Origin of the sequence: Streptomyces sp. NPDC047042 (genome assembly GCF_040644035.1) — a bacterium.
Taxonomy (GTDB): domain Bacteria; phylum Actinomycetota; class Actinomycetes; order Streptomycetales; family Streptomycetaceae; genus Streptomyces.
On record NZ_JBEYVP010000027.1, the window covers coordinates 115,007 to 171,245 of the forward strand.

Sequence of the window (56,239 nt, forward strand, 5' to 3'; positions counted from 1 at the left end):
GCGAACTCCTCGTGAAGATGCTGGGCGGCGCCATGCGCGCCATCGAGGAACTCGACCCGGCGTACGTGACACCGGAGCCCGCCCGCCGGGACAACTGACGGCGCGGGGGCGAAGGCGCTCGGCCTCCGCCCCCAACCGCACTCCGGGTGCGCCTACTTGATCGCCCTGATCAGCTCACCGTTCGAGGTGTCGCCGCTCAGCTCCCAGAAGAAGGTGCCGCCAAGACCCTGCCGGTCCTTGTACGCCATCTTCGTGCCGATGGTCGCCGGGGTGTCGTAACTCCACCAGTCGCTCCCGCACTTGGCGTACGCGGTCCCGCCGACGGTGCCGGTCGCGGGGCACTTGGTCTTCAGCACCTTGTAGTCCTCGAAGCCCGCCTCGTACGTACCCGCCGCCGGACCGGTCGCCGTGCCGCCGGGCGCCGACTGTGTGACACCGGTCCAGCCACGCCCGTAGAAGCCGATACCGAGCAGCAGCTTCGAGGCCGGAATGCCGAGTCCCCTGAGCTTCGCGATGGTCGCCGAGGTGTAGTTGCCGGCCTGCGGGATGCCGGGGTACGAGTTCAGCGCCGAGTGCGGTGCCGTCGGACCGGTCGCCGCCCAGGCGCCGAAGTAGTCGTACGTCATCGGGTTGTACCAGTCGACGTACCTGGCCGCGCCCGCGTAGTCCGCCGCGTCGATCTTGCCGCCGGGGGAGGCGTCGGCGGTGATGGCCGCCGTGACCAGGTTGCCGGAGCCGAACTTCGCGCGCAGCGCCGCCATCACGTTCTTGAAGGCCGCCCTGCCGCTGGTGTCACAGGTGTTGCCGCACGCGTTCGGGTACTCCCAGTCGATGTCGATGCCGTCGAACACATCGGCCCACTGGGAGTTCTCGACCAGGTCGTAGCAGGACTTGGCGAACGCGGCCGGGTTCTGCGCGGCCTCGCCGAAACCGCTCGACCAGGTCCAACCACCGAACGACCAGAGGACCTTGAGCTTCGGGTGCTTCTTCTTCAGCTCGCGCAGCTGGTTGAAGTTGCCGCGCAACGGCTGGCTCGCGGTGTCGGCGACCCCGTCCACCGACTCGGCGGCGGTGTAGGCCCGGCCGGTCGCCGCGTCGGCGTCGCCCATCACGCACTTGCCGCCGGTGACGTTGCCGAAGGCGTAGTTGATGTGCGTCAGCCGGGCCGCCGAACCGGAGGTCTCGATGTTCTTGACGTAGTACTTGCGGTCGTAGGTGCCCCAATCGGTGAAGTAGCCGACGACCTTGGAACCGGCGGCTTTCGGAACGTGCGTGCCTTTCAACGCCGTCTGCGCGGCGGTCGCGGTACCCGCGCCGGCCAGCAGTCCGGCGCCGAGAACGGCACAACACGCGGCGGACACAAGCGCCTTGAAGTGGACGCGGGGGAGATGCGGTCGGTGCATGGAGCTGTCTCCTCGGATGGGAGGGGAGCGTGGGGGAGATGGTGTCAGGAACTGCGGGCACACTAAGAGGACTAGACCACTTCGGTCAATGGTTCGTACCAATTCCGCGGCTCGGCCGGTGCCCCGGGATGTGATCGAATAAACGCTCGTTAACCGGTGACGGGGTGCCGCCGATCGGGCATACTCGCAGCTCCACAGCCATTCGCCGACCGCTTCCGTGACCCGGAAGGGCCAGCATCGGCCGTGACCAGTGACACCGGTGGACGCCGCCCTACTCAGGCGCGCGTGTGCCGTCGCGCCCGACAGGGAGGAGAGCGTCGACATGCCCGAACACGCCCCGCAGCCGGTGGACCGGCAACTGCCCACGGACGAGGCCCGGGACCTGATCTCGCTCGTCCGTGACATCGCCGAGCGCGAGATCGCCCCCAGGGCGGCCGAGGAGGAGGAAGCCGGACGCTTCCCGCGCGAAGTGTTCGCCCTCCTCTCGGAGTCGGGGCTGCTGGGCCTCCCGTACTCCTCCGACCACGGCGGCGGCGATCAGCCGTACGAGGTCTATCTCCAGGTCGTCGAAGAACTCGCCGCCGCCCGCCTCACCGTCGGACTCGGCGTCAGTGTCCACACGTTGTCCTGCCACGCCCTCGCCGGATACGGCACCAAGGAGCAGCAGGCCGAACACCTGCCGGCGATGCTCGGCGGCGGCCTCCTCGGCGCGTACTGCCTCTCCGAACCCGCGGCCGGCTCCGACGCCGCCTCCCTGCGCACCAAGGCCGTCCGGGACGGCGACGACTGGGTGCTCACCGGCACCAAGGCCTGGATCACGCACGGCGGCATCGCCGACTTCTACACGGTCCTGGCGCGCACCGGCGAGGACGGCCCGCGCGGCATCACGGCGTTCCTGGCCCCCGCCGACGCGGCGGGGCTGAGCGCCGCGGCGCCGGAACGGAAGATGGGCCTCAAGGGCTCACCCACCGCGCAGGTCAACTTCGACGGGGTCCGGCTGGACGCCGGCCGGCGCATCGGCGAGGAGGGGCAGGGGTTCGCGATCGCACTGGCCGCGCTCGACTCGGGGCGCCTCGGCATCGCCGCCTGTGCGATCGGCCTGGCCCAGGCGGCACTTGACGAGGCGGTGGCCTACGCGACCGGGCGCAGGCAGTTCGGGCGGCCGATCTCCGACTTCCAGGGACTGCGCTTCCTGCTCGCCGACATGGCCACCCAGATCGAGGCGGGCCGCGCGCTGTATCTCGCGGCGGCACGGCTGCGTGACGCCGGCCGGCCGTTCGCCAAGCAGGCCGCCATGGCCAAACTCCTGTGCACCGACACGGCGATGAAGGTCACCACGGACGCCGTCCAGGTGCTCGGCGGCTACGGCTACACCGCGGACTTCCCCGTCGAGCGCTATATGCGCGAGGCCAAGGTCCTGCAGATCGTCGAGGGCACCAACCAGATCCAGCGGATGGTCATCGCCCGTCATCTCGTGGGCCCGGAGACGCGCTGAACGGGTCGGTCACGATCCCGAGCCCGACCGGCGGCGCCGCGAGCCGGACCCACTCCGGGTCGTGGCGCCCCGGCAGGGTGCGGCCACCGTCGGCCCAAGTGCGCAGCAGGGCACGGTAGATGGGCGGGTCGGACGGTGGCGCAGGCGGGTTCGGCCGACCTTGCTCGTACCGCCTCCGCGGAACCGATTCTGCCTGACCGGAGTCATAGAACCGACGCGGACGTCCCGGCGTCGCCGCGTACCTGGGGGTCGTCATGCCAGGGCAACGCGGTGACCCTCGGTCAGGTCACCGCGCGCGGGATTCGGCCCTGCGTTCGCGACGGCACACGCGCGCACCGGAACCGCACCACGGCGGCCTGCGAGCCGTGGTGAGAGGCGGTCGGAGTGTGCGAGCGGATGCGCTCAGGCGGCGTGACGCCGCATCACGGGGACCCGCATCGGGCGCGAGCCCGGGCCGCCGACGTGCGAGAAGGGCTGGGTCCGCCAGTCGAGTCCCTGAGGGAGCGTCAACAGCAGGGCGGTGTGCTGCTCCTGGGTCTCCGCGGTCTCGTCCGCGGACCGTGCCTCCGCCGCCGCGCGACCCGTACCGGGGCAGACCGTGAGCCCGAACGGGTTCCACGGTGACGCGCACAGCGCGTGCTCCGGCAGGCTCTCCTCGTCCGCGAGCAGCGCGATGGGCTGCGCGCAGTCCGGGCAGATCACCCGGACCATCTCGAAGGTGTCGTAGTCGTCGAGTTCCTCACCGTCGAGCGCGTCGGGTTCGACGCCCTCCGGCTCGGGTTCGACCACCAACTGGGGCCTCTTGGGCGCGGTGCGACCAGGGCGCTTAAGACTCTGCATGGGTTACTCCCCCTCGGGCTGGGCCGACAAGGCAACTGCGGCCTCGGCCACAGCAAGCACTTCCCGCCCGGTCTCGGCGGTAATCACGAGACCATCACGGAGCATGTTCGAGAGCTGTGGCGTTCGTCACATGCCGTTCGCAGGTGCCTGTGGCGATGCTTTTGTCCCTCGTCCGGCCCACAGGTCACCCCCGGCACATCACGAACAGGGCATGACCTGCACCGCTCAGGTATCGGAGGAGATCAACCGCACTGTAGGTTCTGCGCCATGGAGGAGCTGGACCGACAGATCGTGCAGCTGCTCGTCAAGGACGGGCGGATGAGTTACACCGACCTGGGCAAGGCCACGGGCCTGTCCACGTCTGCCGTGCATCAGCGCGTGCGCCGGCTGGAACAGCGAGGCGTCATCCGCGGCTACGCGGCGGTCGTCGACCCGGAGGCCGTCGGGCTGCCCATGACGGCCTTCATCTCGGTGAAGCCCTTCGACCCCAGCGCCCCGGACGACATCGCGGAGCGTCTCAAGGACGTCCCGGAGATCGAGGCGTGCCACAGCGTGGCCGGGGAGGAGAACTACATCCTCAAGGTCCGCGTCGCGACCCCCCACGAGCTGGAGGAGCTGCTGGCCAGGGTGCGCACCCTCGCGGGCGTCTCGACCCGCACGACGGTGGTCCTGTCGACGCCGTACGAGGCGAGACCGCCGAAGATCTGAAACACGCCCCACGTGCGGCTCCGGCGACCGCGCACGGGAAACTGTCCCCATGAGTGAACGCCCGGCACCCCCCGCCACCGTCCTCCTGCGAGGCGGCGAAGTCCACAGTCCCGCCGACCCCTTCGCCACCGCGATGCTCGTCGAGGGCGGCCACATCGCCTGGGTCGGCTCGGAAGGCGCCGCGGACGCCGTCGCGGGCGCGGCGGACGAGGTGATCGACCTCGACGGCGCCCTCGTCACCCCGGCGTTCACCGACGCACACGTGCACACCACCGCCACCGGGCTCGCGCTCACCGGCCTCGACCTGTCCGACGCGCCCTCCCTGGACGCGGCCCTCGCCCTCGTACGCGCGTTCGCCGCCGCCCGCCCCGCCGACCGTGTCCTCCTCGGCCACGGCTGGGACGCCGCCCGCTGGCCCGGGGGACGCCCGCCGAGCCGCGCCGAACTGGACGAGGCCACCGGCGGACGCCCGCTCTACCTCAGCCGGATCGACGTCCACTCGGCGGTCGTGACGACGGCCCTGCTCGACCTGGTCCAGGGCGACACAGGCCGCTCCGACGCCCCGCTCACCGGCGACGCCCACCACAAGGTCCGGGCCGCCGCCCTCGGCGCGGTGACCCCGGCACAGCGCACCGAGGCCCAGCGGGCCGCCCTCTCGCGCGCCGCCTCGCTCGGCATCGGCTCCGTCCACGAGTGCGGGGGGCCGGAGATCTCCTCGGAGGACGACCTCACCGGGCTGCTCCGCCTCGCCGCCGGGGAACCGGGCCCGAGGGTGGTCGGCTACTGGGCGGAGCAGGGCGAGGAGGGGGTCGACAGGGCCCGCGCCCTGGGCGCCGTCGGCGCCGCCGGGGACCTGTTCGTCGACGGGGCCCTCGGCTCGCACACCGCCTGCCTGCACGAGCCGTACAGCGACGAGGCCGGCCACACCGGCACCGCCTACCTGGACACCGCCGCGGTCGCCGCGCATGTCGTCGCCTGCACCGAGGCGGGCCTCCAGGCGGGCTTCCACGCCATCGGGGACGCTGCGGTGACCTCCGTGGTCGAGGGCGTGCGCGCCGCCGCCGAGAAGGTCGGCCTGGCCCGGATCAGGGCGGCCCGGCACCGCGTCGAGCACGCCGAGATGCTCACCCCCGAAACCATCGCCGCCTTCGCCGAACTGGGCCTCACCGCGTCCGTGCAGCCCGCCTTCGACGCCCTGTGGGGAGGCGAGGACGGCATGTACGCCCAGCGTCTGGGCGCCGAGCGCGCCCGCGCCCTGAACCCCTACGCGGCCCTTCTGAAGGCAGGCGTCCCGCTCGCCCTGGGGTCCGACAGTCCCGTCACCCCGCTCGACCCCTGGGGCACCGTCCGCGCCGCCGCCTTCCACCGCACCCCGGAGCACCGCATCTCGGTCCGCGCCGCGTTCACGGCCCACACCCGCGGCGGCTGGCGGGCCGTGGGGCGCGACGACGCGGGGGTCCTGGTGCCGGGCGCGCCCGCGGACTACGCCGTGTGGCGCACCGACGCCCTGGTGGTCCAGGCTCCCGACGACCGGGTCGCCCGCTGGTCCACCGACCCCCGCTCCGGCACTCCGGGACTGCCCGATCTCACCCCGGGCACCGACCTCCCCGTCTGCCTGCGCACGGTGGTCGGCGGCCGGACGGTGTTCGTACGGCCGAGCGAGTGATCTCCCGGGGCGGCGGGGGCACGGACCGGCGTCGGCAGGCCGTCGCGCGACCTGCGTATCCTCGGCGCCGACCCGGCGATCGGGGAAAGAATCGCAGGCCAAGCCACTGTTGACAGCCGACGGCAGGCGGCCGGTAGGTTCTGCCGGGTCCACCACCGGACGCCCGACCGGGGAACCTCCGCGCAGTCGCCGCAGCGCCGCTGGGTCAGGGATGGTGTGCCGCACCGGCGCACCGTCACTGGCAGCCAGGCTCAGCGCCCGCGCCACGGCGACGGAACGTTCCACCCGGTCGGCAAGGTGTGACCCGGGTGGGGCCCGGACGTCCAGTAGACAACGGCTTTCGGTCGACCCGCAGCCAGCGGGTCCCAGGTCGGCCCGAAGGGCGCCGGGCCCCGATCCGCACCGCCCACGGGTGACGAAGCGGACTCCTTTACCCGGCTCTTGTCGAATCGACACCCCAGTACGCACGTGCCGACACGTCGGTGCAGGCGGAGGCCACTATGGTGGATGTCTGCGTACGGACTTGAAGGGGCAGCAGTGAACGACGGCGACGGGACCCTCGCGGCAGAGGCCCAGCAGCGGCGGTTCGGCCCGCTCGGCACGGCACTGGTGATCATTCCGACCTACAACGAGGCGGAGAACATCAAGAAGATCGTCGGCCGGGTGCGTGAGGCGGTTCCCGATGCCCACGTTCTCGTGGCGGACGACAACAGCCCCGACGGCACCGGCAAGCTCGCCGACGAACTGGCCGCCGATGACGAGCAGGTCCAGGTACTGCACCGCAAGGGCAAGGAAGGCCTCGGCGCCGCCTACCTCGCGGGTTTCGCGTGGGGCATGGACAACGGCTACGGCGTCCTGATCGAGATGGACGCCGACGGCTCCCACCAGCCCGAGGAACTGCCCCGTCTGCTGACCGCCCTCAAGGGCGCCGACCTGGTCCTCGGCTCCCGCTGGGTGCCCGGCGGCCGGGTGGTCAACTGGCCCAAGTCCCGCGAGTTCATCTCCCGCGGTGGCAGCCTCTACTCCCGCGTCCTGCTCGACGTACCCATCCGGGACGTCACCGGCGGCTACCGCGCCTTCCGCCGCGAGACCCTCGAAGGCCTCGGTCTCGCCGAGGTCGCCTCCCAGGGCTACTGCTTCCAGGTCGACCTGGCCCGCCGAGCCATCAGAGCCGGGTATCACGTGGTCGAGGTGCCCATCACCTTCGTGGAGCGCGAGCACGGCGATTCCAAGATGAGCCGCGACATCCTGGTCGAAGCGCTGTGGCGGGTCACGACGTGGGGTGTGGGGGAGCGGGTGAACAGGGCCCGCGGCAAGACCTGGAAGCCCTAGCCGCCCTGACCCCGGGCATTCCCGTACGGCTCACCAGTCCTGTCGATCATCCTCTTATCCTGTACTGAGCGCGGCCCAGGCACACTGGACGCATGACGACTGGCGTTCCGACCCCCACCTACCCCGCCCGGCCGCGGCGTTCCCGGCTGCGCACGTTCCTGCCGCTGGGCATCGCCGCCTGGCTGGTGCTGGAGATCTGGCTGCTGACCGTGGTCGCCGGCGCGGCGAGCGGCTACCTGGTCTTCGTGCTCCTGGTCGCCGGTCTCGTGTTCGGCTCCGTGGTCATCAAGCGGGCCGGCCGCCGAGCCTTCCGCAAGCTCACCGAGACGCTGCAACAGCAGCAGGGCGGCATGCCCGTGGCCGACACGGCGCGTCCCGGCGGCAGCGAGGGCAACGGGCTGCTGATGCTCGGCGGCCTGCTGCTGATGCTGCCCGGGCTGATCTCGGACGCGGTGGGCCTGCTTCTGCTGGTCCCCCCGATCCAGCGGGCGATCAGCCGCTACGCGGAACGCACCTTCGAACGCAAACTGCGGGAGGCGACCCCCGGCACCCTGGGTGACGCCTTCCAGCGGGCGAGGATCCACCGCCCGGACGGCAAGGTGGTCCAGGGCGAGGTCATCCGGGAGGACGGCACGGCCACGCCGGAGGACCGCCGCCCGCCGCTGAGCGGCTGATCGCCCGAGGGGTGGGCGCCGAGCTTTCCTGCTCGGCGCCCACCCCTCACCTCATCCACCACGAAAACGCGAAACCGCGGGCACCGTACGCAGAACTCACGTACGGCGCCCGCGGTGTCACGCGTGCGTTGTATGCCGCCCAGCCCCCTGACAGGACTACGCGGACTTGCGGCTGTCCCGCGGATGTACCGCGATGTTCATCGCTCCGGAGCGGAGAACGGCCAGTCGCTCCTCGAGGACCTCTTCGAGTTCCTCTCGGGTGCGCCGCTCCATCAGCATGTCCCAATGCGTACGCGCGGGCTTGGCCTTCTTCTCCTCAGGGCCGTCACCGTCCACGAGGAGTGCCTGGGCCCCGCAGACCTTGCACTCCCACTCCGGCGGAATTTCGGCCTCCACCGAGAAGGGCATCTCAAACCGGTGCCCCTTCTCGCATGCGTACTCCACGGCCTGGCGCGGGGCCAGGTCGATGCCGCGGTCCGTCTCATAGCTGGTCACTACAAGGCGTGTGCCGCGAAGAGCTCGCTCACTCATGAATCGTGCCTCCCGGGCTTGTCGCCCACAGGACAGGTGTCGCTGTCGTCGTCATCCGGTCAACGTCCGGTCGGCGGTAAAGATTCCCGTCCCGTGTCCCGTTTCGGGTCATGCGTCGCCGTCGTAGCCGCCCCTTGTTGTACCCACCAGCGCCCGGTTTGTCACATCTGCAAGCAGATATCACCCAGCGTTTCGTCATCTTTGACGCGCAGTAACGGTCCGCCTGGCAGGCCAACGGCGTACACTACCGCTCTTTGGCCACGGATGCTAAATCCTTTCGGGAACCGGATTGCCCGCGTCGCGGATCGCCCGCCGCACCGGGACTCGCGCCAGCAGTGCGAAGCCGATGACGAAGAAGGCCACCAGCGAGATGATCGCGTCCCGGTAGCTTCCGGTCAGCTGGTAGGTGATCCCGAACAGCAGCGGGCCGAGCCAGCTCATGCCGCGGTCGCTCATCTCGTACGCCGAGAAGTACTCGGCCTCCTTGCCGGGCGGCACCAGATGGGAGAACAGCGACCGGGACAGCGCCTGGCTGCCGCCGAGGACCAGGCCGATCCCGGCGGCCAGCACGAAGAACCAGACAGGCGCGCCGGCCGGCAGGAAATACCCCGCCGCCAGCGTCACCGTCCACGCCACCAGTGATCCGAGAATCGTCCGCTTGGCCCCGTACACGCGGGCCAGCCGGCCCATGCCCAGTGCCCCCGCCACCGCCAGCACCTGCACCAGCAGGACCGCCCCGATGAGGGTGGACTGGCCGAGCCCGAGCTCCTCCGAGCCGTACACCGACGCCTGGGAGATCACGGTCTGGATGCCGTCGTTGTAGACGAGGTAGGCGAGGAGGAAGGCGAGGGTGAGCGGATGGCGGCGCATGTCGCGGACCGTCGCCGCGAGCTGCCGCAGCCCCGGGGAGGTGGCCTCCTTCGCGGGGCCGCCCTCGGAGGCTGCCCGGCGGTCGCGGAGTCTGCGCAGGGGTACGAGGGTGAAGGCGCCCCACCACAGTCCCGCCGAGGCCAGACAGATGCGGACGGCCATGCCCTCCGAGAGGCCGAAGGAATCGTGGGCCGTGTACAGCACCAGGTTGACGACGAGGACCAGTGAGCCCGCCGCGTAACCGAACGCCCAGCCGCGCGAGGAGACCGCGTCGCGTTCCTCGACCGTGGCGATCTGGGGAAGGTAGGAGTTGTAGAGCATCATCGACACGGACAGGGCCGCGTTGGCGACGATCAGCAGCAGCCCGCCGAGCAGATAGCGGTCGCCGCCGAGGAAGAACAGACCCGTTGTCGCCGTGGCTCCCACATACGCGGCGGCTCCCAGGAGGGGCTTCTTGCGGCCGGTGCGGTCCGCCGCCGCACCCACGACAGGCATGACGAGCACGGCCACGATGATCGACAGGGACACCGAGTACGCGAAGAACGACCCGGCGCGGACCGGTATGCCCAGCGGATGCACGAACCCGTCCGCGTCGGCCGCCTCCTCGGCGACCGAGGTCAGATAGGGCCCTAGGAACACGGTGAGCACGCTCGTCGAGTAGACGGAGCACGCCCAGTCGTAGAAGTACCAGCCGCGCTGTTCGCGCCGGCGCCCGGCGGCCTCGTCGGCCGCCTCGTTCCGCACGGTGTCGGTGCCCACCCGTGCCCCTCGCTTTCCCCGTGGAGATGGTGCGCCCGGGGAGTCAGAACCAGGTGCCCCGGTCCTCCAGTACCTTGCGCAACGTGTCGATGTGATCGGTCATGATGCCATCGACCCCGAGATCCAGGAGCCGGTGCATGCGTTCGGGATCGTTCACCGTCCACACATGGACGTGCAGCCCGCGCGCGTGGGCGGTGCGCACGAAGCCGCGGTCGACCACCGGGATGCCCGACTGCCGCTGAGGGACCTGCGCGGCGATCGCGGACCGGCGCACCGCCACGGGCAGGCCCCAGGAGCGCAGCCGCAGGTTGAGAACGCCCCGGGTGCCGTACGAGGTCGCCAGGCGTGGACCGGCGAGCCGCTGCGCCCGCACCACCCGGGCCTCGGAGAAGGACCCGACGCAGATCCGGTCCCAGCAGCCGGTGCGCTCGATCAGATCCAGGAGCGGGCGCAGCGCGGGCTCGGCCTTGACGTCGACGTTCCAGCGCGCCTCGGGGAAGGCTTCGAGCAGGTCCTCGAAGAGGGGTATCCGCTCACTGCCCGCCACGCGCGCGTGCCGTACCTCGGACCACGGGAGATCCGCGATCAGGCCGCCGCCGTCGGTCACCCGGTCCAGCGTCGAGTCGTGGAAGGCGACGAGTTTTCCGTCCGCCGTGCGGTGCACATCGGTCTCCAGATAGCGGTAGCCCGCCTCGACCGCCCGCCGGAACTGGAACATCGTGTTCTCCAGCCCGTCCGCCGCCCCGCCCCGATGGGCGAAGGGGATGGGGCCGGGATGGTCGAGGTAGGGGTGGCGTATCCGCGTGGTCACGGTCGCAGTATCGCCCCCGCCGGTTGACCGGCGGCAACGACCGGGCTGCCGTCCGATGCCGCCGGAACGGCGAACACCCGCAGGAACAGCTGGGCCAGCGGTCCGATCGCCACCGCGTACAGCACCGTGCCGATGCCCACCGTGCCGCCCAGGGCGAATCCCGTGGCCACCACCGCCAGCTCGATCGCCGTACGGACGAGCCTGATCGAGCGGCCGGTGCGCCGGTGCAGGCCGGTCATCAGGCCGTCGCGGGGGCCCGGGCCGAAGCTCGCCGCGATGTACAGGCCGGTGGCCACGCCGTTGAGGACGATGCCCGCCACCAGGAGCGGGACGCGCGCGGCGAGGCCGTGTGCGTCGGGGACCAGGGCGAGCGTGCCGTCCATGGCCAGGCCGACGACGAAGACGTTCGAGACCGTGCCGAGCCCCGGGCGCTGGCGCAGCGGGATCCACAGCAACAGCACGGCGGCACCCACGAAGATCGACACGACCCCGATCGTCAGCCCGGTCAGTTCGGCCAGTCCCTGGTGGAGCACGCCCCACGGCTCGAGGCCCAGGCCCGACTCGACGAGCAGGGCCGAGCTGGCGCCGTACAGCGCGAGACCCGTATAGAGCTGGACCAGCCGTCTGCCGAGACGATCCGGCACTGACAATGAACTCACGAGCTGCCCCCTGTGGTGGTAGTGGCCTGGCACATGACACCCTGTGGCTTGGGATCGGACCGTATCCATGGCCAATTCGGGGAAGGTGGACTGATCTGCATGGTGCAGTGGACTTCGGCGGTGGGTACCGCGCAGCTCGCCCGGCTGCTCACCTCCCAGCAGGACCGCCCCGCGGGTCCCGGCACCCGCCGACCGGCCGCCTACCGTTCCCTCGCCGACGGCATCCGGCTGCTGGTGCTGGAAGGCCGGGTCCCGGTCGCCGCCCGCCTGCCCGCAGAACGCGAACTGGCCCTCTCCCTCTCGGTCAGCCGTACGACGGTCGCCGCGGCCTACGAGGCGCTGCGCGCCGAGGGCTTTCTGGAGTCCCGGCGCGGCGCGGGCAGCTGGACCGCCGTCCCCGCGGGCAACCCGCTTCCCGCGCGCGGGCTGGAACCGCTGCCTCCCGAGGCACTCGGCTCGGTGATCGACCTCGGTACTGCTGCCCTGCCCGCGCCCGAGCCCTGGCTCACCCGTGCCGTCCAGGGTGCCCTGGAGGAACTGCCTCCGTACGCGCACACGCACGGCGACTACCCGGCCGGGCTGCCCGCGCTGCGCGCGATGATCGCCGAGCGGTACACCGCGCGCGGGATCCCCACCATGCCCGAACAGATCATGGTGACCACCGGGGCCATGGGCGCCATCGACGCGATCTGTCATCTGTTCTCCGGCCGGGGCGAGCGCATCGCCGTGGAGTCGCCCTCGTACGCCAACATCCTGCAGTTGATGCGGGAGGCGGGCGCCCGGCTCGTGCCCGTCGCGATGGCCGAGGGGCTCGCCGGCTGGGACCTGGACCGCTGGCGCCAGGTGCTGCGTGAGGCCGCGCCCCGGATCGCGTACGTCGTCGCCGACTTCCACAACCCCACCGGCGCGCTCGCCGACGAGGACCAGCGGCGGCAACTCGTGGAGGCGGCCCGGTCGGCCGGCACGGTGCTCGTCGCCGACGAGACGATGACCGAGCTGTGGCTGGACCCGGATGTCGAGATGCCCCGCCAGGTGTGCGGCTTCGACCCCGCGGGATCGACGGTCATCACCGTGGGGTCGGCCAGCAAGGCCTTCTGGGCCGGAATGCGCATCGGCTGGGTACGGGCGGCTCCTGACGTGATCCGCAGCCTCGTCGCCGCGCGTGCCTACGCGGACCTGGGCACGCCCGTGCTCGAACAACTGGCCATCAACTGGTTGCTGAGCGGCGGTGGTTGGGAGCAGGCGGTCGCGATGCGGCGCGAACAGGCCCGGGACAATCGGGACGCGCTGGTCGCGGCGGTCCGGCGGGAGCTGCCGGACTGGGAGTTCACGGTGCCCAGGGGCGGGCTCACCCTGTGGGTCCGTACGGGTGGGCTGTCGGGGTCGCGGCTCGCCGAGGTGGGGGAACGGGTGGGGGTGCGGGTGCCCTCGGGGCCGAGGTTCGGGGTCGACGGCGCGTTCGAGGGGTATGTGCGGCTGCCGTTCACAGTCGGGGGAGCGGTGGCCGACGAGGCGGCTGTTCGCCTGGCCGCCGCCGCCCGGATCGTGGCGAGCGGGGGGTCGGGGGGCGCCGAGTCGCCTCGTACCTTCGTGGCCTGAGCGGCGGGCGCGGCTCAGGCCACGGGCTCCTGCGCCTGTTCTTGCTCCTGTTCCTGTTCCTGTTTGACGAGTGTCTGAGACGACCGTGGCGGCAGCAGCTCCAGCACCGCCTGGCGCTGTGTGTCGCTCGTCGCGTCGTCGTGGGGGTCCGGGGTGGCCGGGACCTGGAGGCGGTGGACCGGGCCGGTGCCCAGCCGGGCGTAGCCACGGCCCGGGGGCATGACCGCGACCGGTGTCGTATGCGGGCGGGCGCCCAGGACCGCCTCGACCTGAGCGGGGGCGACGGGGCCGAGGACGACACGCGCGCGCGTGTGCTGGCGTACGGCGTCGCTCAGGATGTCCGCGCTGTCGAACTGCTCCGCCACCACGACCGTGACGTTCGCCGCCCGGCCGTGCCGCAGGGGGACCTCGAGCGCGGACTGGGGATCGGCGTGACCGTCGGCGGCGGCCAGGTGGGCGAGGGTGCCGGGGCGGTCGAGGAACAGCCAGAGCGGGCGTCGGGTGTCGTCGGGGAGCGGCTGACCGGCCTGGCGGGCGCGGTTGGCCGCGATCAGCCGCCGTTCCGTCTCCTGGGCGGCCCATTCGAGGCTGGCGAGGGCTCCGGACGGGGCGCACTCGATGGCCAGCACGCCGTCACGTCCGGTCAGGCACGCGTACTCGCCGGTGCCGCTGCCGTCGACGATCACGATGTCGCCGTACTGCAGCGCCTGGAGGGCGATCGAGCGCAGGAGTGTCGTGGTGCCGGTGCCGGGTTCGCCCAGCACCAGAAGGTGCGGTTCGGTGGAGCGCGGCCCGGTGCGCCAGACGACCGGCGGGACGTCGCGCCGCTCCTCGCCGTGGCTGAGGGGGAGCGTGCGCTGTACCTGGGTGGGGTCGGTGAAGCCGAGGACCGTCTCGCCGGGGGACGTGACGAAGCGCTGCGCGGCGATGTCGGTCGGGAGGGGCGGCAGGACGGTGACCGCCAGCTGGTTGCCCTCCTCGTCCCACGCGAAGTGGTACTCGCGGCCCCGGCCCGCCTTGGCGTGCAGCAGCTGCTCGATCCGCGCCCGGGAGGCGGCCTCGCCGTCGGTGAAGTACGCCGGGTAGCGCACGGTCAGGTGCGAGAGGCGGCCGGTGTCGTCGAACTCGTATGCGGGGAACGTTTTCTCCCAGTCGCCCCCGTGGGCGTAGAGGGGATCGGGGTCGTCCGGGGTCGAGAAGTAGGGGACCAGCGCCTCGTACAGGGACTGGAGGCGCTCGGTCTGGGACTCGTCGGGGCCTTCCGGCTCGGAGGGCGCGCGGTCCCGGCCGTGCCAGGCCGCTGCCGCCATCACCGAGATGACGGAGAGCAGCGGCCCGTAGGGCAGGAGGGCCACGACGAGGACCATCGAGGCCGTCATGAACAGCAGGGGCCCGCGCTTGTCCTTGGGCGTCTCGGCCCACCTGCGCCGTCCGGCCGCGGCCAGTCGGCGAAGCCCCCGGCTGATCGTGATCAGCGGGTGCAGGACGTCGGTCGCACTGTCGGCCGCGGTCCGGGCCAGCTCCCGGCTCCGGGCGATCTGTGCGCTGCCGTTGCTCAGGATGCGGGGGAGGGGGCGCCGGGCCACTGCTGTCTCCTGGGTGTGCGTGCGGGCTAGGGGGACGTCAGAACTTGATTCCGCCGAGCAGGCTGGCCAGGCTCTCGCCGCCGGCCTTGATGCTCGGCGCGATGCCGGTGCTCGCGAGGTAGAAGCCGAACAGCGCCGCGATGAAGGCGTGCGATCCCTTGAGGCCGTCCTTCTTGAAGAAGAGGAAGACGATGATGCCGAGCAGAACGACGCCTGAGATGGAGAGGATCATGAGGATCTCCTGGTGTGGTGGGGACAGTCACCATGAGTTCTTCCAGGATCACTGCATGTATCCATACGATAAAAGGTGCAATCGGGTGTAATTCGGCGAATTTCACTCGGGTGGTGGACCTGTTTGGCGCCATTCGACGCCATTTGGGTGTGCTGATCTTTGCCGCTGACGTGTCGGGTCATGTGCCCGTCGAACCAGTACGCTTTCGATTCACCCGTACGGTTGTAACGAGAGGTGGTCCCGCCGATGAGCGAAGCCCCCGACCCCGAGGTCGTGGAGCTGGCGACCAAGATCTTCGATCTGGCCCGGAAGGGACAGACCGAGGCGCTCGTGGCCTACGTCGACGCCGGCGTCCCGGCCGACCTCACCAACGACCGCGGTGACTCCCTGGTGATGCTCGCCGCCTACCACGGCCACGCGGACGCGGTCCGGGCGCTCCTCGCGCGCGGTGCCGACGGGGACCGGGTGAACGACCGGGGTCAGACCCCCCTCGCGGGGGCCGTTTTCAAGGGTGCGCAGGACGTGATCCAGGCTCTCCTGGAGAGCGGCGCCAACCCGGCCGCGGGCATGCCCTCGGCCGTCGACACCGCCAGGATGTTCGGCAAGACGGAACTGTTGGAGCTGTTCGGCGTGCACTGAGCCGTACACATCGACCAGCAAGAACACGGAAAACGGGGGAGGCGGAACGGGGCCGCCGGAAATACGGTCGCGGCAGCTTGAACAGCCGGGTCATCATGACGTCGTGATTCACGGACGCGATGGCTGGGCAGATGTTGCCGCACCGCGCGGGCCGTGAGGCGGTCCGCATGGGCCCACCTACGAGAGGCAGAGGAAGATGGTCTACAGCAAGCAGGAAACGGCGGGCGCCCCGACGTGTTGTCACGCGGCCAGGTAAAGCAAGATCCCGGTTGCGTCGACGCTTGATGTGAGGCTGTTTCCCATGTTCGATCCGGTCATAGCGCCCAGCGGTACGCTGCTCGGCCTGCTCCAGAGGGGCCGCGGCGACGGCACGCTGCACGCGCTCACCGCACCGCGGGCCGACGCGCTCGCGGCGCTGAACCAGTGTGTGCTCCGCGATCCCCGCCACGACTGGCAGGTGGAGAACCGCTCCCTTTACTACGCCCGTCTCTATGTCGACCTCCACGGCGAGCTCGACGAGATCGAGGCCCATCTCTTCGACGCCGAGGACGTCCTCGACACCGACGAGTCACGCACCGGCCTCGCCCTCGCGGTCCTCGGGCACCTCGCCTCCTACGGCAGGCGGGACGCGCTCGAACTGCTGCGCAGGTACGCCGCCACCGGCACCGGCTGGGCCTGGGCGCTGGACGAACTGGCGCTCAGGGACGACGACGCGGGGCTGCGCGCCCTCGCCGCCCCGGTACTGGCACGCTTCGCCACCGACGCGGAGGGCGAGGCCGAACTGGCCGCCGCCGTGCGGGACGCCTTCGAGCCCCGGCCCTGGCGACTGTGGGCCGACGATCCGCGCGAATCGATCTCCACGCGGGTGCGTGCCGCTCAGGAGACCGGCTGTTTCGACCGCTGGCAACGCCAGATGCGGCCGACCGGGCCCCGCCCGGGCTGGAGCGTGCAGGCCGTCTTCGAGTGGGCCCAGCAGGGCATCGACCGCGGCGCCGTGCTGCACGTGCCCGCCGCGCGCTGCCTGACGGCTGTGGCGGGCCCCGAGGACCGCCCCCAGATCGTGGCGGCGGCCCGCAGCGGTGGCGACGGCGCTCGGTGTACGGCCCTTCGTTATCTCGCGGACGGCAACGATCCCGAGGCCCTCGAGCTGATCGAGGGCGCGGTGTCCGACGGATCGACAGCCGTCGTGGAAGCCGCCGTCGACGCGTTCGAACGTATGCGCAGTATCGCGGCCGTCGACCGCGCGCGCGGGTGGGTCCACCGGCCCGACCCCCTGGGAGCCGCCGCCGGCCGGATGCTCGCCTGCCTCGGGGGCACCCGGGACAGCGACCTCGTCCTCGGCGCGATCCGGGAGGCCGTACGGGGCGAGGGGCCCGACGCGCCGACCCTGTGGACCCTCGTGGACGGGGCGGGACGGCTCGGCATCGTCTGCGCGGCCCCCGTACTGCGCCACATCTACCGCGAGACCGCCTCGTCCCATCTGCGCGGCCGGGCCGCCCGGGCCCTCGCCGCCACCGACCCCTCCTTCGCCGCGGGCTTCGCCGTCGAGTGCCTGTGGGACTGCGAGGAGACCACCCGCGAGGTCGCCGCCCGGCACGCCGAGACCGGTGACGCCAGGGTCGTCGACCAGTTGCGCCGACTCGCCGCCGACCCGGCCGAGGAGGCCGAGGTCCAGACAGCCGTACGAAGCCGGATCGGGCCCGACAGCACCGCCGTATGAACGGGGGATGACCCGCGCATCAGGAGCGTGTGGACGCGCGCCGACCTGCGAGGGGGCGGTGCGCAACGCTCATGGGACGTTCCCCGGCCGGAAAGATCGACGTTGACGCGGGCACGTCCAGCACGGCGACAACACCCTTATGCGTGTCGTCATCGTGACCGAATCCTTTCCCCCCGATGTGAACGGCGTGGCCCACTGCGCGCTCCAGACCGCCCGGCACCTCGTCGATCGCGGTCACGTTCCCCTCGTCGTCGCCCCGGCCACCGCCGCCGGGAACGGGCCCGACGCCTCGGCGCCGTGCCCCGTCGTCCGTGTCCCCTCCCTACCGCTCCCCGGCTACCCCCAGGTCCGCGTCGCCCTCCCCAGCCGACGCGTCGCCGCCGCGATCACCGAGCACCGCGCGGACATCGTCCACCTGGCGAGCCCCTTCGTCCTCGGCGTACGCGGCATGGCCGCCGCCGCCCGGCTCGGTATCCCCGCCGTGGCCGTCTACCAGACCGACCTGGCCGGATACGCCCGCACCTACGTCCACGCGGGTGAGGCCGCCGCCTGGCGGCGCATCCGCTCCGTCCACGCCGCCGCCGACCTCACCCTCGCTCCGTCCAGCGCGGCCCTGGACGACCTGGAGTCGCACGGCGTGCCCCGGGTGAAGCTGTGGCAGCGCGGAGTGGACACCGTGCGGTTCCGCCCCGAACTCCGGGACGAGGCCATCCGCCGTGAACTCGCCCCGAACGGTGAACTGATCGTCGGCTACGTCGGCCGGCTCGCTCCCGAGAAGCAGGTTGAACTCCTCGCCGGGGTCTGCGCCCTGGACGGCGTACGCGTCGTCGTCGTGGGCGACGGACCCAGCGAGCCGGGGCTGCGCGAACAACTGCCGGGCGCGGTCTTCCTCGGCCGCCGCACCGGCGACGAACTCGCCCGGATCTTCGCCTCGCTGGACGTCTTCGCGCACACCGGCCCGTTCGAGACCTTCTGCCAGACCGTGCAGGAGGCCATGGCGAGCGGTGTCCCGGTCGTCGCACCCGCCGCCGGCGGACCGCTGGACCTGGTCGCCCACGGGCGAACCGGGCTGCTCGTCCCGCCGCGCGACGCGGCCGCCGTCCGGGACGCGGTGTGGTCCCTGGCACGCGACCCGGGCCTGCGGGCCGCGTACGGCGCCGCCGCCCGGGCCGTGGTCGAGAACCGCACCTGGGCGGCCGTCGGCGACCAGCTCGTCGGGCACTACGCCGACATCCTCACCGCGCGGACGGCGGTGGCCGCGTGAACGGCGAGGGCCGGCCCGCACCCGGCACGAGCGGACCGCTGCGCATCGTCCGGCTGGCGAACTTCGTCGCCCCCGCCTCGGGCGGACTGCGTACCGCGCTGCGCGAACTGGGCGCCGGATACCGCGCCGCCGGACACGAACCCGTCCTGATCGTGCCCGGTGAACGGGAGAGCGACCGCGACACCGAACAGGGGCGCGTGATCACCCTGCCGGGCCCGCTGCTGCCCGGCACCGGCGGCTACCGCGTCCTCACCGACAAGCGGCGCGTCGCCGCCGTACTGGAGGAACTCGCGCCGGACCGCCTCGAGGTGTCCGACCGGACGACCCTGCGATGGACCGGCCGGTGGGCGCGCCGGGCCCGCGTCCCCGCCGTGATGGTCTCCCACGAGACCGCCGACGGCGTCCTGCGCACCTGGGGCCTGCCCGAGAACCTCTCCCGGCGCGCCGCCGACGCCCTCAACGTCCGCACGGCACACACCTACGCGCGCGTGGTGTGCACCACCGAGTTCGCCGAGCGGGAGTTCGTGCGGATCGGCGCCCGCAATGTCGTACGGGCCCCGCTGGGCGTCGACCTGGTCCGGCGGCACCCGTCGCTGCGGGACCAGGCGCTGCGGGCCGCGCACGCGCGCGGGGACGAGACGCTCCTCGTGCTGTGCTCCCGGCTGTCCGTCGAGAAGCGGCCCGGTACGGCCCTGGACGCCCTGGAGGCGATGCTGCGGCGCGGACAGCGGGCCCGGCTGGTGGTGGCCGGGGACGGGCCGCTGCGGGCCCGTATGGAACAGCGGGCGCGCGAGCGGGGACTACCGGTCGCCTTCCTCGGACACGTCGCCGACCGGGCACTGCTGGGCGGGCTCCAGGCGTCCGCCGACGTGTGCCTGGCGCCCGGACCGGCGGAGACGTTCGGGCTCGCCGCGCTGGAGGCGATGGCCTGCGGGACCCCCGTGGTCGTCAGCGCGTCCTCCGCGCTGCCCGAGGTGATCGGGTCCGCCGGGGCCGTCGCGGCCGACGACGGCGAGGCCTTCGCGGACGCCGTACGGCTGCTGCTGGAGCGGCCCGAGCGGGAGCGCCGGGAGAGCGCACGCGCGCGTGCGGAGTGCTTCGGCTGGCCCGCCGCCGTCGAGGCGTTCCTCGCGGCACACGACGCGACGGTGCTGTCCGCCGGTGATGCGCCCGGGCAACGCGTGCGGCCCGTCGTACCGGAGGGCGTCGGATGAGACCGCTGCGGTTCGTGGCGCTCGGCGACTCGCTGACCGAGGGTGTCGGCGATCCCGTGGACGGCGGGTGGCGCGGCTGGGCCGCGCTGCTCGCCGGCGGGTTCGGCGACACACCGGTGGAGTTCGTCAACCTCGCGGTCAGCGGGGCGCGGACACGCGAGGTGCTGGAACTGCAGACGCCGGTCGGGCTCGACCTGGAACCGGACGTCGTCTCGGTCGTCATCGGCGTGAACGACACCCTGCGCCGCACCTTCGACATCCACGCGGTGGCCGCCCGGCTGGACGAGGTGTACGCGGGCTTCACCGAGCGGGGCACCCTCCTGCTCACGGCGTGCCTGCCCGACCCCGGGGCGATGCTGGGGCTGCCCGGTGTCCTGGCGAACCCGCTGGCCCGGCGGCAGCGGGCGGTCAACGCGGTCGTCCACGCGCTGTCCGAGCGGTACGGGGCCGTGCATCTGCACGCCGCCGAGGGTGAGTGGCTCAGCGGGCGCGAGATGTGGAGCGCGGACCGGCTGCACCCGGGCGAGCGGGGACACCGTCAGCTCGCGATCCGCTTCCACGCGCTCCTCGCGGAGGCGGGCGTCACGGCCGGGCCGGGTCCGTCGGCCGCACCGGAACGGCCCGCGCCCGGCCGGTCGGCGACCCTGCGATGGATGGCCACCGCGGGTACGGGCTGGGTGGCGCGGCGGTGCACCGACCTGCTGCCGCAGCTCCTCCGGCTCGCCGCCCAGGAGCTCCGCCACCGCGCGCGGGGCACCAGCGCCCGCCTCGACCTGGGGGCGACCCACGCCGTGGCGGCCGCCCTGGCCGCCCTGTCGGTGGCGGAGCACCGGGCGGAGCCGGACGTGGCGTAGGGCGCGTCCGGCGGAGTGAGCCATGACATGGTCGTGGCCCCTTTGCCGAGCTCACCAGGGCCCGGGCTCAGTGGCGCCGTACGGGCACGAACCTCACCGGGGTGCCCGGTGTCGCCTGGGCGGCGGCGCGCAGGTCGGGGGTGCGTACGACGGCGATCACCGGATAGCCCCCGGTGGTCGGATGGTCGGCCAGGAAGACCACCGGCCTGCCGTCCGGGGGCACCTGGACCGCGCCCAGGACCATGCCCTCGCTGGGGAGTTCGCCGGAAACGGCCCGCTCCAGGGAGGGGCCCTCCGTGCGCAGCCCGATGCGGTTGCTCGCGGAGGACACCCGGTACGTGGACGTGGTGAAGACGCGGAGCGCCGCCTCGGTGAACCAGCCGTCGCGCGGCCCCATGGTCACCCGGAGCACGAGTTCGGCCGGAGGCGCGGGCTGCGGAACGACGTCCACGCGTGCGTGCCCGCCGATCACCTGCCCCAGGGGCAGCACCATGCCGTCCGTCAGGGGCGGCGGCCCGAGGCCCGACAGCAGGTCGGTGGAGCGGCTGCCGAGCACCGGCTCGACGGCGAGTCCGCCGGACACGGCCACATAACCGCGTACGCCGGACAGGGCCGTCCCGATGTCCAGCAGCGCGCCGGCGGGCACCCGCACGGCGGCGCCCCAGGGCGCTGGGCGGCCGTCGACCGTGACGGGGCAGGGAGCGCCCCCGACCGCGACGGTGACCGCGCAACGGGGGCGCAGGGTGCAGCCGTTGAGGGTGGTCTCCAGGACGGCCGCCTTGGCGGGGTTGCCGACCAGCCGGTTGACGAGCGCGGCCGTGGGCGCGTCCAGGGCACCGGAACGGGGCACCCCGAGATGGGCGTACCCGGGACGCCCCAGGTCCTGCACGGTGGTCAGCGCCCCCGCCCGTACGACGAAGAGCGCGCGGTCCGTCATCGGTGGCCCACCGGGACGAAACGGACCCGGGTGCCCGGTGACAGCAGCGCGGCCGGTACGCGCGCGTGGTCCCACAGAACCGCGTCCGTGGTACCGATCAGCTGCCAGCCGCCCGGCGACGAACGCGGGTACACGCCCGTGTAGGGGCCCGCCAGTCCCACCGCACCGGCCGGGACGGATGTCCGCGGGGTGGCCCGGCGCGGTACGTCGTAACGCGCCGGGAGACCGGTGAGGTAGCCGAAGCCGGGCGCGAAACCGCAGAAGGCGACCCGGAACTCGGTGTCCGCGTGGATGCGCGCCACCGCCTCCTCGGACACGCCCCACAGGGCGGCGACGTCGGCGAGGTCCGGGCCGTCGTAGCGGACGCGGAGTTCGACGACCTCCTGGGGGAGGGGGAGCGCCGGGGGCACCTCGGAGGCGGTCAGTTCGGACGCCAGCCGGACGGGGTCGGTGAGGCCGTCGAGCAGGACCGTACGGGCGGCGGGGACGATCTCCCGTACGGTCAGGGTGCCTTCCGCGCGGCGGCGCAGCAGTTCCGCGTGCAGGGCCTGGGCCTGCTCGCCGGAGTCCACCTCGACCAGCAGCGCGTCGTCGCCGACGGGCAGTGCTCGCATGCCGCCCGTGTTGCCCGTCGCGTCCGTTTCACTCATACGAAGGCCTCCACGGCGACGCCCGACGCCTCGAGTGCCTGGCGGACCCGGCGGGCCAGGTCCACCGCGCCGGGCGTGTCGCCGTGGACGCACAGGGAGCGGGCGTTGATCGCGAGGGGGGTCCCGGAGAGCGCGGCGACCACTCCGGTCCTGGCGAGGGTCACGGAACGTGCCACGACGGCATCAGGGTCGGTCACCAGCGCCCCGGCCCGGCCACGCGGCACGAGGGTGCCCTCCTCCGTGTACGCGCGGTCCGCGAACGCCTCCGGGACGGCCGGGAGGCCCGCGGCGCCTGCCAGCTCCAGCAGACGCGAACCGGGCAGCCCGAGCACCTGCAAACCCTTGTCGGCCAGCAGCACGCCGTCGATCACCGCCGCAGCCTGCTCCGCGTCGTGCACGACGCGGTTGTAGAGCGCGCCGTGCGGCTTGACGTACGACACGCGCGTGCCCGCCGCGCGTGCGAAGACCTCCAGGGCGCCGATCTGGTAGGCCACCTCGGCCGCCAGTTCGTCGGGCGGCACGTCCATCGCGCGCCGCCCGAACCCCGCGAGGTCGTGGTAGGAGACCTGGGCGCCGATCCGTACGCCGCGTTCGGCCGCCAGTTCGCACACCCGGCGCATGGTGGCCGGGTCCCCGGCGTGGAAGCCGCAGGCCACGTTGGCGCTGGTGACGACGGACAGCAGCTGTTCGTCGTCGGTCAGCCGCCAGCGGCCGAAGCCCTCGCCGAGGTCGGCGTTCAGGTCGATCATCTTCCGGACTCCTGTCACGCTCCGGTCAGGCGACGCGGTACTGCTCGTCGCGGGTGTCGGTGAGGAACATCTGGCCCGGCGCGTGGGTGATGGCGAAAGGTGGGCGGGATGCCATCACCGCGGCCTGCGGGGTCACTCCGCAGGCCCAGAACACCGGGATGTCGTCCGGCGCGAGGTCCACCGCGTCGCCGAAGTCCGGGCGGCCGAGATCGTCGATGCCCAGCCCCGACGGATCGCCGCAGTGTACGGGGCTGCCGTGCACCGCCGGGAGCAGGCTGCTCTCCCGGATCGCGGCCGCCAGATGCCGCGGCGGCACCGGACGCATGGACACCACCAGGGGGCCGTGCAGCCGCCCGGCGGGACGGCATTTGCGGTCGGTCACATACATCGGGACGTTGCGGCCCTGCTCGATGTGCCGGATCGGTACGCCCGCCCCGGCGAGTGCCCATTCGAAGGTGAAGCTGCACCCGATGAGGAACGTCACCAGGTCGTCGCGCCAGTGGGCGAGCACGTCCGTGGGCTCCTCCACCAGCTCGCCGTCCCGCCAGACCCGGTAGCGCGGCAGGTCGGTGCGCAGGTCGGCGCCCTCGGCGAGGACGGTGGTCCACGAACCGGCGTCCGTGACGTCCAGGACCGGGCAGGGCTTCGGGTTGCGCTGGCAGAACAGCAGCATGTCGTACGCCCAGTCGGCGGGCACCGAGATCAGGTTGACCTGGGTGTGGCCGGCCGCGACGCCCGCCGTGGGGCCCGTCAGGCCCGTACGGAAGCGGGCGCGCGCGGATTTCGGGCTCCACGCGTGCGCGTGCTCGTCGACGAGGGTCACGGGGCGGTCTTCCGTACGGTTCACTGGAGTTCCTTTCCGCGGGTCTCCGGCAGCCCCAGCAGTGCCAGGGCGGCGATGCCGTAGCCGATCGCGCCGAAGACCAGCGCACCGCCCACGCCCCAACTGTCGGCCAGGAAACCGACCGTGGTGGGGAAGACGGCGCCGACGGCCCGGCCCGTGTTGTAGGTGAAGCCCTGTCCCGTGCCCCGTACCGCCGTCGGGTACAGCTCGCTGAGATAGGAGCCGAAGCCGCTGAAGATCGCCGACATGCAGAACCCGAGCGGGAAACCGAGTGCCAGGAGAAGGGTGTTGGAGCCGTCGGGGATGTTCGCGTAGGCGAGGATGCACAGCGCCGAGAGGACCGCGAACAACCATATGTTGCGTTTACGGCCCAGCCGGTCGGTGAGATATCCGCCGGTCAGGTACCCGATGAAGGCACCGGAGATCAGGAACGTGAGATAGGAACCGGTGCCGACCACCGACAGACCCCGTTCCGTCTTCAGATAGGTGGGCACCCAGGTCGCGAGGGTGTAGTAGCCGCCCTGGACACCGGTGGACAGCAGGGCAGCGAAGACCGTGGTGCGCAGCAGGCCCGGGGCCTCGGCCGTACCGGGCCGGAAGATCTCCGCGAACGATCCCTTCCTGGGGTTCCTCTCGCGTTCGGCGACCGCCTGGGGCGCGTCGTGCACCGAGCGGCGCACCCAGACGACCAGCAGCGCGGGCAGGGCGCCGGTCCAGAACATCACACGCCAGGCCAGATCGTCGTCGAGGAACGAGAAGACCGTGGTGTAGACGATCACGGCCAGTCCCCAGCCCACGGCCCAGGAACTCTGGATCGCCCCGAGCGTACGGCCGCGGTGCTTCGGGCTCGCGTACTCGGCCACCAGGATGGCGCCGACGGCCCACTCGCCGCCGAAGCCGAGGCCCTGGAGGGCGCGGAACACCAGCAGCGTCTCGTAGTTGGGCGCGAAGCCGCAGGCGACGGTGAAGACGGCGTACGTGATCACTGTGATCATCAGCGCCTTGACCCGGCCGATCCGGTCCGCGAGCACACCCGCTCCGGCGCCGCCGATCGCGGAGACGACCAGGGTGACCGTGGTGAACAGCCCGGTCTGGCCGCTGTTCAGGCCGAAGTACGCGGACAGCGCCACCATGCTCAGCGGCAGCGTGAAGTAGTCGTACGAGTCCAGGGCATAGCCGCCGAACGCGCCGCCGAAGGCGCGGCGGCCCCGCGGGCCCAGCGCCCGCAGCCAGGCGAACGCGCCTTCGTCGACGGTGGGTTCACCCGCGGCGGGACGGGTTTCGGTGGGCAGGGCTGGTGGCGGAGGGGGCGTGCTCATGGGCACCTCGCAGTTGAGGGACGGAGAGTGCTTGAGGAATGAGCGGTGCGGAAGAGGCCGGTACCGCGTGAATCCGACGGCGCCTGTCCAGCAAGGTAGAGGATCGTTGAACGATCCTTCAATACCCGTGTTGTTTCGTTCTCGTTTCTAGGATTGAATTCCGGGCATGGCAGAGCAGTTGACGGGACTGGCCGACGACCGCGCGCTCCTCGGTCGCACCAGTACCGCCGAGCGGGTTTCGGACATCCTCAGAAGCCGGATCGCCGACGGGTACTTCCCGCCCGGGACCCGGCTCTCCGAGGACAGCATCGGCGGAGCCCTCGGCGTCTCCCGCAACACCCTGCGCGAGGCGTTCAGGCTGCTCACGCACGAACGCCTCCTCGTCCACGAACTCAACAGGGGCGTCTTCGTGCGGGTCCTCGCGGTCGAGGACGTCGAGGACATCTACCGCACCCGCGCCCTCGTCGAGTGCGCCGTGGTCCGGGGCCTCGGAGAGCCGCCGTACGCCCTGGAAGACCTCGCGGCGGCTGTCGAGGAGGGCCAGCGGGCGGCCCGCGAGGGTGACTGGAAAGGGCTGGGGACGGCCAACATCCACTTCCACGGCCAACTCGTCGCGCTGGCCGGCAGCGCCCGCACCGACGAGCTGATGCGCAGCGTCTTCGCCGAACTGCGCCTCGCCTTCCACGTCGTGGACGACCCGCGACGCCTGCACGAGCCCTATCTCGCGCGCAACCAGCAGATACTGCGGGCCCTCCAGGCGGGCGACCGGGAGCGCGCCGAGGGGCTGCTTTCGGTCTATCTCGACGACTCGCTGAGGCGGGTCGTCGAGGTCTACCGGCGGCGCGTCGGCGAGGACGGCTAGCCGGCACCGGGCCCGGGACCTGCGGTGTCCCACCGGGCGCGAACGGCAGGGTGGCGGGGCGGGCGCGGGGCGCTTCTGAGTCGTTTGGGCCGTTGTCAGACCGAGGACCTAGTCTGTGCACCGTGACTTCGCCTGCATCGACGGACAGCGTTCCGCCCCAGCTCAGCGCGGGGCCGCGCCCCGCTCCGGGCCCGGCCGCCGACGAGGGACTGGCGCGGCGCCTGCGCGCGCTCGCCTGCACCGCCCCGCTCCACGACCTGGACGCGCGCAAGGCGAATCTCGCGGGCGAGTACTCGGTGTACGGCATGGCGGAGGTCGCCCTCGCGGCCATCGACCTGGTCACCCTGAACATGGACTTCGACACCGGCGCCGACCACGACCAGATCGTCGCCCGCCTCATCCCGCGCATCGCCGCCCAGGCCCCCCGGCGACCCGTCACCGAGCACGAGCGCGTCGCCCGCTGGGTCCTGGAGAACCTGATCAACGTCGGCAGCGTCGACCGCGGCTTCCGGGCCGTGTACGGCACGTTCGCACCGGACGGCACATATGTGCGCCGCGACTACGACTTCAAGCTGATCGAAGAGGTCCCGGGATACGGCGGAAGCGTCTACCTCCGTACGACGGACGAAGCGGTCAACGTCCTCGTCGGCGCCCTCGACACCGATGTCACCAGCGCCCAGATCGCCGCCGAGGTCAAGCTGGAGGTGCTGATCAGCCGGGGCCGGCTGGCCGACGCCCAACTCGCTGCCGAGCAGGCCCGCTACCGGACCGTGCAGTACTCCGAGACCCTGCGCAGGGCCCTGGACGCGACCCGGCGCAACGTGCGCGCGGTGGACTGGCTCCGAACCGTCCCCGACATGATCGCCGAGGCGCTCGACCACGTCGCCGACCGGTACCGCCATGAGAACGCGATCCTGACCAACATCCGCAAGGCCCGGGACGAGTCCGAGGACCCCGAGCAGAAGCGGCGTGCCGCCGAACTCGTCGACATCGTGAAGGACTGCATCCGCCGGCACACACAGCTCCAGTCCCGGCTGCTGGAGGCGGGCCCGCTGTTCCGCGCAGAGCAGGACCGACAGGCCTTCGCGACGCCGATGACGTCCTCGGGGATCGACCTGTACGGCCACCTGGTCGCCCCTGTGCTGCCGTTGCCCCTCGAGGGCGCGGTGCGGGTCACGGACGCGTTCTTCGCGCGAGGGACGGGACTTCGTACGCCGGTGGCGGTCCGGGTCGGCGACCTCGTGGACATACTGCTGACGCCGCCGGTGGAGCGGGAGCATCTCGGGGCGGAGATGCCGGAGCCGGATCTGATCGCCACGCCGGACGACAGCCGGTTCAGCGAGGAGCAGTTGGCGGCGGCGATGGAGTTGCTGGAGCTGCCGCCGGACGCGCCCCGGCGGTTGTCAGGGCTGCTGGCCGAGGCGCGGCTTCGGGATCCCGAGCTTCCCTATCTGGTGGCTCTGTTGGCCGTCCACGCGGCCAGCCCGCCGGTGGGGACCGCGTATCGGCAGGGCGAGGAAAAGCTGTTGTTCGCCGTTGACGACGGGACGGAGCTGGAGGATCCGGAGTTCGGGGGCGCGGATCTGATTGTGGGGATGGCGTTGCTGGATGCGGTGGGGATGGCTGCGGGGAGGTCGGAGGCGGCGTGATGTGGCTGAGGTTGTCGCCTGGGTGCGGGCTCGTTGTGGCTTGTCGCGCAGTTCCCCGCGCCCCTGTAAAGGCGCCTGTCCGCCCCCCCGTCTGCATGAACCGTGAGGAGCCTCAGCCGTGAACGAGTACGTCGACTTGAGTGAGCCGGAAGCAGCGGCTGCCCCGGCCACAGCTGCGGTGACTCCTGCGGACGCCGCCGACGCCGCTCGGCTGGTCGCCTTCGGGCTGCAGCCCAAGTTGCAGGCCGCCCGGGATCAGGAGTACGCCGAGTTGTTGCGGCGGTATCGCGAGGACCCGGCGTTCGCCCGGCTCGCCGATGCCGTGGCCGCCGGGCTGGGGCTCATCGTGCTGGAGGTGTCGCCGCGCGCGGGGATGGCCGTCACCGCCGCCGAGGATTCCGTGTTCGCCGTGCGGATGGGGGACTACGCCCGTCGTACGTCCGCCGACGGCTCGGACCGTTTCCTGCACGGGCTCGCCCATCTCGCCGTTGCCGCCATGGCGTTTCCGAGGCCCGAGGATCTCGCCGACGACGGTTACATCGGACGGGTCACCGTCAACGGGGTCGAGGCCTTCGTCCGGCAGGCCTGCCGACGGCTGGAGGAGCGGGCGGAGGCCCAGGGCGAGAACACCGATCCGGTCAGCGACGCCCCGGGGCTCGAGGCCGCCTGGCGGATCTGGATCAGGCGCAGTGCGACCGGAGCCACCAAGGACGCGCGGAGACCGGCCGGTTCGACGACCGGCATCGTCGGCAAGGCCGTCGTCTTCCTCACCGACTCCGGCTTCCTCCAGCGCACGGGCGACGACAACGGTGGTACGTACCGGACGACGGCCCGTTACCAGCTCCAGGTACGGGACATGGCCGGCAACTCCGCCATGGCCGAGCTGCTCGAGCTGGGGGTCGTGCCGGTCACCGACGGGACACCGACGCTGCTGCCCGCCGAGGACACCGACGACCTGGAGCTGGTGGCCGACGCCGGACTGCCGTTCCACCAGTCCTGACCGCCGCTCCGGCTCCGTTACCCGACTACCTGCTTACGACTACGAAAGTCCGCCATGTACGAGCTGTCCCGGGTCCGCCTCTACTCCATCGGTCCTGCCGGTGCGCGCTATGCCGACACCGTGCTTGACCTGCGGGGTGTCGGCCAGCCGGTGCCCGACCCCGCACCCACCCAGGCGGAGTTCTTCGAGGACGAGCCCGTCGGACCGCCGCGTCGGCCCGCGCCCGCGGGCGTGCTCTTCCTGGAGAACGGCGGCGGCAAGTCCGTACTCCTCAAGCTGATCTTCTCGGTGATGCTGCCCGGGCACCGCAACACACTCGGCGGCGCCAGTTCCGGTGTGCTGCGGAAGTTCCTGCTCGCCGACGACTGCGGGCATGTGGCCCTGGAGTGGCAGCACACGCTCACCGGTGAGCTGGTGGTGGTCGGCAAGGCGAGCGAGTGGCGGGGGCGGCAGGTCTCCAACGACCCGCGGAAGTTCGCCGAGGCCTGGTACTCCTTCCGGCCAGGCCCGGGGCTGAGCCTCGACAACCTTCCCGTCGCCGAGTCCACCGCCGTACGGCCGCCGGTCGAGGGAGCCTCCGGTGCCCAGGGGCGACGCCGGACGATGAAGGGCTTCCGGGACGCGATCACCGAGGCGGGCAAGGTCTACCCGCACCTCGAAGTGCACTGGGAGGAGATCCACGACCGCTGGAACGAGCATCTGGGCGAGCTGGGACTCGACCCGGAACTCTTCCGCTACCAGCGCGAGATGAACGCCGACGAGGGCGAGGCCGCCGGCCTCTTCGCGGTCAAGAAGGACTCCGACTTCACCGACCTGCTGCTGCGCGCGGTCACCGACACCCGGGACACGGACGGGCTCGCCGACCTGGTCGGCGGGTTCGGCAACAAGCTGGGGCGACGGTCCGAACTGATCGCCGAACGGGACTTCACCGCCGGATCCGTGGACCTGCTCGGCCGGATCGTCGAGGCCGCCGAAACGCGTTCCCGCGCGCGGGACATCCACGCGGGTGCGGAACGACGTACGCGCACACTCGCCCGGCGGCTGTCCGCGCGGGGCGTCCAGGAACGCGTCCGGGCCGGCGATCTCGCCCAGCGGGTCACCGCCGCCGCGTACACCGTCACCCATTCGGAGGGCGCGCGGGAGCGCAGCGCGCTGATCGCCGCCGAACTCGCCTACCGGCACGCCTCCCTGGCCCTCGCGGCGGCGGAGAAGACGGCGGCCGCGCAGAAGCGCGAACTCGCCGACGCGCGCACCATGCACTCCGCCTGGCAGGCCGCCGAGGTCGTCCTGCGCCACCGCGCCGCCGCCGACCGCTCCGCGCGCGTGGCCGTCGCCATCCGAGAGGCCGAGCGGGACGCGGCCCCGGCGCTCGCCGCCCGCGCCAAGGCCGCCGTCGACCTCGTACGGGCGCTGCACTCGGCGGCGGAAGGCGCGGAGGCCCTCGCCAACGAGGAGGAGGAGCGGTCCGCCGCCCTCCAGGAGATCGGCGAGGTCGCCCACCGGGACTCGACCGCCGCCGCGACCGAGGCACAACGCGCCCGCAGTGAGGTCGGGCATCTGCGGCAGCGGCTCAGCGAGGTCGAACAGGAGACGGCCGAGGCGGTACGCGCGGGCTGGCTCGACGACAGCGCCCCCGACGCGGATCCGGCCCGGGCCGCGCTCGCCGCCAGCGACGCCGAGAAGACTGCCGTGGAGGCCTGGGACACCGCCCGCGAGGCCTCCAGGCGGGCTTCCGAGCACGCCAGGGAAGCGGCGTCCGCCGAGTCCCGCGCGGAGCTGACGGCGGCCCGCGCCGCCGACGCCGCCACCGCGGCAGAACGCGCGTACGACGCCGAGCGGCGCACCGCCGAGGGCCTGGCGGCCGAGGAACGGCTCGCCGAACTGCTGAGTCTGCCGTCCACCGGCGGCGCGCGGCAGCGAGGCCGGACCGCGCTGCCGCACCAGCAAGGCGCGAGCGGGGCAGAAGGCCGCGACGGCAGGGCGCCGGGCGCGCGCGCCGGTGCCGACCCGGCTGACGGGACCGGTGGAGCGCAGGGGGCTGCAGCGCGTTCCGCCGGGAAGGGCGCGTCCGGGGCGGGTTCCGAGGGGCCCCTGACACCCGAGGAACTGGACCGCTTCGCCGACGAACTCCGCGAACTGCTCGACGACGGGGTCACCTCCGCCGAGCGGCAGCTCTTCGAGCTGCGGACCGCCGCGGCCGACGACGCCCGGATCCTCGGGGCGCTCGGTGACGGCGGCCTGCTGCCGCCCGGCCCCGACGTCCTGGCCACCGTCGAGTTCCTCGGCGAGCACGGCATCCCCGCACTGCCAGGCTGGCGCTATCTGGCCCAGGCCGTGGACCCCGCCGACCACGCGCGCGTACTGGCCGCCCGTCCCGAACTGGTCGACGGCGTCGTCATCACCGACCCCGGCACACACGCGCGTGCCCGCGAGGCCCTCGCCGACGCGGCCCTGCTGCCCCGCTCCGCGGTGGCGGTCGGTACGGCGGCCGCCCTGCTCGCCCCCACCCCGGCCCCGGGACCGGGCGACGGCGACGTGTTCCTCGTACCGCCGAACCCCGCCATGCACGACGAGCACGCCGCCGACGAGGAGCGGCAGGCGCTGCGGGCCCGGGCGGGCGAGCGGGAGGAGGAGATCCGCACGCTCGCGGCACGGCTCGGCAAGGACCGCGAACTGGCCGCGCGGCTCGCCTCCTGGCGTACGGGCTGTCCGGCGGGGCGGCTCGTCGAGCTGGCCGGGGCCGCGCACGACGCGCGTGCCTTCGCCGAGGAGGCCGAGGCCGAGCTGGCCGAGGCACGGACCGTGCGGGCCGAGGCCGACGAGGTGGCGAGCGAGGCGTCCGGCCTGCGTGACGAGCGGCAGGAGGCCGCCCAGCGGGCGCGCCGCGCCGCCGACGCACTCGCCGGACTGGCGTTCAGGCTGCGCGAACGCGCCGGCTGGCAGGTCAAGGTGCGTGAACTCGCCGACGAGGCGGTCGAGTCGGAGGCCCGCGCCCAGGTCTGCCTGGAGCGCGCCCGGTCCGCCGACGAGGACAGGCGCGCCGCCCAGCGCGCCGCCGACGACGCGCGCCGCACGGCCCGCGCCCTGCGCGCCGAGCGCGCGGAGATCGCGGGCGCCCCCGATGACGTACCGGCAGCCGACGAGGACGCCGCCAAGTCGTCGCTGCCCGCCCTCCGCGAGGCCTACCGGGCCGCGTCCCAGCTCTACGAGAAGGTCGGCGTCGGAGCCGACCTGCGGGCGGAGCAGGCGCGGTCCGAGAGCGACGAGAGCGCCGCACGCGCGGAGCTGGACCGGCTGAGCAACAAGGTGCGTACGCGCGCCGAACAGCTGCTGCAGTCCCCGGAGGGGTCCGACGGACCGTCCCGGCAGGCCGCCTCCGCGCGGGCCGAGGAACTGGTACAGCTCCTGGAGACCAGGGTGTCCACGGCCAGCGAGCAGCTCGGACGGCTGCGCGGCGAGGCCGAGCGGCACGCGCCCGAGGACGGCGAGGCACACACCGAGCTGGCCGAGGAGCTCGTCCCGCGCGACGCCGAGCAGGCCCAGGTCCTGCTGCGCACCGCCACCGCCGAACTCGCCTCCCGCAGCGAGGCGTTGACCCAGGCCAGGGAAGCGCACGCCGAACTCCTCGGCGCTCACCGGGCGGCCGAGGACGCGGCCTCCGGGTTCGACGAGATCGCCGCCATGCTCCGCGACCTGCTGCGCGAGCACGCCTCCGACGAGGAGCACGAAGCCCCGGAGCCCTACCCCGGCAGCCCGGAGGAAGCCCGGCAGTCGGCCGCCGAGGCCCGCCGCTCACTGCGCGGCTGCGCCGCCGACCTGTCCGCCGCCGAGGGCGCCGTGCGCGAGGCGAGCGACATCCTCGTACGGAATGCCAACTCCACGCGCTACGAGGCGGTGCGCACCCCCGCCCGGCAGCAGATCCGTGAACTGCCCGCGTCCGCGCTGCCCGAGCACGCCCAGAAGTGGGCGGACGCGTTCGCACCCCGGCTGCGGGTCCTGACCGACGAGTTGGCGCAGCTGGAACGCAACCGGGACTCGATCGTGGACCGGCTGCGCGGGCTGGTGGAGTCGGCGCTGGCCACCCTGCGGTCCGCGCAGCGGCTGTCCCGGCTGCCCGAGGGGCTCGGCGAGTGGTCCGGGCAGGAGTTCCTGCGCATCCGGTTCGAGGAGCCCGACCAGGCGACGCTCACCGAGCGGCTCGGCGAGGTCATCGACGAGGCGACCCGGGCCGCGGTGAAGAAGAACTCCGACCTGCGCCGGGACGGAATGTCCCTGCTCCTGAGGGGAGTCGGCGCCGCCCTCCAGCCCAAGGGCATCGCCGTCGAGATCCTCAAGCCCGACGCCGTACTGCGCGCCGAGCGCGTACCCGTCGGACAGATGGGCGATGTGTTCTCGGGCGGTCAGCTGCTCACCGCGGCCATCGCCCTGTACTGCACGATGGCCGCCCTGCGCAGCAACGACCGGGGCCGCGACAAGCACCGGCACGCCGGCACGCTCTTCCTCGACAACCCCATCGGGCGAGCCAACGCGACGTACCTGCTCGAACTCCAGCGAGCCGTGTCCGACGCGCTGGGCGTCCAACTCCTGTACACCACCGGCCTGTTCGACACGACCGCGCTCGCCGAGTTCCCCCTTGTCATCCGGCTCCGCAACGATGCCGACCTCCGCGCGGGCCTGAAGTACATCAGCGTGGAGGAACACCTCCGGCCGGGGCTGCCGCAGCAGGCCCCGGCCGGGGAGGGGGACGCGGTGCACAGTGAGATCACGGCGACGAGGATGTTCAAGCGGCCGGCGCCTGCCGTCCCCTCGGGGGCGACCCCGTAGGCGCGGCACGGTGAACGGCGGGGCGGTCGGCTGACGGCGCTGGACGCGTCTCCTTCAGTCGGCCGCGGGGGCGGCCAGGGGAGCGGTCGGCGCCGCCGGCGACTCCTCGAGACGGTGTCCGGCGAGCACGCCTGTCCGGTGGCGCTGGACGAACCAGTAGTAGGCGAAGCCGCCACCCGCGATGACCGCGACGAACAGCACGGCACCCCACTGGAGGTACCAGTGGAAGGGGGCGGTGGCGTTGTAGACGGAGGCGCGCGGCCAGATCAGGTTGATCGTCATGGCGGCGCCCCAGACCACGGCGCCGATGTTGACGAGCAGGCCCCAGCGGCCCAGCGAGAACTTGCCGTCGCCGGCCGGCTGCCATCTGCCGCGCAGCCGTGCCACCAGCATGGGTCCCGTGACGCCCAGATAGGCGAGGTAGATCATGATGATGCCGATACTGGTGACGACGGTGAAGATCTGCGGCTGGCGGATGTTGACCACCAGGATCGCCAGCGACAGGACCCCGACGATCACGGCGGGCAGCACCGGCGTCTGGAAGCGCGGGCTGACCTTGGCGAGCAGTGAGGCCGCGGGCAGGTTGTTGTCGCGGGCCATCGCGAAGGCCAGCCGGATCGCCGCCGTGTGAACGGCGAGCGCGCAGACGGTGACCGCGATCAGCACGCACCACAGCATCGCCTTGCCGGCCGTCGACCCGAGTACGTCGAGCACGATGTACTGCAGCCCGTCCGTGGACAGTTGTTCGCCCTTCAGGCTGGAGACGCTCATCAGGGCGAGGAGGAGGATCAGCCCGCCGAGGACGAAGGAGGCGACGATCGCCCGGATGATGGCACGCGGCGCGTTCCGTGACGGGTTCACGGACTCCTCGCCGAGCGAGGCGGCGGTGTCGAAGCCGTACATGACGTACGCGGACGCCAGCGAGGCCACCAGGAACGCGCCGAGGTAACCGGCGCCGTGACCCGTGCCCGTACCGTTCGTCTCCATGACCACCTGCGGACCGCGCGTGATGTGCACGGCGAACAGGACGATCAGGACGACTGTGGCGATCAGCTCGATGAAGACACCGGCCGTGTTGATGGTGGCCATCAGCTTGACGCCGAAGGCGTTCACCACGGTCGTGAACAGGATCAACACCGCTGCCAGGATGACCGCGTTGGTCGCCACGTCGTACTTGCCGGTGCCGTCCCCGACGATCTGGAAGACGTGGGAGATCTGCGGCAGCGTGAGCTGGTAGGCGAGGGCCACCGCCGAGATCGACACGATCGAGGCGATCAGCATCATCCAGCCGGCCAGCCAGCCCAGGTGTGGATTGCCGATCTTCTTGGACCAGTTGTAGACCGAGCCCGCCACGGGATAGCGGGCGGCCAGCTCCGCGAAACAGAGCGCGACCATGAACTGACCGGCGAACACCATCGGCCACGACCACCAGTAGGCGGGACCGCCGCTGCCGTAGCCGAAGTAGAACAGCTGGAAGGTGCCGGTCAGGATCGAGATGTAGCTGATCCCGGCCGCGAAGGTGTGGAAGTTGCCGAGGGTGCGCTTGAGCTCGGGTTTGTAACCGAACTCGGCGAGTTCGGCGTCGTCCGTGGGTTCTGGGCCTGTCGGTCGGTCGGTCGTTGCCATGAGCGGACTCCTGGTGAGCCGGGGGAGTGGGAGGGAGCGGCTCGGTGCGGACGTACGTGGTGGGCGGCGTACGAGGGGCCACGTAGGACTATGAGAACCAACCCTGCGGCGAAGGATCGGTGTTGCGCCAGATGTGCTTGGCCTCGCGGTACTCGGCGAGCCCCGAGGGCCCCAGTTCGCGGCCGAAACCGGACTGCTTGTAGCCGCCCCACTCCGCCTGGGGGACGTACGGGTGGTAGTCGTTGATCCACACCGTGCCGATCCGCAACCGGGCCGCGACCCGCTGCGCCTTGGCCTCGTCGGCGGTGAAGACGCCCCCGGCGAGCCCGTACACGGTGTCGTTGGCGAGCCGGACCGCCTCCGCCTCGTCCGCGAACCGCTCCACGGTGAGCACCGGACCGAACGACTCCTCCTGTACGACGCTCATCCGGGCGTCGCACTCGTCGAGCACCGTCGGCAGGTAGTAGAAACCGCCGTCCAGCCCCTCGGGACGAGCGCCGCCGCAGCGCAGCACCGCACCCTCGGCCAGGCCCTGGGCGACATACGCCTCGACCTTCGCCCGATGTGCCTCGGAGATCAGCGGACCGGTCTGCGCGTCCTCGTCGAACGGACCGCCGAGCCGGATCAGCCGGGCCCGCCGGACGACCTCGTCGACGAACCGGTCGTGCAGCGAGTCCTCCACCAAGAGCCGGGCCCCGGCCGAGCAGACCTGCCCGGAGTGCAGGAACACGGCGGTGAGCGCCATGTCGACGGCCGTGTCGAAGTCGGCGTCGGCGAAGACGATGTTGGGGTTCTTCCCGCCGAGTTCGAGCGCGACCTTCTTCACGGTGCCGGCCGCTGCGGCCATCAGACGACGGCCGGTGTGGAGTCCGCCCGTGAAGGAGACCAGGTCGACTTCCGGATGGTCGCCGAGCGGTGCCCCCGCCTCAGGACCGGCGCCGAGGACGAGGTTGGCCACGCCCGCCGGCAGTCCCGCCTCGGTCAGGAGCCGCATCAGATGGATCGCGGTGTGCGGGGTCAGCTCGCTCGGCTTGAGGACGAAGGTGTTGCCGGCCGCGAGTGCGGGGGCCACCTTCCAGGCGGTCTGGAGCAGGGGATAGTTCCACGGAGTGATCAGCGCGCAGACGCCGACCGGCTCGTACACGACCCGGCTGTCCACGCTCGGCGAGCCCGTGTCGACGACCCGCCCCGTCTCGGCGGCCGCGAGCCGGCCGAAGTACCGGAAGCAGTTGACGATGTCGTCGATGTCGTAGGCGCTCTCCACCAGGCGTTTTCCGGTGTCGAGGGACTCCGCGCGGGCCAACTCGTCCTTGTCGCGGACCATGAGGTCGGCGACGCGCAGCAGCAGGTCTCCGCGCTGCCCGGCCGGCGTACCCGGCCACGGGCCCTCGTCGAAGGCGCGTCGGGCGGCGGCGATGGCCTCCACCGTGTCCTTGGCGCTCGCCTCGTCGACGACCCCGACCACAGAGCCGTCGGCGGGACAGCGGATCTCCCGGGTGCGACCGTCGAGCGCGGATCTCCAGGTCCCGCCGATGAAGAGTTCGGGCATGTTCGTTCCTCCTGGTAAGCGCCGCACCGAAGGCACCCTCGCGACTGGGCGCCTCCCCGACCGACGGCGGTTTCATGCCGAATGTGATCTTCGACACGCCTGATGGAGGAAGGGCTTGGCCCACCCCGGGCCAGTCAACAGCCCTCAGGGGTGCGTCAACAGCCCTCAGGGGTGCGACAACTGCCCGGAACCGCCGCCCTGCCTGCGTATCCGCTCCTGGGTGCGGGCGACCGCCCGGGCCTGACGTCGGGCCTTGCGGCGCTCACGGCGCAGCGACCGCGCCGTGCTGCTCGGTACCGACACCACGCCGTTGCGCTGGTTCCAGACCTGCCGGGTGACCCACACGTCGAGCGCGGCCCAGGTGGCCACCACCGTGCTGGCCACGCTGCTGAGCAGCGTCGGGAAGGCCAGCCAGGAATGGGCCAGCGCCGACAGGAAGGCCACCATGGCCTGAATCAGCGTGACGGCGATGACGAGCACCGCACGTACGGCCGCCGTACGCACCGGATCCGGCAGCCGACGCCGACGCGCGGGCTCCTCCACCCACAGCTGCCGGTAAGCGGGCCGCGCCTCCGCCCCGGCCGGGGCCCGGAGTTGCTCCGCCGGAGCGAGGGGCGGCTCGATGCCACCCGTGCCCGTGCCCGTGCCCGTGTCCCGGCCAAAGCCGACCTTCTCGACGTCCCCCGGCGCCACCGAGGGCGCCACAACGCCGTTCCCCAGAACCTCGCGTCGTTCCGCCGTGCCCATCACGTGTCACTCCCCACCGCCCAGCAGACCGCCCGTCCCGGTGTCGGTGACACCGGCTTCCCCAGTGGCTGCCCGGCTTGCGCTCTTTTACGCCGCCTGGACGCGGGACGCGGTTCCTGCTGAGGGTTCCGCCGCCCACCTCTCATGTACAAAGACGTACGGCGTGTCTCGATGATTCCCATCAAACGACAAAATCCAGCCAAACGGCCAAGTCGGTTGAGGACCGTCGTCCTACGGTCGGTGCGGGATTCACGGAGACAATCTCCCGCCATGACCGGACAACTCGCCATGTCTCGTCGTGAGGACGGAAGTTCAGCCTCCGGACAGGTCTTCGAGTTATCAGTGTGTCGGTAGTAGGCTCACGCCGATTATTGACGCACATGTGTACCCCCGCGCAGACGGGGGCGAGCTGGGGGAGGCCATGCGCTTTCGCGGGAAGTCCATCCGCCGGAAGATCGTGGCACTGCTTCTCGTGCCGCTGGTGTCGCTCACCGCGATCTGGGGCTTCGCCACGGTCCTGACGGGGCGCCAGGCGGCCGAGTTGTTCAACGTGTCGTCGATCGTGGAGAAGGTCAGCTACCCCACCGAGGACGCGGTGCGCGTGCTCCAGCAGGAGCGCCGCCAGACCCTCGTCTATCTCGCCGATCCCCGTGCCTCGGACGCGCTGGCGGCTCTGCGGCGCAGCCGTACCGCCACCGACGACGTCATCGACAAGATCCGCGACAACGCCGACAAGTCCAGTGTGCGCAACTCGATCAGCGACAGCGACAGCGAGCGCCTCACCGCCGTCCTGGAGGCGTTCGACGGCATCGACCCCCTGCGCCGCAGCGTCGAGGAAGGCACCGTCACCCGGTCCCAGGCCCTCAACCTGTACAACCACCTGGTCGACCCCTGCTACGCGCTGCTCGCCAACCTGCACATCATCGACAACCTGGAGATGGACAAGCAGGCCCGCGCCCTCGTCAACGTCGCCCGCGCCCGCGAACTGCTCTCCCGCGAGGACGCGTTGCTCGGCTCGGCGCTGGTCGTCGGCAAACTCACCCGCGACGAGTCCCGCGACATCTCCGACCTCGTGGCGCAGCGCACCGTCATGTACGACGTCAGCCTGCCCCTGCTTCCGCTGTCGGACCGCGCACGCTACGAGCGGTTCTGGAAGAACGCCTCCACCGCACCGCTCCGGGTGGCCGAACAGGCCGCCATCGGCACGGAGTCCGGCCACCCCCGGGGTGTCACCGCGAAGAGCTGGGACACCACGGCCGGGGACGTCCTCGTAGAACTCCGCACGCTCAACGACCAGTCGGCCGACCGCTATCAGGACCGGGTCCGCCCGGTCGTCATGGGCGTCATCGTCAAGGTCGTCATCGCCGGCGTTCTCGGACTGGCCGCCCTGCTGTTCTCGCTCGTCATGTCCGTGCGCATCGGCCGCACCCTCATCCGTGACCTGCGTCAACTCCGCCTGGAGGCACACGAGGCATCCGGCGTGCGCCTGCCCAGCGTGATGCGCCGTCTGTCGGCCGGCGAGCAGGTCGACGTGGAGACCGAGGTCCCCCGTCTGGAGTACGACAAGAACGAGATCGGCGAGGTCGGCCAGGCCCTCAACACCCTGCAGCGCGCCGCCGTGGAAGCCGCCGTCAAGCAGGCCGAACTCCGCGCCGGAGTCTCGGAGGTCTTCGTCAACCTCGCCCGGCGCAGCCAGGTCCTGCTGCACAAGCAGCTCACCCTGCTGGACACCATGGAACGCAGGACCGAGGACACCGACGAACTCGCCGACCTGTTCCGCCTCGACCACCTCACCACCCGTATGCGCCGGCACGCCGAAGGCCTGGTGATCCTCTCCGGAGCCGCCCCCTCCCGGCAGTGGCGCAAACCCGTCCAGCTGATGGACGTCGTACGGGCGGCTGTCGCCGAGGTCGAGGACTACGAGCGCATCGAGGTCCGCAGGCTGCCCCGGATGGCCGTCACCGGACCGGCCGTCGCCGACCTCACCCACCTGGTCGCCGAACTCCTCGAGAACGCCACGGTGTTCTCGCCGCCGCACACGGCCATCCAGGTACTGGGCGAACGGGTCGCCAACGGGTTCACCCTGGAGATCCACGACCGGGGCCTGGGCATGGCGGCCGAAGCCCTACTCGACGCCAACCTCCGGCTCGCCGAGACACCCGAGTTCGAACTGTCCGACACCGACCGGCTCGGCCTGTTCGTCGTCAGCCGGCTCGCCCAGCGGCAGAACGTCCGGGTCTCCCTCCAGCCGTCCCCGTACGGCGGGACCACGGCGGTCGTCTTCGTCCCCGACGCACTCCTCACGGACGACGTCCCGGACACCAACGGCATCGGCTTCCGCCTCGACCGCGCCCTCCCCTCGAAGGAGGCCGAGTTCGAGGGGAACCGCAGGGCCGCCCTCTCGCAGGCACCGGTGCGCCTGCCCGGGCTGCCGCCCTCGCTCCTCGACGGGCCCGTCGAACTGGAGGGGCCGGTCGACCTGGACGCGTTCAGCGACTTCCCCGGTTCGTTCGGCGACGAGGACAGCGATCACGGCGTACTCGCCCGGCCGCGCCGCCCGTTCACCGGCGCGACCGGGGACACCAGCGACACCGACGACTTTCCCGGGGCGGAGCACCAGCAGGCCCCCGGAGGCTGGGGGACACCCGACCCCGACGGAGCGGCCGGCCTGCCGGGCGACCCCGTGGCACTGCCACGCCGCCGAACTCCCAAGCTGGTCAGCTCCCACGGCCGTCCGGTCACGGATCAGCCGCCCCGGCGCATCCCCTCGGCGGCGGACGAGCAACCGGTGGAGAGTGCGGGCCCCACGGGCCCCGACACGCTGGCTCCGCTCCCGGCCCGCCGCCGGGGCGAGACGGCGATCGGCCGCACCGATCCGGGCGACGGACCGGGCAGCCGCAAGGAGCCCGGGGCACGCGCGTGGGACCGCAGTGGCGAGACCATCGCCCGAAGCGTGGGCGAGCGCTTGGACCCCGCGAACTCCAGGAGTTTCACCGACCGCACCGAGCCCTCCGCCTCGCGCTTCGGCGACCGGTCCGCCGGTCACCGTCCCGACACACCCGCCCGGGGCGTCGCCGGGCGGCCGGAAACCGGCCGCAACGGCCTCGGCGACCTGACGTCGGACGCACAGGTCCTCCCGCAGCGCGACCGGCGAGGCGGGTCCGGCGGGAGTGCCGCCGGCCTCGGCCCGGCGGCCGACCCCGAGCCGGCCGGGACGGCGGGACTGCCCCGCCGGGTACGGCAGGCCAACCTGGCTCCGCAGTTGCGGGAAGGCCCGGAACGGCGCGCCGAACGTATGAAGCCCCGGGCCCAGGACGGGGCCGACCTCGCCGACCGCGACGCCGACGAGGTCCGCAGCCGCATGGCCTCGCTGCAGCGTGGCTGGCAGCGCGGCCGTGAGGAGAACGCTGTGGGCGACGGCGCCCAGGACGGCACAGCACAAGGAACGGATAAGGGGGACGGTCGATGACCGCACCGAAGGCGACCGGCCAGACCGCGAGCGACAAGGCGACGGGCGAGCTCAACTGGCTCCTCGACGACCTCGTCGACCGGGTCGCCAGCATCCGCAGAGCGCTCGTGCTCTCCGGCGACGGCCTGCCCACCGGGGTCTCCAAGGACCTCACCCGCGAGGACAGCGAGCACCTGGCCGCCGTCGCCTCCGGATTCCACAGCCTCGCCAAGGGCGTGGGACGTCACTTCGACGCCGGCAACGTCCGCCAGACGGTCGTCGAACTCGACGACGCCTTTCTGTTCGTGACGGCGGCCGGGGACGGCAGCTGTCTGGCCGTCCTCTCGGACGCCGACTCGGACGTGGGCCAGGTCGCCTACGAGATGACCCTGCTGGTGAAGCGTGTCGGTGTGCATCTGGGGGCTGCTCCGCGCACCGATCTGCCCGCCGGCGGGTAGTGGAATGACATGAGCGGAGACGGTCAGCCCAGAAGCCACTGGTTCGACGACGAGGCCGGACCGGTCGTCCGTCCGTACGCCATGACGCGAGGCCGCACCAGCCATGCGGCCCAGCACCGCCTGGACCTGATCGCGGTGGTCGTCACGGAGGCACACGCGGACGACCCGGAAGCAGACCACATGTTGTCCCCGGAACACGTGGACATCGTCGAACTCTGTCGTGACACGCCCCAGTCGGTCGCCGAGCTCGCCGCCGAACTCAATCTCCCCATCGGCGTGGTGCGGGTCCTCATCGGAGACCTCGTGGACGAGGAAATGGTCCATGTGACGCGTCCCGTGCCCCCCGCCGAGCTGGTGGACGAGAGCATCCTGCGCGATGTGATCAACGGCCTCCGGGCGCTCTGACCGGCGCGGCAGCGACTCTGCGGACGTCGGCGCCGACGACGTACCCGTCATCGAAACCCCGTCGGCGGGGGCTGCGGCCCACCGTCGACCGACCCCGAACAAGCAGGAGAAGAGACCGATGATCTTCGGGCGTTCTGAGCGCGGCAAGCCCCCGGTCGAGCCCGTCACGCTCAAGATCCTCGTGGCCGGCGGATTCGGCGTGGGCAAGACGACCCTCGTCGGCGCGGTCAGCGAGATCAAGCCGCTGCGCACCGAGGAGCTGCTGACCGAGGCGGGTCGCCCGGTCGACGACACCCGGGGGGTGGAGGGCAAGAACACCACCACCGTGGCGATGGACTTCGGCCGGATCACCCTGCGCGAGGACCTTGTGCTGTACCTCTTCGGGACTCCCGGGCAGGACCGCTTCTGGTTCCTGTGGGACGAGCTCGCCACCGGCGCGCTGGGCGCGGTCGTCCTCGCCGACACCCGCCGGCTGGAGGACAGCTTCGCCGCGGTCGACTACTTCGAGCGGCGTTCCATCCCCTTCCTGGTCGGGGTCAACTGCTTCGACGGAGCGGCCCGTTACCCCTCGCAGTCCGTCCGGGCGGCACTCGACCTCGACCCCAACGTGCCGCTGGTGCTGTGCGACGCGCGCGACCGGGAGTCCGTCAAGGAGGTCCTCATCGGAGTCGTCCAGCACGCGATGGCGTACGCGGCCGACCGCCGCGCGGCTGTCACCACCTGACGGCCCGTTCCACCGCCCTCGCCGCACACGGCCCGTACCCCCGCCGACCGGGGTACGGGCCGCGGTCCAATGGCACGCACGCGTGGAGGCGCGTTTCGGGCGGGAGCTCCGGCTCCGCCGCCGTCCTCCCAGCCGAAGCTCTTCTCCACGACCTTGCGCCAGTTGCGGTACTCCCGCTCGCGGACCGATGCCTTGATGGCGGGCGTCCGTTCACCGAGACGAGCGCGTGCTGTCGCAGCCGCATCGCGCAGGGGAGCGGGCCCATGAGCCGAACGGGTCCCGCACGGCGCGTTGTCTGCATACGCCGAGAATGTGCGGCGAGGTCGACCGACACGGGCAGTGTTCTCCGACGTCCCGGAGGCGTCAAGGTCGGTGACGGCAATCAGCGTTGCCTCACCGCACCGCGATCACCGACGAACCGTGCCCGAACAGGCCCTGGTTGGCCGTGATGCCCACGCGCGCCCCCGCGACCTGCCGGTCACCGGCGGCGCCCCGCAACTGCCAGGTCAGCTCGCACACCTGGGCGATGGCCTGCGCGGGCACCGCCTCCCCGAAGGAGGCGAGACCACCACTGGTGTTGACGGGTATCCGCCCGCCCAGCGTTGTCGCGCCCTCCCGCAGCAGCTTCGCCGCCTCGCCCTCACGGCACAGATCCAGATCCTCGTACCACTGCAGCTCCAGGGCCGTCGACAGGTCGTAGACCTCGGCCAGGGAGAGGTCCTCCGGGCCGATGCCCGCCTCCTCGTAGGCTCCGCGCACGATCGACGAGCGGAAGGTCCCGTCCGCCGGCCGCACCGCCACCGCCGAGTCCGTCGCGATGTCCGGCAGGTCCAGCACGGTGGTGGGGTACCGGGGCGTCGTCGTGGACACCGCCCGGATCCGCACCGGTTCCGCCACTCCGTGTCGCCGTGCGAACTCCATGCCGGTCAGCACCAGGGCGGCGCCGCCGTCCGAGGTCGCGCAGATGTCGAGCAGCCGCAGCGGATCGGCGACCACCGCCGACGCGGCGACCTCGTCGGCGGTGACCCTCTTGCGGTAACGCGCGTTGGGGTTGAGCGCGCCCAGGGCGGCGTTCTTCACCTTGACCTGCGCGAAGTCCTCCAGGGTGTCGCCGTGGACAGCCATCCGCCGTCGTGCGTACAGCCCGAAGTACGTAGGGTTCGTCGCCCCCAGGACCCTGAACCGCAGCCAGTCCGGGTCGTCGGCCCGGTCCCCGCCGGCCGGCCGGAAGAACCCCTTCGGGGCCGAATCCGCGCCCACCACGAGTACCACCTCCGCGAGCCCGGCGAGGATCTGCGCGCGTGCCGCGGCGATCGCCTGCGCCCCGGACGCGCACGCCGCGTACACGCTGGTCACCCGGGCGCCCTGCCAGCCCAGCGCCTTGGCGAACGTCGCCCCCGCCACATACCCGGGATAACCGCCACGCACGGTGTCCGCGCCGACGACCGAGTCGACCGCCCGCCAGTCCACCCCCGCGTCGGCGAGCGCCGCGCGCGCGGCCGCCGCGCCGTACTCGGTGAAGCCGCGTCCCCACTTGCCCCAGGGGTGCATGCCCACGCCGAGCACCGCCACCTCTCCGGTCATCCCCCCACCCCCGTCGGCCGCCAGTGCCAGGTCGTCCAGGTCGTCTCCGCGTCCTCGTGCAGCACACCCGGGACGACCTCCACCTCCATACCCACCGCCAGATCGGCGACGGTGACCCCGGGAACCGCCTGCCCCAGTACCACCATCCGCTCGGACTCCAGCTCCACAGCGATCAACGCGTACGGTTCCCACGGAAGTTCCGGATCGGTCACATAGGGTGACGGAGGCCGGTACCGGCTGTCGGTGTACGACCAGACGTGCCCCCGCCGGGACAGCGGGACCTCGTCCAACTCACCGCCCCGGCACCCCGGATTGCGGCAATGGACGTCCTCGCGCGGGAAGAAGACCGAGGCGCAGGCCGAGCAGCGCGTACCGAGAAGCCGGAAACCGTCCCCGTCCTCCGTGAACCACCCGGCGACCACAGGTGTGCGGGTACGGGCCACATCCCCTCCAGAGAGCTGGATCTGACGGAACGTCAGAAGTGTGCCACGGTCATCTCGGATTGGGCAGCCGTCGGACAGAACCGCGCACGCCCTGTGCGCGTCGTCGTATCGGTAGGGACGGCCGGGGCCCACGGGGGTGGTTCCGGCCGTCCCTCCAATGCAGCACGCGGGTGCTCGGAGGAGCCCCCGGAGGAGCGTCGTCCACATGATCGGATACAGTCCGCCGCGTGTCCGTAAACCAACTGTCGACCGACAACTCCGCGCCCGGCTCCCACTGTTCGAGCTGCGGAGCGCCCTACGGAGAGGGCGTTTCCGACTGGCCCCGTACGTGCCCCGCCTGCGGCACCGCGGCCTACCGCAACCCGCTGCCCGTCGCGGTGGCACTCCAGCCCGTGTACGACACCAAGGGCACCGCCCTGGTCGTCATCACCCGAACCATCGCCCCCGCGCGCGGAGGCATCGCCCTGCCCGGCGGTTACGTCGACCATCGCGAGGACTGGCGCCAGGCCCTGGTCCGCGAGCTCAGGGAGGAGACGGGCATCGAGGCCGCGAGCCGCGACGTCCGGCTCGTCGACGCGCTGAGCTCGCCCGACGGGCACCTGCTGCTCTTCGGCACCCTCCCGGAACGCCCCGTCGACCAACTGCCGCAGTCCGCCGCCACCGACGAGACGGAGGGCTGGCATCTCCTGCGCCGGCCGCAGGAGCTCGCCTTCCCGCTGCACACGGTCGCCGCCCGCGCCTGGTTCGAGGGCCGCTACTGAGCCCCCTCAGCGCCCGCCCAGCCCGCGCACGCGCACGGGACGGCGAGACTCGGTCACCCCGTCGTCCCCCTCCAGCTCGACGACCACCCGCCTCCCCTCCCAGCGCGTGACGTACCGCTCGATCTCCGGCTCGTCCCACCCGTCACCCGCGTCCGGCACCACCAGCCCGCCCCCGGTCCGTCCAGGGGCGGGCGCCCACGCCTCCAGCTCCAGGCCGCCGTCGTCGCCCCGGACCGGCACAACGGCACCCGCGCGCGCGAGAACCGGGATCCGCGACAAAGGGGCCTCGACCAGTACCTGACCGGGTCCCTCGTACGCCCGCTCCGTCGCCGTGTCGTACCAGCGCCCGCGCGGCAGCCGCACCGTACGCCGGACCACACCCGGCTCGAGCACGGGCGCCACCAGAAGACAGTCACCCAGAAAGAATGCGTCCTCGCAGCCCCGCAGGGCCCGGTCCTCCGGCGCCCCCCACCACAGGGGCCGCACATAGGGCGCCCCCGTACGTCGCGCCAGATGCGCCAGCGTCATGAAGTACGGCAACAGGCGCCGGCGCTCGACGAGCACCTCGCGCGCGTGGGCGAGGACGTCCGCACCGAACTCCCAGGGTTCCCTGCCTCCGGGCCGATGACTCACGCGTGTGCGGAACAGCGGCAGAAAGGCGCCCAGTTGGAGCCACCGCAGATACAGCTCGGGTGATGGGTTCCCGCCGAAGCCGCCCACGTCGGAGCCCGAGTAGGGCACTCCGCACAGCCCGAGGCCCATGACCAGCGACAGGGACGCCCGCAGCCCCGGCCAGCCCGTCGCCACGCCGCCGGACCAAGCCCCTCCGTAACGCTGCATACCGGCCCACCCGGAGCGGGAGAATATGAACGGCCGCTCCTCCGGCGCCAGTTCGCGCAGCCCCTCGTAAGCGGATCTGGCCATGCACAGCGCGTACACGTTGTGCGCCTCGCGATGATCGCCGCCGAGCCCCTCCAGCGCGTGCCGGGCCGACCGCGGCAAGGTCGACTCCCCGAAAGCGGTGAAGGACGTCGGCTCGTTCATGTCGTGCCAGAACCCCGCGAACCCCTGCCCGAGCCGCTCCTCGTACTGCCGGCCCCACCAGGCGCGCACGCGTGCGTGCGTGAAATCCGGGTGGACCGAATCCCCGGACCGGGTGACCCCTCGTACGAGCTGCCCCGACGCATCCCGGACGAACGCGTCCTCGGCGCTCCCGCTGTCGTACACGGGGCTGCCGATCTCGGCCTTGACCGCCGGGTCGACGATCGACACCAGCCGGATCCCTTCGCGCCGCAGATCCTCGGCGAGGGCCGGCAGCTTGGGATACCGCTCCTGGTCGACGGTGAACGCCTGCTGTCCCTCGAAGTGGCCGATGTCGAGGTGCACGGCGTCGAGCGGCAGACCGTGCTCCTCGTGACCGGCGACGATCCGCCGGACCTCCTGCTCGCCGCCGGAGCCCCAGCGGGCGTGGTGATGGCCCAGCGCCCACGCGGGCGGCAGCGCGGTGGCACCCGTGAGCGTGGCCCAGGTGTGCAGCACGCGCGCGGGAGTGCCCACCATCATCCAGCAGCGCAGCGGCCCACCGTCCATCCGCAGCTCACTCGTACCGGCCCGGTCGTGCCCGGAACCCGCCCCCTCCTCACCCTCCCGCAGGGTCACCGTGCCGTCCCAGGAGGTGTCCTGGAACACCAGATGGGTCGCCACGTCGGCCACCACCAACTGCACCGGCATGGTGATGTGCAGCGGATCGTCACCCGGACCGAAGGCGCGACCGGGATCCGTGTTCCACAGGCGGTACGTCCCGTCGCGCAGCCGCAGCCCCGAGGCGCGCCCGCCGAGCCCGAAGAAGCGCGCGTCCGCGGCCACCTCGGAGCGCTGCATCCACCGGCTCGAGCCACCGCCCTCGGGCTCCCACCAGCGGGGCGGCAGCTCCCGTCGCACGCTGACCCCTCCCGGGGTGAGCACCTCCACCGCGCCGTGCCGCGAGACCACGACCGTCACCCGCTCGGCCACGACCCGCCAGCCACCGTCCTTGTCCGGCTCGAGAGAGGCACGGGGATCCGGCTCCGGACAGCGGCCGACAAGCGCGTACGACGGTTCGGGGCCGGCCCCGTCCCAGCCCCAGAAGACCGCCCCGTTGACGGCCACGATGATCCGCAGCTCGGACCGTGCGAACCGGACGACACCGCCACCGGGCTCCGGCTCCACGTCGCGCACGAGCCCGGGCACCCGCGCGCGCTCGGTGCCGCGAGGAGGCAGCCCGGCGGCATCGGCACGTCTCCTGCGCCAGGCGGCCCGTACGGTGCGCAAGCCCTGGGCCGCCCCCGCCGAACCGACCGCCTTCACCGAGCGCACCAGGTCACGACCGTTCATGCTGCTCAGCCTGCCACTGACTTCACCCGATGTGCGTATTGTTCAGCAGCCGTTCACCCTGGTAAGGGCCACATCTTCATCTCCATGACACGACCCCGGCGCGGCGCGCCCTGGTGCCGGAGTCGATCAGATGGCATGGTCCGTCTCAGTCTGTCCCGCGCACATCCGGAGCCGCCGCATGTCCACCACGAACCCCACGCCTCTCTGGCAGCCCGACCGAGAACGCATCGAACGGGCCCGGGTGACCAAGTTCCAGGCGTGGGCGGCCGAGCACCACGGTGCCCCCGCCGACGGCGGCTACGCGGCGCTGCACCGCTGGTCGGTGGACCGGCTCGACTCGTTCTGGCAAGCCGTCACCGAGTGGTTCGACGTACGCTTTTCGACGCCCTACGCGCGCGTGCTCGGCGATCGCTCGATGCCCGGCGCCGAATGGTTCCCCGGGGCGACGCTCAACTACGCCGAGCACGCCCTGCGCGCCGCGGACACCCGCGCGGACGAACCGGCCCTCCTGCACGTCGACGAGACCCACGAACCCCGTCCGGTGACCTGGTCCGAGCTGCGCCGCCAGGTCGGCTCCCTCGCCGCGGAGCTGCGCGCCCTCGGAGTGCGACCGGGAGACCGCGTGAGCGGCTACCTCCCGAACGTTCCGGAAGCCGTCGTCGCCCTGCTCGCCACGGCCGCGGTGGGCGGCGTATGGACGTCCTGTGCCCCCGACTTCGGCGCCCGTAGCGTCCTCGACCGCTTCCAGCAGGTCGAACCGGTCGTGCTGTTCACCGTCGACGGCTACCGCTACGGCGGCAAGGAGCACGACCGCCGTGACACGGTCGCGGAACTCCGCCGCGAACTGCCCTCCCTGCGAGCCGTCGTCCACATCCCGCTGCTCGGCACCGAGCCCCCCGAGGGTGCCCTGGAATGGTCCGCCGTCACTTCGGCGGATGTGCCACCCGTCTACGAACAGGTCGCCTTCGACCACCCCCTGTGGGTGCTCTACTCCTCGGGCACGACCGGCCTCCCCAAGGCCATCGTCCAGTCCCAGGGCGGCATCCTCGTCGAGCACCTCAAACAACTCGGCCTGCACTGCGACCTCGGGCCGGAGGATCGCTTCTTCTGGTACACGTCCACCGGCTGGATGATGTGGAACTTCCTCGTCTCCGGCCTCCTGACGGGCACCACGATCGTCCTCTACGACGGCAGCCCCGGCTACCCCGACACAGGCGCCCAGTGGCGGATCGCGGAACGCACGGGGGCGACCCTCTTCGGCACGTCGGCCGCGTACGTCATGGCGTGCCGCAAGGCCGGAGTCCACCCGTCCCGGGACTTCGACCTGTCCAAGGTGCAGTGCGTCGCCACGACGGGATCGCCGCTGCCCCCCGACGGGTTCCGCTGGCTGCACGACGAGTTCGCGGACAGCGGGGCCGCCCTGTGGATCGCCTCGGTCAGCGGGGGCACAGACGTGTGCTCCTGCTTCGCGGGAGCGGTGCCGACCCTCCCGGTGCACATCGGCGAACTCCAGGCGCCCGGACTGGGCACCGACCTCCAGGCCTGGGACCCGAGCGGCCGGCCCCTCGTCGACGAGGTCGGCGAACTCGTCGTCGCCAACCCGATGCCCTCCATGCCGATCCACTTCTGGAACGACCCCGACGGCACCCGGCACCACGACAGTTACTTCGACACCTACCCCGGTGTCTGGCGCCACGGCGACTGGATCACCCTCACCTCGCGAGGCTCCGTGATCATCCACGGCCGCTCCGACTCCACGCTCAACAGGCAGGGCGTACGCATGGGGTCGGCCGACATCTACGAAGCCGTCGAACGACTCCCCGAGATCAAGGAATCCCTGGTCATCGGTGTCGAACAACCCGACGGCGGTTACTGGATGCCGCTGTTCGTCCACCTCGCGCCCGGAGCCGTCCTCGACGAGGCCCTCCTGAACCGCATCAAGAAGACGATCCGGGAACAGCTCTCCCCGCGCCACGTTCCCGACGAGGTCATCGAGGTCCCCGGCGTTCCGCACACCCTCACCGGCAAACGCATCGAGGTCCCGGTGAAGCGCCTCCTCCAGGGCAGCCCCCTGGACAAGGCGGTGAACCCCGGTTCCGTCGACAACCTCGACCTGCTGCGCTTCTACGAGGAGCTGGCCCGCAAACGGGCCTGACGGCGCTCGGATCTGCCGGTCAACCCCCGTAGGTGGCCTCGGACTCGACCAGCACGGCGGCGAAGTCCGAGGCCAGCCGGGCCGCGTCGGCCGACTGGAGATCAGCCACCGCGATCCGTACGGCAGGCCCGGACACCAGCCGGAACCGCGCCCCGGCCGCGACCCACCAGCCGTACGACCGAAGCCCGTTCACCACAGCGGACTCGTCGGGCACGGGCACCCAGACGTTCATCCCACTCGCCCCATGAGCCGGGATACCGTGCCGGTCCAACTCCTGCAGGAGCGTGTGCCGCCGGAGCGAGTACGTCTCCCGCGCACGGGCAACCAACGCGCGCGTGGCGTCGTCCGTCATCAGGTCGTACACGGTTCCCTGGAGCAGGTGGCTGACCCAGCCGGATGTCAGCAGCATCCGGCCGTCGTGGCGGGCCAGTGTGGTGGGGTCACAGGCCGCCGCCGCCCATCGCAGGTCGGTCCCCAGGAACTTGCTCACCGTGCGGACATGTACCCATCGGGCCAGTCCCGCCGAGGACAGCGTGTGCAGCGGTGCGTTCGCCACGGCCGACGCGTGATCGTTCTCCACCACGAGAACCTCCGGCTCCTCTCGGAGCACCGGGACAAGCGCGTCCCGGCGCTCCGCCGAGAAGCACCCGCCGCGCGGATTCTGCCCGCGCGGACTGCACACGACGGCCCGCACGCCCGCCCGCAGCGCTCGTTGCAGCGCGTCCGGAAGCAGCCCCTCGTCGTCCACGGCGACGGGGACGTTGCGCAGCCCCAACGCGGACACCAGATCCAGCAGATGGTGGTAACCCGGGTCCTCCATCGCCACCGCGTCGCCGGGGCGCAACTCCACCGACAGCAGCCGCCCGATCAGATCCAGCGCTCCATGGGCGAAGACCACGTGCTCCGTCGGCACCCCGTCGCCACCGAGCCACTCACGGACGGTGTGTTCCAGCCGCGGCAGCCTGGGCGTCGCGCGATGCGAGCGGGCGCCCGGTGAAAGACGTGAGGGTGGCAGCAACCGGGGGAGCAGGGCGGGATCAGGGTGCCCGCCGGCCAAGTCGCGCAGCCCGTGCGGGACTTTGGGCGGCCGTCGCGAGGCGACCGACGGAGCAGCCGCGACGACCGTCCCGCCCCGGCCGCGAGTGACCACGATCCCGCGCTGCCGCAACTCCTTGTAGGCCGTCGCGACCGTCCCCGGACTCACCCCCAGTTCGTCGGCGAGCCGCCGCACCGGAGGCAGCGCCGCCTCCGGCCCCAACGACCCTTCGGACACGCCTCGTTCGACGGACGCGGCAATTTCCCTGGCTGTCGTACCACTGATCCCATATTGTGTTGCCACGTTGGAGATTATGTATCAGTACATAAAATCAAGCAAGGGGGAGACGTGAAACAACTGCGCCGCGCGACTGCCTGGACCGACCGCGTACCAGGAGGGTCCGACGGCCGCAGAATGCTCCTGATCACCCTCGTCGACCGCGTCGGCAGCGGCCTGTGGGCATCCGTCTCCGTCCTGTACTTCACCTGCGTCACCGGCCTCTCCGTCACGGAGATCGGCACGCTCGTCGCCGCCGCGGGAGTCGTCGGCATCGCCGGCGCACCGATAGGCGGCCGTTTCGCCGACCGCTTCCCCCTGACCCGCGTCCTGATCGCCGTCCAAGTGACACGCGCTCTCGCCTCGTTCGTCCTGCTGACGACCGACCACTACGCGGTGCTCCTCGCGTGTACGGCCGTCGGCGGCTTCGGCGACCGCGCGTCGAGCGTCATCACCAAGCTCTACGCCACCCGCGTCGCCGGACCGCACCGCGTCCGGTACCAGGCGATCAACCGGACGGCCGCCAACGCGGGCTGGGCCCTGGGCGGTCTCGCCGCCGCCGCGGCCCTGGCTCTCGGCACGACCACGGCCTACCAATGGCTTCTCATAGGCGACGCGCTCTCGTTCGTCGCCACCGCCATCCTCACCCTCGGCTGTGCGGAACCCCCTTCCGTCTCCCGCACGGTAACCACGTCGTCCGCCCCCACGCCCAAGACCACAACGGCGAATCCCTGGCGCGATCGCACCTACCTCGCGTACGTCGCGACCGAAGCGGTCCTCTTTCTCGACGACGCCGTCTTCAAGGTCGGCCTGCCCCTCTGGATCGCCCACACCGGCAACGCACCGACCGGCCTCGTGCCGCTGCTGATGGTCCTCAACAACGTGATGGTGGTGGCACTCCAGGTACCCCTGGCCCGATTCGGTGCCACCACCAGGGCCGCTCGCGCACTCCTGCTCCCGCTCTCCGCGGTCTTCGTCCTGGGCGGCACCACCATGGCCCTTTCGGCAACCGGCACGGCCACCTCCGCGATCCTGTTCCTCACCGCGTCTGCCGCCGCGTTCACCCTGGCCGAGATGCTCCACGCCACCGTCTCCTGGGAACTCTCCGTCGCCCTGGCCTCCGACAGCGCACAGGGCGCGTACCTCGGTGTCCACGGGCTCGCACAAGCCGTCCAGCGCAGCATCGGACCACTGGCTGTCACGGCGGCCATTGCCACCGGCCCTCTCGGCTGGACCGCTTTCGGCACCGGCATCGCTGTGACCTGCCTGATCCAACACCGCCTGGTCCGCGCCCGACTGACCCGAGACCCGTTGTCAGTGGCTCCGGTTACTGTGAGTGAGCATTGATCGACTGCGTACAGGGGGAACCATGGCGAACATCGGACACGGGACCTCGCGGCGCGTTCTGCGCCGGGAGATCGCGGGCACCATCGGCCTGCTCACCGATGAACACGACTTCCGCACGATGAGGCGCTACCGCACCTTCACCTTCGACAACCACACGGAGTACCTGCGCGAAGTAGAGGCTCTCCTGAAGAGCCTCGCCGCCCAGGGCAACCACACCACCGTCGCACTCTTCGACCCCGAGGAGTACGCCGAATTCTGCACCGCCAAAGCCATCGACCCGGACGCCCAGTCCAGCCGCGCCCGCTTCACCGCGGAACTGGCCACCACCGGCCCCACGGTCGCCTACGACGGCCAACCCCTCGCCGAGCTGCTCCCGGACCTCGTCGACGAGGCCGTCCGCCAGGCGACCTGGGAGTACGCGGCCACACTCCTGGCGCGTATCGGCGCCTGCGCATCGTGCGGTGAGGACATCGGACACGCGGCCTTCGCCCGTGCCTCGAACCTCCTCGTCCGCATCATCGACACCGCCCCGCAGGGAAACAGGCACCTCGTCTGCAGTGTGACGACACCAGCCGAAACACTCCTCGCGGTCCTCCACGCCGACGACGACAGCGAGGGCGCCACGGAACTCGACGAAGCCGAAGTCCTCGAATTCACCACGGTCCTGGCTCTCGGCCTCGCCACCCAGGGCCCCGGCGGACTCGTCATGCGCACCACCGCCCCCGGCAGCAGCGACCGCATCTACGGCTGGCGCCTACGCGAGAACGGCGTGGAGCCCCTGACCGCAGGCGAGGTCTTCGATGCCTACTGCACCGACGCCGACTCGGGCGACCTCATCTCCCCGGAATCGGACGTCGACTACTGCACACCACCCGACCTCGGAGAAGGGGAACCCATGACGGGGCACGCCCACTGACCGACCAACAGCGGAGGGGCGCCCCACACGAAGTGGAACGCCCCTCGACGACGACCGGTCCTGACCGGTCGGCCGACTACTCGCCCGACAGCACTGCCTGAGCAGCGTCGCGCGCCTCATCGGCGCTGTCCGCGGCACGGGCCGCCGCGGCGGCCCGCTCGCACTGCGCCAGCGTGTACTTGGCCAGCGACGCCCGCACATAGGGAATCGAAGCCGCGCCCATGGAAAGAGAGGTGACACCCAGACCGATCAACACACACGCGAGCAGCGGGTCCGACGCAGCCTCACCACAGACGCCACAGCTCTTGCCCTCCGCGTGTGCCGCCTCGGCGGACAGCGCGACCAGATCGAGAAGCGCCGGCTGCCAGGGATCCTGCAAACGAGAAACCGCACCCACCTGACGGTCGGCGGCGAAGGTGTACTGCGCGAGGTCGTTGGTTCCCAAGGACAGGAACTCGACCTCCTGCAGAATCGAGCGTGCCCGCAGAGCGGCCGACGGGATCTCCACCATGGCACCGAACTTCGCCCGCAGCCCGGCCGCGCGGCAGGCATCCGCGAACGCCTTGGCATCGGCCCGGTCTGCGACCATCGGAGCCATGACCTCGAGGTAGACAGGCAGACCTTCGGCGGCTTTCGCGAGCGCCGTCAACTGCGTACCCAGTACATCGGGGTGGTCGAGCAGGGTCCGAAGACCGCGCACGCCCAGAGCCGGATTCGGCTCGTCGGCAGGAGTCAGGAAGTCCAGCGGCTTGTCGGCACCGGCGTCGAGCACCCGAACGACGACACGCCCCTCGGGGAAGGCCTCGAGAACCTGCCGGTACGCCTCGATCTGCTTCGCCTCGGACGGCGCGTTCTTGCTGTCGTCCAGGAAGAGGAACTCGGTACGGAAGAGACCGACCCCCTCCGCCCCGGCCGCGACGGCGGCCGGCACATCCGCGGGCCCACCGACGTTCGCCAGCAACGGCACCTTGTGCCCGTCGGAGGTGGCCCCCGGCCCCGTCGAGGCGGCAAGCGCCGCCTTGCGCTGAGCTGCTGCCGCCTCCAACTCGGCCTTCTTCTCCGCACTGGGTTCCACGAAGATCTCGCCCGTGCTGCCGTCCACCGCGATCACCGTGCCCTCGGCGAGCTCACCCGCACCGGGCAACGCCACGACCGCGGGGACACCGAGCGCCCTTGCCAAGATCGCGCTGTGGCTGGTCGGCCCACCCTCCTCCGTGACGAAGCCGAGGACCAAGGTCGGGTCCAGCAGCGCGGTGTCGGCGGGCGCGAGGTCACGAGCAATCAGGACGTACGGCTCGTCACTGTCGGGGACCCCGGGCATGGGCACCCCGAGCAGCCGGGCGACGATACGATTCCGCACGTCGTCGAGGTCGGCCACACGACCAGCGAGGTACTCGCCGGCACCCGCCAGTAGAGCGCGGTACGCGGCGAACGCGTCGTACACAGCACGCTCGGCCGTACTGCCGACCGCGATACGGCGGTCGACGTCCGCCATCAGTTCCGGGTCCTGGGCCATCATGGCCTGAGCCTCGAGCACCGCCTGGGCCTCACCGCCGGCCAGATTGCCGCGCGCTGTCAGGTCTGCGGCGACAGCGTCCACGGCTTGGCGGGCACGCCCCTGTTCGTGCTCCGCGTCCGCTGCCGGGATCTGCTTGGCAGGCGGTTCGAGTACTGCCGTTCCCATGTGCCGGACCTCGCCGATCGCCACACCGTGGCTCACGCCGACGCCTCGCAGGGTTGTTTCCATCTCACCCGTCTCCGATAGTGCGGCGGGTCCCTCCGCCGCGGTGATATTCGTGCATGCCGTCATGGACCGGCGCCGACGTCACTGCCAGCCGAAGAGGCTGTCGCCGGCTTTCACGGCGCCGTCTTCAACAAGATCGGAGAGGGAGTCGAGTGTGGCCTCGAGCGCCACGATCGGGCATACCGGGGACTTGCCGGCGGCTTCCACGGCGGCCGGGTTCCAGCGCACCACGCTCTGGCCCCGCGTCACCGTGTCGCCCTTGTTGACGAGCAGCTCGAAGCCTTCACCGTTGAGCTGCACGGTGTCGATACCCAGGTGAATGAGGACGCCGTGGCCTTCGTCGTCGACGACGACGAAGGCGTGCGGGTGGAGCGAGACGATGACGCCGGAGACGGGGGCGACGACCTCCGAGGGCTCGCGCACGGGGTCGACAGCGGTTCCGGGGCCGACCATGGCCCCGGAGAAGACCGGATCCGGCACGGCGGCCAGTCCGATGACACGTCCTGCAAGAGGGGACGTCACGGTGGTCAAGGAAGCCTCCCGGGGATGGAGATACGTACGGGCCGTCGCTGCCTGTCCCGGACGGCACACTGTTGAGCAGCGTATGTCATATGAAGTGCCGGTTCCGTAGGAGAGACGCCGGTTGACGTCCTGGGAGCAGCAGGCAATCGATTTGCACCCGCTCTGAGCGCCCGTGTACAGTCGACATCCTGCTCGAGGCCGAGTGACGCGAACCAAGCATCCTTGCCCGGCAGCATCCAACTAGTCAGATCCTATCCGGGGTCCTGTTCTGCATGCCTGCTGAACAGTGGTCAGGGAGACGGAAAAACACTGATAGAGTCGGAAACGCAAGACAGCAAGAACCGAAGGGAAAAGCCCGGAGGAAAGCCCGAGAGGGTGAGTACGAAGGAAGCGTCCGTTCCTTGAGAACTCAACAGCGTGCCAAAAATCAACGCC

47 protein-coding genes (1 of these 47 only partly in view) are annotated in these 56,239 nt (G+C 71.6%); 24 read left to right on the forward strand and 23 right to left on the reverse strand.

Going from position 1 to position 56,239, the window contains the following annotated elements:
* Window positions 1–98 carry the 3' end of a TetR/AcrR family transcriptional regulator gene (locus ABZ855_RS29705; protein WP_360811993.1) on the forward strand. Its footprint begins 562 nt before the window's first position, so 98 of the gene's 660 nt are visible here — the last part of the coding sequence; its start codon lies beyond the left edge, outside the window; the stop codon is at window positions 96–98.
* Between the two features lie 54 nt (window positions 99–152).
* Here ABZ855_RS29705 and ABZ855_RS29710 read toward each other — a convergent pair whose 3' ends face one another.
* Window positions 153–1,403 (reverse strand): glycoside hydrolase family 18 protein, encoded by a 1,251-nt coding sequence (locus ABZ855_RS29710; protein ID WP_360811995.1) that lies wholly within the window; start codon window positions 1,401–1,403, stop codon window positions 153–155.
* A gap of 322 nt (window positions 1,404–1,725) precedes the next feature.
* Here ABZ855_RS29710 and ABZ855_RS29715 point away from each other — a divergent pair, with 322 nt between their 5' ends.
* Window positions 1,726–2,898, forward strand: coding sequence for an acyl-CoA dehydrogenase family protein (locus tag ABZ855_RS29715; RefSeq protein WP_360811997.1), 1,173 nt, complete (start codon window positions 1,726–1,728; stop codon window positions 2,896–2,898).
* Here the strand turns inward: ABZ855_RS29715 and ABZ855_RS29720 are convergent.
* Both ABZ855_RS29720 and ABZ855_RS29725 read right to left on the reverse strand, forming a co-directional pair.
* Window positions 2,861–3,154 carry a hypothetical protein gene (locus ABZ855_RS29720; protein ID WP_360811999.1) on the reverse strand — a complete coding sequence of 98 codons (294 nt, stop codon included), beginning with the start codon at window positions 3,152–3,154 and terminating at the stop codon, window positions 2,861–2,863. The two genes, ABZ855_RS29715 and ABZ855_RS29720, sit on opposite strands and share 38 nt — an antisense overlap.
* A gap of 146 nt (window positions 3,155–3,300) precedes the next feature.
* On the reverse strand, window positions 3,301–3,738 hold the full coding sequence (locus tag ABZ855_RS29725; RefSeq protein WP_319208330.1) for a hypothetical protein: 438 nt from the start codon (window positions 3,736–3,738) through the stop codon (window positions 3,301–3,303).
* A 267-nt stretch (window positions 3,739–4,005) separates the two neighbouring features.
* Between ABZ855_RS29725 and ABZ855_RS29730 the strand changes: the two genes are divergently transcribed.
* The 4 genes from ABZ855_RS29730 to fxsA all read left to right on the forward strand — a co-directional run bounded on the left by ABZ855_RS29730 (window position 4,006) and on the right by fxsA (window position 8,118).
* A complete protein-coding gene (locus tag ABZ855_RS29730) occupies window positions 4,006–4,446 on the forward strand; it encodes an Lrp/AsnC family transcriptional regulator (RefSeq protein ID WP_360812001.1) in 441 nt (146 codons plus the stop codon).
* A gap of 49 nt (window positions 4,447–4,495) precedes the next feature.
* The gene (locus ABZ855_RS29735; RefSeq protein ID WP_360812002.1) at window positions 4,496–6,112 is read left to right on the forward strand and encodes an amidohydrolase; all 1,617 of its coding nucleotides are present in this window, start codon (window positions 4,496–4,498) and stop codon (window positions 6,110–6,112) included.
* Between the two features lie 537 nt (window positions 6,113–6,649).
* Complete coding sequence (locus ABZ855_RS29740; RefSeq protein ID WP_360812004.1) at window positions 6,650–7,444, forward strand: polyprenol monophosphomannose synthase; 795 nt, start codon at window positions 6,650–6,652, stop codon at window positions 7,442–7,444.
* 92 nt (window positions 7,445–7,536) lie between these two features.
* Window positions 7,537–8,118 (forward strand): FxsA family membrane protein, encoded by a 582-nt coding sequence (fxsA, locus tag ABZ855_RS29745; protein WP_360812006.1) that lies wholly within the window; start codon window positions 7,537–7,539, stop codon window positions 8,116–8,118.
* A 156-nt stretch (window positions 8,119–8,274) separates the two neighbouring features.
* On the opposite strand, the gene ABZ855_RS29750 is transcribed toward fxsA, so the two are convergent.
* The 4 genes from ABZ855_RS29750 to ABZ855_RS29765 form a co-directional block, all read right to left on the reverse strand.
* Window positions 8,275–8,649 carry an RNA polymerase-binding protein RbpA gene (locus ABZ855_RS29750; protein WP_003977404.1) on the reverse strand — a complete coding sequence of 125 codons (375 nt, stop codon included), beginning with the start codon at window positions 8,647–8,649 and terminating at the stop codon, window positions 8,275–8,277.
* Between the two features lie 267 nt (window positions 8,650–8,916).
* Complete coding sequence (locus ABZ855_RS29755; RefSeq protein WP_360812009.1) at window positions 8,917–10,278, reverse strand: MFS transporter; 1,362 nt, start codon at window positions 10,276–10,278, stop codon at window positions 8,917–8,919.
* 43 nt (window positions 10,279–10,321) lie between these two features.
* On the reverse strand, window positions 10,322–11,089 hold the full coding sequence (locus ABZ855_RS29760) for a glycerophosphodiester phosphodiesterase (protein ID WP_360812011.1): 768 nt from the start codon (window positions 11,087–11,089) through the stop codon (window positions 10,322–10,324).
* A complete protein-coding gene (locus ABZ855_RS29765; RefSeq protein ID WP_360812085.1) occupies window positions 11,086–11,739 on the reverse strand; it encodes a hypothetical protein in 654 nt (217 codons plus the stop codon). The genes ABZ855_RS29760 and ABZ855_RS29765 overlap by 4 nt, the downstream gene beginning before the upstream one ends.
* Window positions 11,740–11,847: 108 nt before the next feature.
* Between ABZ855_RS29765 and ABZ855_RS29770 the strand changes: the two genes are divergently transcribed.
* Window positions 11,848–13,347, forward strand: a complete 1,500-nt coding sequence (locus tag ABZ855_RS29770; protein WP_360812013.1) for a PLP-dependent aminotransferase family protein — start codon at window positions 11,848–11,850, stop codon at window positions 13,345–13,347.
* A 14-nt stretch (window positions 13,348–13,361) separates the two neighbouring features.
* Here ABZ855_RS29770 and ABZ855_RS29775 read toward each other — a convergent pair whose 3' ends face one another.
* Both ABZ855_RS29775 and ABZ855_RS29780 read right to left on the reverse strand, forming a co-directional pair.
* The gene (locus ABZ855_RS29775) at window positions 13,362–14,933 is read right to left on the reverse strand and encodes an ATP-binding protein (RefSeq protein ID WP_360812015.1); all 1,572 of its coding nucleotides are present in this window, start codon (window positions 14,931–14,933) and stop codon (window positions 13,362–13,364) included.
* Between the two features lie 37 nt (window positions 14,934–14,970).
* Window positions 14,971–15,165: a hypothetical protein gene (locus ABZ855_RS29780; protein ID WP_319208348.1), complete on the reverse strand. Its 195-nt coding sequence runs from the start codon at window positions 15,163–15,165 to the stop codon at window positions 14,971–14,973.
* A 246-nt stretch (window positions 15,166–15,411) separates the two neighbouring features.
* On the opposite strand from ABZ855_RS29780, the gene ABZ855_RS29785 reads away from it, so the two are divergent.
* From ABZ855_RS29785 to ABZ855_RS29805, 5 genes are all read left to right on the forward strand, one after another.
* Entirely contained in the window at window positions 15,412–15,804 is a 393-nt protein-coding gene (locus ABZ855_RS29785; protein ID WP_319208349.1) for an ankyrin repeat domain-containing protein, read from the forward strand.
* A 301-nt stretch (window positions 15,805–16,105) separates the two neighbouring features.
* A complete protein-coding gene (locus tag ABZ855_RS29790) occupies window positions 16,106–17,524 on the forward strand; it encodes a HEAT repeat domain-containing protein (protein ID WP_360812017.1) in 1,419 nt (472 codons plus the stop codon).
* Between the two features lie 139 nt (window positions 17,525–17,663).
* Window positions 17,664–18,788, forward strand: a complete 1,125-nt coding sequence (locus ABZ855_RS29795; RefSeq protein WP_360812019.1) for a glycosyltransferase family 1 protein — start codon at window positions 17,664–17,666, stop codon at window positions 18,786–18,788.
* Window positions 18,785–20,002 (forward strand): glycosyltransferase, encoded by a 1,218-nt coding sequence (locus ABZ855_RS29800; RefSeq protein ID WP_360812021.1) that lies wholly within the window; start codon window positions 18,785–18,787, stop codon window positions 20,000–20,002. Before ABZ855_RS29795 ends, ABZ855_RS29800 begins: the two co-directional genes overlap by 4 nt.
* Window positions 19,999–20,856, forward strand: coding sequence for an SGNH/GDSL hydrolase family protein (locus ABZ855_RS29805; RefSeq protein WP_360812023.1), 858 nt, complete (start codon window positions 19,999–20,001; stop codon window positions 20,854–20,856). The genes ABZ855_RS29800 and ABZ855_RS29805 overlap by 4 nt, the downstream gene beginning before the upstream one ends.
* 67 nt (window positions 20,857–20,923) lie before the next feature.
* On the opposite strand, the gene ABZ855_RS29810 is transcribed toward ABZ855_RS29805, so the two are convergent.
* From ABZ855_RS29810 to ABZ855_RS29830, 5 genes are read right to left on the reverse strand one after another with little or no spacing between them, the layout of a single operon-like run.
* Window positions 20,924–21,793 (reverse strand): biotin-dependent carboxyltransferase family protein, encoded by an 870-nt coding sequence (locus ABZ855_RS29810; RefSeq protein ID WP_360812025.1) that lies wholly within the window; start codon window positions 21,791–21,793, stop codon window positions 20,924–20,926.
* Entirely contained in the window at window positions 21,790–22,407 is a 618-nt protein-coding gene (locus ABZ855_RS29815; protein WP_360812087.1) for an allophanate hydrolase subunit 1, read from the reverse strand. The genes ABZ855_RS29810 and ABZ855_RS29815 overlap by 4 nt, the downstream gene beginning before the upstream one ends.
* Window positions 22,408–22,439: 32 nt before the next feature.
* Entirely contained in the window at window positions 22,440–23,192 is a 753-nt protein-coding gene (locus ABZ855_RS29820) for a 5-oxoprolinase subunit PxpA (protein ID WP_360812027.1), read from the reverse strand.
* A gap of 25 nt (window positions 23,193–23,217) precedes the next feature.
* Window positions 23,218–24,039: a putative hydro-lyase gene (locus ABZ855_RS29825; RefSeq protein ID WP_360812029.1), complete on the reverse strand. Its 822-nt coding sequence runs from the start codon at window positions 24,037–24,039 to the stop codon at window positions 23,218–23,220.
* A complete protein-coding gene (locus ABZ855_RS29830; protein ID WP_360812031.1) occupies window positions 24,036–25,355 on the reverse strand; it encodes an MFS transporter in 1,320 nt (439 codons plus the stop codon). Before ABZ855_RS29830 ends, ABZ855_RS29825 begins: the two co-directional genes overlap by 4 nt.
* A 166-nt stretch (window positions 25,356–25,521) precedes the next feature.
* Between ABZ855_RS29830 and ABZ855_RS29835 the strand changes: the two genes are divergently transcribed.
* The 4 genes from ABZ855_RS29835 (at window position 25,522) to ABZ855_RS29850 (ending at window position 33,690) form a co-directional block, all read left to right on the forward strand.
* On the forward strand, window positions 25,522–26,217 hold the full coding sequence (locus tag ABZ855_RS29835; RefSeq protein ID WP_360812033.1) for a GntR family transcriptional regulator: 696 nt from the start codon (window positions 25,522–25,524) through the stop codon (window positions 26,215–26,217).
* 122 nt (window positions 26,218–26,339) lie between these two features.
* Window positions 26,340–27,866, forward strand: a complete 1,527-nt coding sequence (locus tag ABZ855_RS29840; RefSeq protein ID WP_360812035.1) for a hypothetical protein — start codon at window positions 26,340–26,342, stop codon at window positions 27,864–27,866.
* 118 nt (window positions 27,867–27,984) lie between these two features.
* Window positions 27,985–28,866: a hypothetical protein gene (locus tag ABZ855_RS29845; protein WP_360812037.1), complete on the forward strand. Its 882-nt coding sequence runs from the start codon at window positions 27,985–27,987 to the stop codon at window positions 28,864–28,866.
* Between the two features lie 54 nt (window positions 28,867–28,920).
* Entirely contained in the window at window positions 28,921–33,690 is a 4,770-nt protein-coding gene (locus ABZ855_RS29850) for a hypothetical protein (protein ID WP_360812039.1), read from the forward strand.
* A gap of 54 nt (window positions 33,691–33,744) precedes the next feature.
* Here the strand turns inward: ABZ855_RS29850 and ABZ855_RS29855 are convergent, their stop codons facing one another.
* From ABZ855_RS29855 to ABZ855_RS29865, 3 genes are all read right to left on the reverse strand, one after another.
* Window positions 33,745–35,316, reverse strand: a complete 1,572-nt coding sequence (locus ABZ855_RS29855) for an amino acid permease (protein WP_360812041.1) — start codon at window positions 35,314–35,316, stop codon at window positions 33,745–33,747.
* 88 nt (window positions 35,317–35,404) lie between these two features.
* A complete protein-coding gene (locus ABZ855_RS29860) occupies window positions 35,405–36,865 on the reverse strand; it encodes an aldehyde dehydrogenase family protein (RefSeq protein ID WP_360812043.1) in 1,461 nt (486 codons plus the stop codon).
* Between the two features lie 165 nt (window positions 36,866–37,030).
* The gene (locus tag ABZ855_RS29865) at window positions 37,031–37,612 is read right to left on the reverse strand and encodes a hypothetical protein (protein WP_360812045.1); all 582 of its coding nucleotides are present in this window, start codon (window positions 37,610–37,612) and stop codon (window positions 37,031–37,033) included.
* A gap of 421 nt (window positions 37,613–38,033) precedes the next feature.
* On the opposite strand from ABZ855_RS29865, the gene ABZ855_RS29870 reads away from it, so the two are divergent.
* The 4 genes from ABZ855_RS29870 (at window position 38,034) to ABZ855_RS29885 (ending at window position 42,647) form a co-directional block, all read left to right on the forward strand.
* Window positions 38,034–41,081, forward strand: a complete 3,048-nt coding sequence (locus tag ABZ855_RS29870) for a nitrate- and nitrite sensing domain-containing protein (protein ID WP_360812047.1) — start codon at window positions 38,034–38,036, stop codon at window positions 41,079–41,081.
* Window positions 41,078–41,518: a roadblock/LC7 domain-containing protein gene (locus ABZ855_RS29875; RefSeq protein ID WP_360812049.1), complete on the forward strand. Its 441-nt coding sequence runs from the start codon at window positions 41,078–41,080 to the stop codon at window positions 41,516–41,518. The genes ABZ855_RS29870 and ABZ855_RS29875 overlap by 4 nt, the downstream gene beginning before the upstream one ends.
* 9 nt (window positions 41,519–41,527) lie before the next feature.
* Window positions 41,528–41,923, forward strand: a complete 396-nt coding sequence (locus ABZ855_RS29880) for a DUF742 domain-containing protein (RefSeq protein ID WP_319208384.1) — start codon at window positions 41,528–41,530, stop codon at window positions 41,921–41,923.
* A gap of 118 nt (window positions 41,924–42,041) precedes the next feature.
* On the forward strand, window positions 42,042–42,647 hold the full coding sequence (locus ABZ855_RS29885) for an ATP/GTP-binding protein (RefSeq protein ID WP_360812051.1): 606 nt from the start codon (window positions 42,042–42,044) through the stop codon (window positions 42,645–42,647).
* Window positions 42,648–43,040: 393 nt separating this feature from the next.
* Here ABZ855_RS29885 and ABZ855_RS29890 read toward each other — a convergent pair whose 3' ends face one another.
* Together ABZ855_RS29890 and ABZ855_RS29895 are read right to left on the reverse strand one after the other, a co-directional pair.
* Entirely contained in the window at window positions 43,041–44,231 is a 1,191-nt protein-coding gene (locus ABZ855_RS29890; protein WP_360812053.1) for a lipid-transfer protein, read from the reverse strand.
* Complete coding sequence (locus ABZ855_RS29895) at window positions 44,228–44,653, reverse strand: zinc ribbon domain-containing protein (protein WP_360812089.1); 426 nt, start codon at window positions 44,651–44,653, stop codon at window positions 44,228–44,230. The genes ABZ855_RS29890 and ABZ855_RS29895 overlap by 4 nt, the downstream gene beginning before the upstream one ends.
* Window positions 44,654–44,901: 248 nt before the next feature.
* On the opposite strand from ABZ855_RS29895, the gene ABZ855_RS29900 reads away from it, so the two are divergent.
* Window positions 44,902–45,435: an NUDIX domain-containing protein gene (locus ABZ855_RS29900; RefSeq protein WP_360812055.1), complete on the forward strand. Its 534-nt coding sequence runs from the start codon at window positions 44,902–44,904 to the stop codon at window positions 45,433–45,435.
* 6 nt (window positions 45,436–45,441) lie between these two features.
* Here the strand turns inward: ABZ855_RS29900 and ABZ855_RS29905 are convergent, their stop codons facing one another.
* Window positions 45,442–47,808: a glycoside hydrolase family 31 protein gene (locus ABZ855_RS29905; RefSeq protein ID WP_360812057.1), complete on the reverse strand. Its 2,367-nt coding sequence runs from the start codon at window positions 47,806–47,808 to the stop codon at window positions 45,442–45,444.
* Window positions 47,809–47,986: 178 nt separating this feature from the next.
* On the opposite strand from ABZ855_RS29905, the gene ABZ855_RS29910 reads away from it, so the two are divergent.
* The gene (locus ABZ855_RS29910) at window positions 47,987–49,963 is read left to right on the forward strand and encodes an acetoacetate--CoA ligase (protein ID WP_360812059.1); all 1,977 of its coding nucleotides are present in this window, start codon (window positions 47,987–47,989) and stop codon (window positions 49,961–49,963) included.
* A 19-nt stretch (window positions 49,964–49,982) separates the two neighbouring features.
* Here the strand turns inward: ABZ855_RS29910 and ABZ855_RS29915 are convergent, their stop codons facing one another.
* A complete protein-coding gene (locus tag ABZ855_RS29915) occupies window positions 49,983–51,302 on the reverse strand; it encodes an aminotransferase class I/II-fold pyridoxal phosphate-dependent enzyme (protein ID WP_360812061.1) in 1,320 nt (439 codons plus the stop codon).
* A gap of 45 nt (window positions 51,303–51,347) precedes the next feature.
* On the opposite strand from ABZ855_RS29915, the gene ABZ855_RS29920 reads away from it, so the two are divergent.
* Complete coding sequence (locus tag ABZ855_RS29920) at window positions 51,348–52,622, forward strand: MFS transporter (protein WP_360812063.1); 1,275 nt, start codon at window positions 51,348–51,350, stop codon at window positions 52,620–52,622.
* Window positions 52,623–52,644: 22 nt separating this feature from the next.
* Window positions 52,645–53,538 (forward strand): hypothetical protein, encoded by an 894-nt coding sequence (locus tag ABZ855_RS29925; RefSeq protein ID WP_360812065.1) that lies wholly within the window; start codon window positions 52,645–52,647, stop codon window positions 53,536–53,538.
* Window positions 53,539–53,614: 76 nt separating this feature from the next.
* Here ABZ855_RS29925 and ptsP read toward each other — a convergent pair whose 3' ends face one another.
* Window positions 53,615–55,285 (reverse strand): phosphoenolpyruvate--protein phosphotransferase, encoded by a 1,671-nt coding sequence (gene ptsP, locus ABZ855_RS29930; RefSeq protein WP_360812067.1) that lies wholly within the window; start codon window positions 55,283–55,285, stop codon window positions 53,615–53,617.
* A gap of 78 nt (window positions 55,286–55,363) precedes the next feature.
* The gene (locus tag ABZ855_RS29935) at window positions 55,364–55,813 is read right to left on the reverse strand and encodes a PTS glucose transporter subunit IIA (RefSeq protein WP_360812069.1); all 450 of its coding nucleotides are present in this window, start codon (window positions 55,811–55,813) and stop codon (window positions 55,364–55,366) included.
* Window positions 55,814–56,239 lie beyond the last annotated feature (426 nt).

Bases quoted from the DNA above. Each gene is read 5' to 3' on its own strand.
- ABZ855_RS29710 (WP_360811995.1), bottom strand. From the start codon at position 1,403: ATGCACCGACCGCATCTCCCCCGCGTCCACTTCAAGGCGCTTGTGTCC.
- ABZ855_RS29715 (WP_360811997.1), top strand. From the start codon at position 1,726: ATGCCCGAACACGCCCCGCAGCCGGTGGACCGGCAACTGCCCACGGAC.
- ABZ855_RS29720 (WP_360811999.1), bottom strand. From the start codon at position 3,154: ATGACGACCCCCAGGTACGCGGCGACGCCGGGACGTCCGCGTCGGTTC.
- ABZ855_RS29725 (WP_319208330.1), bottom strand. From the start codon at position 3,738: ATGCAGAGTCTTAAGCGCCCTGGTCGCACCGCGCCCAAGAGGCCCCAG.
- ABZ855_RS29730 (WP_360812001.1), top strand. From the start codon at position 4,006: ATGGAGGAGCTGGACCGACAGATCGTGCAGCTGCTCGTCAAGGACGGG.
- ABZ855_RS29735 (WP_360812002.1), top strand. From the start codon at position 4,496: ATGAGTGAACGCCCGGCACCCCCCGCCACCGTCCTCCTGCGAGGCGGC.
- fxsA (WP_360812006.1), top strand. From the start codon at position 7,537: ATGACGACTGGCGTTCCGACCCCCACCTACCCCGCCCGGCCGCGGCGT.
- ABZ855_RS29750 (WP_003977404.1), bottom strand. From the start codon at position 8,649: ATGAGTGAGCGAGCTCTTCGCGGCACACGCCTTGTAGTGACCAGCTAT.
- ABZ855_RS29770 (WP_360812013.1), top strand. From the start codon at position 11,848: ATGGTGCAGTGGACTTCGGCGGTGGGTACCGCGCAGCTCGCCCGGCTG.
- ABZ855_RS29780 (WP_319208348.1), bottom strand. From the start codon at position 15,165: ATGATCCTCTCCATCTCAGGCGTCGTTCTGCTCGGCATCATCGTCTTC.
- ABZ855_RS29785 (WP_319208349.1), top strand. From the start codon at position 15,412: ATGAGCGAAGCCCCCGACCCCGAGGTCGTGGAGCTGGCGACCAAGATC.
- ABZ855_RS29790 (WP_360812017.1), top strand. From the start codon at position 16,106: ATGTTCGATCCGGTCATAGCGCCCAGCGGTACGCTGCTCGGCCTGCTC.
- ABZ855_RS29795 (WP_360812019.1), top strand. From the start codon at position 17,664: ATGCGTGTCGTCATCGTGACCGAATCCTTTCCCCCCGATGTGAACGGC.
- ABZ855_RS29805 (WP_360812023.1), top strand. From the start codon at position 19,999: ATGAGACCGCTGCGGTTCGTGGCGCTCGGCGACTCGCTGACCGAGGGT.
- ABZ855_RS29810 (WP_360812025.1), bottom strand. From the start codon at position 21,793: ATGACGGACCGCGCGCTCTTCGTCGTACGGGCGGGGGCGCTGACCACC.
- ABZ855_RS29815 (WP_360812087.1), bottom strand. From the start codon at position 22,407: ATGCGAGCACTGCCCGTCGGCGACGACGCGCTGCTGGTCGAGGTGGAC.
- ABZ855_RS29820 (WP_360812027.1), bottom strand. From the start codon at position 23,192: ATGATCGACCTGAACGCCGACCTCGGCGAGGGCTTCGGCCGCTGGCGG.
- ABZ855_RS29830 (WP_360812031.1), bottom strand. From the start codon at position 25,355: ATGAGCACGCCCCCTCCGCCACCAGCCCTGCCCACCGAAACCCGTCCC.
- ABZ855_RS29835 (WP_360812033.1), top strand. From the start codon at position 25,522: ATGGCAGAGCAGTTGACGGGACTGGCCGACGACCGCGCGCTCCTCGGT.
- ABZ855_RS29850 (WP_360812039.1), top strand. From the start codon at position 28,921: ATGTACGAGCTGTCCCGGGTCCGCCTCTACTCCATCGGTCCTGCCGGT.
- ABZ855_RS29855 (WP_360812041.1), bottom strand. From the start codon at position 35,316: ATGGCAACGACCGACCGACCGACAGGCCCAGAACCCACGGACGACGCC.
- ABZ855_RS29860 (WP_360812043.1), bottom strand. From the start codon at position 36,865: ATGCCCGAACTCTTCATCGGCGGGACCTGGAGATCCGCGCTCGACGGT.
- ABZ855_RS29865 (WP_360812045.1), bottom strand. From the start codon at position 37,612: ATGGGCACGGCGGAACGACGCGAGGTTCTGGGGAACGGCGTTGTGGCG.
- ABZ855_RS29870 (WP_360812047.1), top strand. From the start codon at position 38,034: ATGCGCTTTCGCGGGAAGTCCATCCGCCGGAAGATCGTGGCACTGCTT.
- ABZ855_RS29875 (WP_360812049.1), top strand. From the start codon at position 41,078: ATGACCGCACCGAAGGCGACCGGCCAGACCGCGAGCGACAAGGCGACG.
- ABZ855_RS29880 (WP_319208384.1), top strand. From the start codon at position 41,528: ATGAGCGGAGACGGTCAGCCCAGAAGCCACTGGTTCGACGACGAGGCC.
- ABZ855_RS29885 (WP_360812051.1), top strand. From the start codon at position 42,042: ATGATCTTCGGGCGTTCTGAGCGCGGCAAGCCCCCGGTCGAGCCCGTC.
- ABZ855_RS29890 (WP_360812053.1), bottom strand. From the start codon at position 44,231: ATGACCGGAGAGGTGGCGGTGCTCGGCGTGGGCATGCACCCCTGGGGC.
- ABZ855_RS29905 (WP_360812057.1), bottom strand. From the start codon at position 47,808: ATGAACGGTCGTGACCTGGTGCGCTCGGTGAAGGCGGTCGGTTCGGCG.
- ABZ855_RS29910 (WP_360812059.1), top strand. From the start codon at position 47,987: ATGTCCACCACGAACCCCACGCCTCTCTGGCAGCCCGACCGAGAACGC.
- ABZ855_RS29925 (WP_360812065.1), top strand. From the start codon at position 52,645: ATGGCGAACATCGGACACGGGACCTCGCGGCGCGTTCTGCGCCGGGAG.
- ptsP (WP_360812067.1), bottom strand. From the start codon at position 55,285: ATGGAAACAACCCTGCGAGGCGTCGGCGTGAGCCACGGTGTGGCGATC.